This window comes from Lysinibacillus sp. RC79, from assembly GCF_041262405.1.
Lineage (GTDB): Bacteria > Bacillota > Bacilli > Bacillales_A > Planococcaceae > Lysinibacillus.
In genome coordinates this window covers 1-49,719 of record NZ_JBGCCD010000040.1, presented here as the reverse complement: position 1 = coordinate 49,719, position 49,719 = coordinate 1, and the positions used below count along the sequence as shown (strand labels likewise).

The window sequence follows — 49,719 nt, the reverse complement described above, 5'->3', positions numbered from 1 at the left end:
TGCGATTTCATTTGCACGAGGACTGCAACAAAATGATCGTAAAGGATAAATGGTTTTCTGGAAGCGGTCTTTACTATGGCTGTATCAAAGATGCTGAAAAAAGAATAGAAGGATTGAATCTAAATTTAACTCCTGATGAAGAATTACCATTTATACGTTAAACAATTAATTTTTAGATTCTATGTATAAAGGAGAATGTACATGAAGATTGTTGTATCAAAAGAGCAATATGAACAGGTACGTCAAGTAGAAAAAGCAATTGGAATAAAGAAAGCTTTAGCACCAGAAGAACACCAGTTACGTGTGGTTGATAACGTAAATGGACAGTGGGGCATTTATCAAGTAATACGTTGTTATAAAAGCTTAACGAAATATTTTGCTGACTTGAAATTAATTGAACCTGCTACAACAGAACAAGAAGCAATAATGAAATTTTTGGCAATACAACAAAGAAAGGCGAATGAAGGGAAATTAAAAGTGGTAATTCTTAACAGGGCGGAGGTATAGATATTGAAATTTGAAAAATGGTTGTCATTGCCGCTGGAAAAACGATTGATGGTAATTAGCAATGCAATTAACTCTACTGGAATTTTCAAACGATGGAATTAAGGGATAACAGGAGGGCGCAGCATGAACAACGATGTGATAGCTATTAGTGAAGAATTAGCTAATGCACTAGGAATTGTGGATTCAGAAAAAGCAAAGCGATTTGCGGAAGCAATGATAATCGTGGCTGAAAGTGTCGGTCGGTTATCAGTGACGGTAAAAGAATTAACAACAGCATTAAATATTATGGAGCCACGTAAACAAGAAATTAAACCTATTTTTAATAATAGGTGTTTTGATAAACCACGAATTACACACCAAGTTTTAAGTCGTAAACCACAGCATCTAATTAAAAAGATTATTCGATAATGGAAAGATATTGTACAGGAGGGAAAATAAAAATGAACAACAGTTATCCACGAATTAATGAGGAAGTAGCAGCTATTTTAAAACAAACAAAAGCAGAGCCAGCATTTGTAGGAACTATCAAAGAAGGTTGTGAGCGTAAATACACAATCATTAATGACCGCGATGTTGCGAAATACGTTGATTCTTTCACTCAAAATGAATTAGCAATTGCATTAGACAATGTATGCAGTCAAATTGAACATGGTCGTGAAAGTGATGGCAAAGTAGCATTTAACAATTACATCGTAGTTAATGTGGACGAGCCTTATATTAATGACATTGTAGCTGTTTTAGAAAATAACGAGCATTGGGACGGACTACCAAGCAATAACATGAAGTTTTACGAAGTACATGAACCGTGCTATGCACTTATTATGGCAAGCAATGTTGAGGATGCTTTGAAGGCTTATGTAGAAACCGTTGCTGAAGATGACGGCACACTACGTGAAGAAATAGAGTGTGTTGGCAGCGCTTATGCAGTTGCTAGATTTAGTCGTGCTAGAGGTGAAGATAAAGAGTTAGTGGACTTACAAGAAATCTTAGAAACATTGGACAGCTGCAAAACGAAGGTGTTATTGGTTGATGGATTGTTACTCTGATGGTTATTAGAAGGAAAATGTGCAGAAGGGAATTACTTAAATGAGTGAAAAGGAAATCGATGATCTTGTAACTGAATTACAAAACAATAGTGTAGAATTATACTCTTTTGTTGCAGAAAATGCCTCAGAGGATTTAAGTGATGATGAAATGGATGCATTAGTATCGGATTTAGAAAACGATTATTTAAGTTTACGTGAATTTGTAATTGAAGCTATGGAAGATTAATCATGAGGAACAATCGAAAGATATTGCGTAATTGAAAGGATGAAAAAAATGGACAATACTAAATGGGTTTATATTCAATCGGAGCCAGGTATTTTTACAGTAGGTTTTTATGCACCAGATGGGGAATGGCATACAGATAGTGACCATGGAGAACGTGAAGAAGCAGCAAAGCGTGTGCATTATTTAAATGGCAGTAAAGAATAGTCAATGCACAATAGAAAGATTTTGTTCAGTGAAAAAAGATGGGGAGTTCCCATCTAATTACATCACTAATTTAACTTATCAGATATATCTCTTAGAATCTTGTTACGTTCCTTCTGTAAATTAATGGATTTAAACATATACCAAATTACCAATACAAATGGAATAAGGAAAAGTAATAGTGAAAGAATAGGTAATATAGTAAGTCCAATACCCATACCGATATCCATATCCATTGTCGTCGAATTCATTATCTAATCCCTCCTTTTTTATGGATTATTATACCATATCATTGATTGGAAATTAATCGAAATTAAATATGGTGAATTAGAAGAAAACTACTGAACAATATGAGCACTAGAAGGATTTTGTACAGTAAGGAAGGGGATTTTATATGGGATTTGTCGTTAAAATAAATGCTCTTGACCATACAGATATTGAAGGTTACTACACAGGTAAAATAATTTTTTACAAAGATGAAGAAGTGAACATTCCTTCAATTGTTGATGAAAAGAATGACACTAAGGTTAAAATTTATAAGCGTTACAAAAATGCTGTCAACGCTATGAATAAAATATTAGAAAAATCAAGCTATGTAAGTTCTTGTACTATTGAAGATTACTGCACAATATGAGGATTTTGTTCAATAGGAGTGAAATAAATGAATTCAAATTCAAGAGGAATGGTATTGGAGCATATTAAGGCGATAGATAAAGAAATAGACAGGAGCAAAGATTCATATAAAATTGCCGAACTACTTAAAGCCAAATCAATTGCATTACTAGCTTTAAGAACTACGTAAAGTTTTGAGGATTTGGCGACAATGGAGGTATATCCAATGAATGAAAAGGAACGACTAGAGCGAGATGTACAAGAACTTTTTAAAGAGTTAGGAATTTGTCTTACTAACAATCACGGTGGATATAGAACGTTCTTAGATGTTACTAAGGATATTAGTTTAATATTTAATAAACTAACAACTAGTCAACAGGAAGACGTAGTATCAATGTTGTTCCAACGAAAAGAAAAGGGGTGTGAATAATGAATAGTACAGAGTTAGAGCAAACAGTTGAAATGACAATTACTAGATTTATTGAACGTCAACAAGAAGAACAAACTAAAAAAGCAGATAGACGACTATTCAATACACGGCTACTGTTAAGGAATTATCATCAATTCAAAGTTCGTTGTGAAGAGTTAAAAGAATTGAATAAAGTCGAAACAGAAGAAGATCCTTTTGTTGAAATTGGTGGCGAATATCTCTCTATCGAGTCGCTTACTCGAAGCAGTGTTCGGACAATGAATATGATGAACTTTATTGATAAGATGCTAGAGTTCTATAAAAACGACTGTATACAACAGGGGAAAGAGGCGATTCGAAAATATGATACATTGATGCACTATTACATTTACGAAGATAAAAAGACATTTGATGATATAGCAGAGTTGCATGATATTAATGAACGTACTGTAAGGAGAGATTTAAAAGAAGCGGTACATGCACTTTCTGTGTTAATTTTCGGCATAGATGGATTACGCATTCAGCTATGAAATGTCAAAAACGTGCCCTTTTTTATGTTTTTTAAATATTGTATAGTGTAAATGTAGAGTAAGTGGATTTACTCATTAGTCTTCCAACTAAATAGACGTTTGCGGAAACGTCAACACTACAGAGTCACATCTAACAAGATGTGACTTTTTATTATTCAAAAAAGAAAAACCCACATTAAATATGTGGGTCTGGTTCATTAGCATCTAGATGTTTTTTTAAAGCTTCTTGCAATAAATGAGAATAGTTCACATTATATTCCGATGCTTTTTTTTCAAGCCAATGAGGAATAGTAAGTGTTTTCTTGACAGATTGGTTATTCATTTCTTGTCGGAAAGGTGGCATCCAAACATCAACTAAAACAGTAGCTTGGTTTGCTTGAGTCTTTACCACTTTAAGTGAAGATGCAACTGGAATAACATCATTATCTTCTTCTAATCCAAATAGATGTAATGCCATGGCTTCTTTTGCCATTTCGAGTGCTTCTTCTTGGGTATCGCCAGAAGTAAAACAACCAGGTAAATCAGGAAACTCTACAGAGATACCATCTGGATCATAACTAAAAATAGCTGGATAAATATAACGATTTTCTTTCATATATAATTAACCTCCTAACAAGAGGGCTTTAGTTAAGCCCTGCTTGTTTAAGTATTGATTTTACGGTTCTTAGAGGTAAGTCTTTCTTGGGGTGTGGTATTGTAACCAATCCCTTTTTTGTTGGATGTTTGTATTGGTGATGACTGCCTCTAACACGGTCTAAGTACCAACCATCCTTTGTAATAGCTTTGACCAAATCTTTTGAATTCATTTGATTATGTATCAACCCCTTTCTATATTTATATTATAACACGTATTGTAATACGTATCAACATCAAATTTAATAAATTTTATATCAATTTCAATATTTAAAAACATTATAAATGGTGGAGGAATGAACGTGGTCTTGTTAAAAGAAAAAGTTGAAGCTTTGAAATTAACAGATGTTGATACAGACCCAATACTAATTGCCGAATTGTATCAACTATCACAACATGATTCTAAAAAGAAATTTAAATACTTTAAGCGATATGGTGATCAGGTTATGTATTACAGTGAAGAATATTTAGAACAAACACCTGTCGAGCAGTTGTTGTTGAAAGATTTGTGTAATCATATTTATTAATTTTGGAGGGTTGAACCATGGTAAAATAGGAGATGTAACAGTCAATTTAAACTTTGATGACAAAAATAAATTAAGGTTTAGAGCGATTGCAAAGTATTTTGGTGGGTTGGCTGATGAGCTAGACGCGATTGATTCAATAGATGATGAGGACTTTGAGAAGTTAAAAGCGAAAGCTGTGTCTCTTGGTGCAGAAACTAAAAAGAGTTCAGAAGATATTGCTGGCAGTTTGAAGTAAATAATTATGAGAGGTGATTATATTGGAAAATTTCGAATGTCCTTGTGGTTACACAGGTAATGTAAACGATGCATTGCGCAGAGATGATAAAAATATGAAAAAGAATCAAATACGTTCATATATTCTTTGTCCGAATTGTGGTGGAGAAAATACAATTTGGGTTGAAGATAAATTGACAGAAAAATATGCGCGTGAACAAGAGAAGTTATCAAAGAAGTGGCAGAAGTTAAACCAGGAGCGTATCTTACGCATGGAATCATTAAAAGCTGAATATCTCGAAAGTAAAGAAAAATAATTCGCTTCTATTTTAGATTATAAAAATCTGGAGGTGGTGCAGATGAAATATGGCTAGAAATTCTAATAGGGATAAAGCGTGGAAATACTATCTCAAAAATAAGGGAAAAGTAACGCTAAAAGCAATAGCGGCTAAATATGGTGTTAATGAAAGTACAATACGCCGTTGGAAAAAAGAAGATCGTTGGGACGAAGAACAACCGCCGGTAACTCGTAAGAGAAAATCTGTACGTGGAAGTCCTAAAAAACCATCACAAAAAACAGTGAAATATGAGCTAACTACAAGCGACGGTCTGAATGATAGGCAGTTGTTTTTTTGTATGTATTATGTGAAGTATTGGAACGCTACGAAAGCTTATCAGAAAGCGTACCAATGCGATTATGTAACCGCTAATAGAAACGCTTATAGATTAATGGTACATGAAGGGATAATAAGCGAAATTGCGCGCTTAAAAAAGCAATTAGCGGATAGTGTCATGTTAGACGCTCGACAAGTGTTGCAAAAGTATATTGATATTGCCTTTGCTGACATTACTGATTTTGTGGATTTCGGTACTAAAACATATACGACGAAAGAGTATGTAGGTAAAGATGATGAAGATAAACCGATATTCAACGAGGAAACGCATGAATATAGTTTTGTAGGTTTAAAAGAAGCGCATGAAGTGGATGGTACTATCATCACTGAGGTTAGGAAAGGTAAGGACGGTGTTGCTGTGAAGCTAGCCGATAAGATGGCAGCACTAGCAGTACTTTCTAAATATACTGATTTGCTTGATGATAACCAGATGAAACGATTACGCGAAGAAAAGATTAAAGCAGATATTAAAGCGACAGAAGCAAAGGCGTGGTAATAATGGCTAAGTATGCAGTATTAAAGTCGTTCTATGCATCTCAAGCGTGGACGCAATTGAGGATTAAATTAATAAATGAACGTGGTATAACGTGTGAACATTGCGGACGATCTGTAACAAAGTCTAAAGATTTAATAGGACATCATAAGGTTGAGCTAACTCCAGAGAATGTTCATGATCATATGATTAGTTTGAATCCTGAAATGATTGAATTGATATGCTTTGATTGCCATAACAAAGAACATAAGCGTTTTGGTTATCAAGGTGCTAAAAAGGTTTATATTGTCTATGGTTCTCCATGTTCAGGAAAGACGACGTATGTTGCTGAACACATGGAACGTGGTGATCTAGTGGTAGATATGGACGCATTGTATGCAGCGGTGTCGATGTTACCAACTTATGATAAGCCAGGTAACTTGTTTAATAATGTTAATGCTGTTCAAAGTACGCTCATTGATAATATCAAGACGCGTTACGGTAAGTGGCACAATGCTTGGGTTATAGGTGGATATGCAGACAAGTATAAACGTGAACGATTAGCTGAAGAACTTGGGGCTGAGATAATCTTTATTGACGTTAGCAAAGAGGAATGCATAGCTAGGCTGCAGCAAGATGTTGGTAGACAGTATAGACAAGCAGAGTGGACAAGTTATATTGACAAGTGGTTCGAACAACATACTTAATACCCCCCTATTAATACAAACAATTGTTCTTATGGGGACCGAGAGGGGAAGGGGTTTTCGATACACGGTAAAAATTTCGAAATCGGATTGAGGGTGGTTGAGACGTGACTAAAAGTGAAGTATTAGCTAAAGAAAAGGCGAAATTGAGCGAGATTTTTCAGGATGTTGAAGAATCGAAGCGGAGGCTTGTTGAAGGATTAATTGATGATGCTGCGTTCCTGAAAGCTGAAAATTACGACTTGAAATTGTTATTAAAGGAAATAGGGATGGTTAGTGTTCATCCGTCTCAAAAAAATCTGCAAAAGCCTATCGAAGCATCGAAACAGTATTTAAAAAATGTGAATAGCTATGCGGTGATAATAAAAACACTCAATGGAGTACTGTCGAAAGGCATAATTGAAGATGACGACGACTTGAAGGAATTTGAAGAATGAACAATCAATATATCTATCCATATTTGCAACAATCTTTTTTACTTCAATATATTTCAAAATGCAAAGCAGGGGAAATAACTATTGGACAAGAGCTGATGATGCAACTTGATATGTTATTAGCTCATTTTGAAAATGACGCCATCAAAATTGACTTTAAAGATGCTCACCAACGTATAAAATTCATTGAAACACAATGTAAACATTTTGAAGCGCCGTTTGCTGGTAAGCCATTTATATTAGCTTTATTTCAAAGAGCATTTATTGAAGCAATCTATATATTTAAGGTATACGATGAAGAAATCGAGCAATGGATACGGCTGTATCAAGACGTATTGTATTTGGTAGCTCGTAAAAATGGAAAAACACCACTTATTTCAGCTATTGCATTGGCTGAATTTTTTTGTGGAGAAATGGGGACAAGGATTTTATGTTCCAGTAATGACTATGAACAGGCAGATTTAATGTTCCAAGCAATTAATTCTATGCGTGAAGAAAGTAGAACGCTTGAAAAGGTTACTCGTAACAATGTAAAAGGCGTTTTCTTTGGAAATCCTAAAAAAATTAAGAAGCGTGGTAAGTTTAGCTACGAGAATAAAGGGCACATCAAAAAAATATCAGCAAAGACAGGAGCTAAAGAGGGTAAAAATATCCGAGTTGGAGCGATTGATGAAGTCCACGAATTAAAAGATAACACCTCTGTCATGCCAATTCGACAAGCTGTATCAACACAAGATGACCCGTTGTATATTGAGTTAACTACTGAGGGGATTATCAATGATGGATATTTAGATGAGCGATTACGTGAAGCTAGGAAAGTGTTGAATGGTGAGCTTGAACGACCGCGCTGGTTGATTTGGATGTATACGCAGGATAACGAACAAGAAGTATGGCAAGATGAAAGTTCGTGGGCTAAGTCTAATCCTGGTCTAGGTGTCATAAAAAAACGTAGCTTCTTGCAAAAAATGGTTGAGGAAGCTAAAACGAGTAAATCGATGCGAGTATTTGTTTTGTCAAAGGATTTTAATATTAAACAAAATAATGCGACAGCATGGTTAACGACAGACATCATAAAAAATGAAGAGAAATTTGATATAGAAGAGTTTCGAAATGCGTTCGGTATTGGTGCTGTTGATTTATCAAAAACAGGTGACTTAACATCCGCTAGAATTATGCTAATGCGACCAGGTGATTCGAAAAAATATATGCTTAAACGCTATTTTATTCCTGAATCGAAACTTGAAAACTTATCAAAAGAAGATAAAAAGAGATTTGAGGAATGGATTAGAGAAGATCGTATAGAAGTTTCGCCAGGTAATGAAAATGACTTTCGCTTGGTGACAGCGTGGTTCGTAAAAATGTATCGGGATTTCGGAATTAGGATATATAAGACGGGTTATGACAAATGGTCAGCTATCTACTGGGTAAAAGAGATGGAGGGCTATGGGTTTGATTTAGACAGAGTAAATCAAGATTTTAGTTTATCTGAGGCAATGAAGCTAGTAGAAAGCGATTTAAAAAGCAAACTTATCGTTTATGACGATGATCCTATAGACAAGTGGTGTTTAGAAAATACAGCTCTAAATTTTAATAACAAAATGGATATTATGCCAATTAAAGTTCAGGGGCAGGATCATAAGAAAATTGATGGGGCGGTAACGATGATTATTGCATACAAAGTTTATATTGATAATCGCGCTGAATTTATGCAATTGCTAGGGAGGTGAGTACGCTGGCATTTAAGGATTTCTTTAAAAAGTCATCGAATTCTAACGGAAGAAGAGAGATGCAACAAGCAAGGATGCTGAATGGCTACAGTCCTATATTTTCGCAATTTGGGGAAGATGTTTTTGCATCAGATGTTGTTCAAATGTGTATTGATGTGATTGCGACAGAATGTAGTAAGTTGCAACCTAAACATATCCGCATTGATAACGACGGGATGCAACATATAGTGAAAGGTAGCATTAACAGATTGTTTAAATTTGCACCGAATGAACTAATGACTACACGAGATTTTTTGGAGAAAGTTATTTGGTTGTTGTACACGAATTATAACTCTTTTATTTATCCTATGTACGTAATAAAGGATGATGGACGAGGTAATAAGACAAGAGAGTATACAGGTTTTTATCCGCTAAATCCTACGGTTGTTACGTTTTTGCAAGATAAAACAAATAAACTTTTCATGGAAATGTCGTTCGGAAACGGTGATAAATATACTTTGGCTTATTCGGATGTCATTCATTTGAGGAAAAAATTTAGTGGCAATGACATTATGGGCGGCGGTGCATTAGGTACGCCAGACAATAAAGCTTTGTTAAAAGTACTAAGTATTAATGATGCATTGATGCAAGGGCTTGAAAAGGGAATGAAAGCGAGTCTGCAAGTACGTGGGATTATTAAAGTAAACACAATGTTAGAATCAGATGACCAAAAGGAAGAACGGGAACGTTTTGAACAAAAAATGGCTGATTCTAAATCAGGAATTGTACCAATTGATTTAAAGAGTGATTATATTCCGATTGAAGCAAACCCAAAATTAATAGATAAAGATACATTGGAGTTTTTAGATCGAAAAGTTTTACGCCATTATGGGGTTTCTGCTGCTATTTTGTCAGGTGATTTCAATGATGAACAGTACCAGGCTTTTTATGAAAAAACATTGGAGCCAATTTTAATTAGTCTTGGTCAAGCTTTTTCTAAGACGATTTTTACACCACGTGAACTAGATGTTGGAAATGAAATTGTGTTTTACCAAAAAGAAATGATGTATTTAAGTACCAAAGCCAAAATGGATTTATTGAAGACAGCTGGTGAGCAAGGATTATTATCGGATAATCAAAAATTAGCATTGCTTGGATATCCTCCTATACCAGGAGGAGAAAAGCGAACGATGTCGCTAAATTATATTGATGTAAATTTAGCGAATGCTTATCAAATGAGTAAGAAAAATATAGGGACGGATGGGGGCGGTCAGAATGAGCAAGAGTAAATTGCCTACTAAAACGGAGCCTGTAATACGGCATTTTAGCTTGAAAGATATAAGGGCAAGTGCTGATGATGGCAATTATATCGAGGGGCATCCAGCTATCTATGACCAAGTAACAAACATTGGCGGATGGTTTAATGAGGTCATTGAACGTGGTGCATTTGACAATTGTAATTTTGATGATGTGCTATTTAGTGTTAATCATGATTTGAAAAAGATTCCACTTGCTCGAAGTCGTAGAAACAATGGCAACTCGACAATGCAACTACAAGTAGATGGTAGTGGGTTATATATTCGGGCTAATCTTGATATAGAAAATAATACTGAAGCGGGCGCGTTATATAGTGCTGTAAAACGAGGAGACATCGACGGGATGTCTTTTATTTTTTTCGTGGATCAAGAGGAGTGGAAAGAATTAGACAGCGATATGCCTACTAGGCGTATTCAAAAGATTAAAAGAGTAATGGAAGTAAGTGCAGTCAATTTTCCTGCTTATTCGGGAACTGACATAAATGCTCGTGACCAAGAAGTGCTGGATAGTGCGGAAAAGGCATTGGAAAATGCTCGGTCTAAGTTGGATAACTCGAAAAACGAGCTTGAAGTTTTGCAATTGAGAAGTCAAATTTTAATGAAAATGGAGGAAGTATAAAATGAAAAAGAAATTACTAGCACTATTAGCCAAAAAGGAAGAGCGTAAAAAACAATTAGGGAAAACTGCCGAAACAACTGAGTCGGTAGCTGAATTACGTAGTATTAATACAGACTTGGAAGCTTTAAATGCAGAGATAGCAGAATTGCGAAGTATGGTTGATGCTTTACCAGATGAAAAAGGTGGAAACGGTGAAAATGGTGGATTGGATGAGATTGAATCACCAGAGCAGCGTAGCAATCCGCAAGGTCAGCCGAACATCTTAGGAACGTATGATGTTGGTGGTAGCGGTGGGAATGGTAATGAGTATCGTTCTGGTGATCCGCATGATACACCTGAATATCGCAATGCATTTATGCAATATGTGACGAAAGGAACGCAAAGTGAACAATTAGAATTCCGTGCAGATGCTACTACTGGGACTGGCGATATTGGTGTTGTTATTCCAACGACAGTTTTAAATAAAATTGTTGAGAAAATGAAAGATTATGGTCGTATTTGGGACCGAGTAACAAAAACAAGTATGAAAGGCGGAGTCGAAATTCCACTTTCAAACGCAAAACCTGTAGCGACCTGGGTAGCTTCAAATAAAATGTCTGATAAGCAAAAGAAAACTGTCCCTGGGAAAATTTCGTTTTCTTATCACAAGTTACAATGTCGAGTAGCTGTTGATCTTGTAGCGGATACAGTGTCTATGCCTGTGTTTGAACAAACAATTACAAATAATATTTATGAAGCTATGATAATTGCTCTTGAAACAGCAATTATTAATGGCAGTGGTACAGGACAGCCGTTAGGTATTACAAAAGATACAAATATTCCAGAAGAACAAATTGTGGATGTAACTCCTGATGGGTACGGGAAATATGACACTTGGACAGAGTTATTTGCAAAAATTCCACGTAGTTATCGCAACGGTGCTGTATTAATTATGGCAGATTTGGATTGGAATAAATATATTGTAGGAATGAAAGATGACAATGGACAACCTATTGCGCGTGTGAATTATGGTTTGGATGGCATCCAGACTGAAAGATTACTTGGTAAAGAAGTTATTCCTGTTGAGGATCATTTACCAAGTATTGATGATGCAGAAGAAGGTGACGTTGTGGGTATTTTAGTGAAACTATCAGATTACATGGTAAACAGTAATATGCAGCTGTTATACAAACGATATTTCAACGATGAAACTGATGAATGGATTAGTAAATCAACATTAATTTGTGATGGTAAATTAGCTGATCATAATGGTGTAGTGTTAATTAAAAAAGGAGCAAAGGACGCAAAAAAAAGCGCTTAGGTGGTGAACTGATTGGAAATAGAACAATTAGTGATCGAATGTAAAAAAGGGCTTAATATGTCACTAGAAGCGGATGAAATTATTGATGGCGCTATCAAACAAAAGTTGTTAGCAATTCGAGCATATTTACTAGGTGCTGGTGTTAAAACCAAACGATTAGATTCAGATTTAGGCATTGCTGTAATGGTTATAGGTGTGACGGATTTATGGAATTTGAACGCAGGAGAGATTAAATTCTCTCCTGTTTTTCGTACGCTTGCAACTCAGCTCGCGCTAGGAGGTTCTCATGAGACGTAATAGAGTTATCTATTTAATACCTACTCATATAGAGAAAGATAGTATCGGGAACAAGAAAGAGATATTTGAGGAACCAAGAAAAAAGCTTGCTGAAAAGAAATCAGTGCGACAATCTGAATTTTATCAAGCTGCTACAACAGATTTTAAACCTGAAATTATATTTAAAATTTGGACACATGAATATAAAGGTGAAAAATTCCTTAGTTATAATAATCAAACGTATCACATCATTCGAACATATGAGAAAAGCTTTAGGGAGCTTGAATTAGTTTGCGAGGTGAAAATTAATGATAAAAGTAAGCATTGATGAACTAAGTGACACTCTTATTAAAGAATTAAACACTTTTTCACGAGAGGTTAGTGAAGGTCTGGATAAAGCTAAAACTAAGATTGCACGTGAAGGTGCTGCAGAGTTAAGAAATACAAGTCCTAAAAGGAAGAAAAATGGTGGTGAGTACGCCAAAGGATGGACTACCGTGAAGCAGGGTACAGCGGCTGTTATTTGCAATCAAACAAAGCCTTCTTTAACGCATTTGTTGGAAAAAGGTCATGCTAATCGCAATGGTGGCAGAACACCTGGTAAAGAGCATATTTACCCTGTAGAGCAATCGGCAATAGAAAAATATGAGAAGGAAGTCGAAAGGGTGATACGTGGTTGATTGGATTAGAAGAATTATATAGCACTCTTGAAAAAGGCACAGGTTATCCAGTTGCAAACATCGCGTGTGCCCAAAGGGAATCTGTGCCTTTTATTGTTATTATGACAGAAGGTTCAGTGAATTTAATTGCTGACAATAAGGTTTATAAAAAATTCGAAGATGTAGAGGTAGAACTTTATACGGATAAACGCGATTTAGAAGCGGAGGGCAGTGTTGAAAAGATACTTGATAATCTGAGTATTCCATATCAATCCAATGCTTATTTCATTGCTGAGGAAGATTTATTAAAGACAACTTATTCAATAACAATTAAGGGGGACAAGTAAATGGATGAGAACAAAGTACGGTACGGATTAACAAATGTACACATCGCAACTTTTACAACTAAGGATGGCGAAATGGTTTATGACGATTTTAAACGTATGTCAGGAGCTGTATCACTGACATTAACACCTAAAGGCGATCAAACACCGTTTCACGCCGATAACATGACGTATTACGTTTTTAGCGCTAACCAAGGATATGAAGGTGCTCTTGAAATTGCGGAGATTCCAGAGTTTTTCTTAACGGAAATTTTAGGTGAACAACTTATTAGTGGTGTTTTAGTTGAAAATATCAATGCTAAAGGGAAGCAATTTGCTATGGCATTTGAATTTGACGGAGATAAAAAAGCGACACGTCAAATCCTCTACAACTGTACAGCTTCACGTCCGACATTAAGTGGTAAAACTAATACGGACACAATTGAGGCACAAACGTCTGAATTAACATTCACAGCGTCACCACGACCAGATGGTATAACTCGTGCGAAAACAACAGCAAATACACTACCAGAAGATTATAACGCGTGGTACACAAAACCATTTGATCCTATGGACAGCATACCAGAAATTATAGAGCCGTAAGGAGGTATCGAAGATGGAAGGGATAATCAAATTAGGAGAAGTCGAATGGAGCATAAAAGGTAACGCTATCACAGCTTTTCATTATAAAAATCAATTCAAGAGTGACATTTTAAAAGATACTCTAGCAGCTGTAGGTGGTATTGAAGGTGTCATGGAGTTGAGTGCGGTTAAAGATGCTAAGGACTATAAAAAAATGCAGACGCTCATTGATAATTTTGATACTATCACCATTTATCAATTATTATGGTCGTTTGTTAAAACTGCTGATATTAAAGTAAAACCATTTTTCAAGTGGTTAGAGGATTGCGACTATATACCAGTTACCGACTTGCTATTGAATGACGATTTTGTACAAATATTAGTGGGTAATATCCATAGAAAAAAGTAAGTAAGACTTCCGTAGACGACGTTGACACAGACGACGTGCTAACTACGGAGTCTTTTTTTATGACTTGTAAACTAGTTGGACTCACTCTGCAAGATATGGAATACATGACAATCGGTGCGTGTTTAGATTATGCGACAGATTATCTGGAACTGAAAAATCAAAAAGACACGCCTAAAAAAGCAGTTGTAAGAAAGGCTACCCAAAACGATTTTGATAATTTCTAAAGGGGTGAGGTGACGCGAGGCGTGAGTAAACGCATAAAGGGTATTACGATTGAGCTAGACGGTGAAACTAAGGGGCTTGATAGAGCGTTATCAGAAGTCAATAAGCGTTCTAAGGATATTCAAAAAGAATTAAGAGAGGTAGATAAACTCTTAAAATTTAACCCTAAAAATGTAGAGTTATTGGCTCAAAAAAAGAAGTTACTTGCCGAGCAAGTTGAAAACACCAGAAAGAAACTAGATCAACTTAAACAGACACAAGAGCAAGTAACACAAGCTTTCAAAGAAGGTAAAATTAGCGAAGATCAATATCGAGCGTTCCAACGTGAGATAGCTGAAACAGAATCAAAATTAAAGCATTATGAAGGGCAATTAAAAAGTGTAGATGCTACACACCGATCATTTTCTGAAAAGGTTGCTCATGCTGGTAAGTCTGTAAAAGAATTAGGTCAGTCTATGTCTAATGTCGGCAGAGAACTAAGTATGAAAGTTACTGCACCTTTAATGGCGATAGGCGGAGTAGCTGCTAAAATCGGTATGGACTTTAAAGCTGGTTTATCAGAGGTACAAGCGATTAGTGGAGCGACTGCCGCGGAAGTTGGAAAGTTAGAGGTTAAAGCGCGTGAATTAGGTTCTTCCACAAAGTTTAGTGCCAAACAGGTAACAGAGGGCTTTAAATACATGGCACTTGCTGGTTGGGACGTAAAGCAGTCAATGGACGGTATCGATGGCGTTTTAAACTTAGCAGCAGCAAGTGGTGAAGATTTAGCGTTAGTATCGGATATTTTAACCGATGCTATCTCAGCGTTTGGAGATAAAGCAAGTGATGCAACACGTTATGCTGACGTATTAGCGGCAACAGCAAGTAATGCCAATACTGACGTTGCTGGATTAGGTGAAGCATTTAAGTATGTCGCGCCAGTAGCCGGAGCATTAGGGTACAGCTTGGAACACACTTCCGCCGCACTTGGATTAATGGCTAATGCGGGTGTTAAAGGAAGTGCGGCTGGTACAGCTTTGCGAGGGTCGCTAACTAACTTAGCTAAACCGACAAAAGAAATGCAAAAAGCCATGGATAAATTGGGTATTAGTATTAAAGACAGCAACGGCGAAATGAAGCCTCTGGACGTACTATTACAAGACATGCGCGGGTCATTCAAAAATTTGACGGCTGATCAAAAGGCGAGTTATGCAGCTACTATTTTTGGCAAGGAAGCAATGGCGGGTATGCTCGCTGTTTTAAATGCCTCAGAAGCGGATTTTAACAAGCTATCATCAGCAATAAACAATTCCGAAGGAAAAGCTAAGGAAATGGCTGAGGTCATGCAGAATAACCTAGCGGGATCACTAACAAATTTAAAATCAGCGCTAGAAGAATTAGCTATCAAGATTTTTGATGCACTAGAGCCAGCGCTCACATGGTTAGTAGGTGCAGCACAAGATTTAGTTGACTGGATGAATGGGTTAGATGCAAGTACACAGCGTGTTATCGTTGTTATAGCAGGTCTAGTTGCGGCGCTTGGTCCTTTACTAGTCGTTGGTGGTGGACTGCTCACAGGATTAGGTATGTTAATGACATCACTTCCGGCACTTGTGCCTTTAATAGGTGCTATTGCAGGACCTGTAGGGATTGTTGTAGGTGTTGTTGCAGCATTAGGAGCGGCTTATGCATTAACAAGAACAAAAGCTGATGAGCAATTAAGGACAGATAAAGAGTTAGCAGATAATAATTTAAAGTTGGCGGAAACTCATTCAAAGGTTTTGGAAGAGAAAAGTGCTGATATTGATAAGACTACTGAGCTTGCAGAAAAAACAATTAAGCAAGCTGAAAATGTGGACAAATTAACAAATAGTTTTGAAGGTCTATGGGACAAATCAAAACTTTCACGTGAGGAATTTGCAGAATTTCTGGATTTACAAACAGAGCTTGAGAACACAACAGCGCCAAAACGTGTAGAAGAACTTGAGAAGCGAATGGATGCTTTACGTGAGAAGTCTGGTTTATCCAATGAGGAATTTAATGAATTGCTTTCGAGTAATAAATCATTGGTGGAATTATTCCCACAAGCGGGTGAAGCTGTAGGAGAATACGGTAATCGTATTGCTGATACAACAGGTAAACTACGCGATATGACGCAAGCTGAATTAGCACGCATGGAAGTTGAAGTTTATAACAAAATGATTTCAGATTTAGAAGCAGTCAACGCAGAAATAGAAAACTACGAAACGTTACTAGGTGAAGTTGTAGCGTTAGAAGAGTCTGTTAATGAAAAGATAGCAGAACGAAACAATATACAAAAAGATATTGCAGATAATGAAGCGACAATTATTGCAAATAATGAAAAAATAGCAGAAATAAAAGAGCGTCAAAAGGAAGCTAGTTTTAAAGAAAATATTGAGTTAGGTAATCAAAAAGAAGAGCTTAAACTACAAAACTATCAACTTGATAAGAAGAATGATAAAAACAAGGAAAATTTAGAAGTAGTAAATGATACGCTATCAATAGAGCAAAAAACATTAAAGGAAAAGCAAAACCAATCCTCTTCAACGGGTGAATTAATAACAAAAAATAGAAATAATCTAGATCTATATAGAGAAATTCTTACAAAAAATCTAGGCATAAATATTGAAAAAGGAAAAGAACTTCAATCATTAGATGCAGCAATTGCCAAAAATCAAACATCTATAAATCAATTGCAAGACAAGATCAAACGTGAGGGAGATAGTAACGGTAAGAAACAGGAAAGTATTGAAAAGCTTCAAAAAGAAAATGAGGCAATCGCCACTGCTAAAACTAAATTAGATGGTGTCATAAAAAGTGTTGATACGCAAAATGGGAAATTTGATGCAGGTCAGCAAAAGTTAGAGAAAGTCAACGGTCAGTTTAAAAATGCCAAACAAAATATTGATGAAAATATTACAAGGACAGATGTATGGAACAGTAAACTTGATAAAAGCCATACGAAAAAAGTTGATATCAAACAAAGTAAAAACCCTGACGAAGAAAATAAAAAATGGTCTAGCCCGATTAGCAAGACAATTAATATTATTGCAGATACCGCTAAAAGTCTATTTGGTTATGCGGAAGGTACGAATTATCACCCTGGCGGTATGGCATTCATGGGTGAGGAAGGTCCTGAATTATTTAGAGCTAACGGCTCTTACGGTATCGCTGATTTTGGTTTGTATGATCTACCACAAGGTGCCAAGGTGTGGACCCACGATCAAACAAAACAGATGCTACGTAATGGTTTGGTTGATGGTTTAAGTAGAGGTGTTGAAGCGACGCAACAACAAATAAATCAAGTGCATAACTTTAATATCCAGCCAGCACCGATTATCTTAGATGGAAAGGTTATCGGCTATGCTACATTTGACGTAATTAACGGAAAAATGGGGTCGGGTCAAAGTCTGAAAGGTTACATGAGGGGGTTATAAAATGTTTTTCTTCACAGACAAAAAAGGCGAACGAATTAAATATGATACTGAAAGCATTGTTGCCCTCCATAGTAATATTGCAACGCCATCCTATGATTACGTGACAGCAGAAGTAGAAAATGGTCGGCGAGTTGTGTTGGATAGAATTTTACAACCACGCTCGATTGACACTAAATTTTTGTTAAAAGCGTATGATTTTCACGATACGTATTTATTGCGGGATGAATTTTATCAATTATTATCGTCCTATGAAGAGCTGTATTTTCATGAAAGCGCCCTGCCTCATAAGCGATGGAAAGTCCTCTTAAATAGTGAGGCGATGGGCGAGAAGGGCTATAGCCATGCTAGTTATGATTTAAGACTATTATCTGTAGATGGCATAGCAGAAACGCTAGGCACATCATTAGACCTCCAAAATCGCAAAGAATGGGATATCAACCTATGGTCTTGGGGCATGGGTCTTGAATGGGATAAAGAATACCGTTATGAACATTCCTCCAATAACTTTGTTATTGATAATATCGGTAACCTTGCAATTGATCCGCGAGAACATGAGTTAGAAATAACAATCAAAGCAACGGCTAGTAATTATTTGGAGATAAAAAATACTACTACAGGCGATATATACCGTTATAATGGCTCTCTTACAACAAATGACGTTTTAGTTTTAAAAGGTATACAGTCATTAAAAAATGGTGTGTCTGTCTTTAAAAATACGAATAAAAAGCTATTAACTTTAGGGATAGGTAGTAATCAATTTACCGTAACAGGTGGAACGATTGCATCTATCTCTTTTGATTTTAGATTTTTATATATGTAAAGAGAGGTGGTTAGCATGTCAAACATATACAATACTAATTCTCCTGTAAGTAGAGAGGAAAGAAATAATGTCAACAATACTTGGCAGGACATCTTAAAACGTTTTGCAAGCTTACAGCGCCAGATAAATATTTTAGCCGGAGATCAAGAAGTTGAGGAATTACTACAACGTATTGAGGACGCTATTAATAATGCTTATACTTCTGTAGCAGCAGCAATCGAAGAAAATAACGATGCTACACAAGAGGCGATCAATAATGTAAATACATCACTAGAAAACGCTCTTAATGAAGTTTCTATGGCTATACATGAAATAAATACAGCAATTACAAACGCAGATGAAGCTACAGCAGATGCTAATAAAGCAACTAATAATGCTAATACAGCTATCAATGCTGTGAATGAGAAGGTAACAGAAGCAACACAATTAATTGATAGTTTGGATGTATTAAAGGCTCAAATGGAGCTGCTAGAAAAGCAACTTGAAACTGCTAAGTCAGATGCAGAAACAGCGACATCGAATGCAAATAGTGCAGCACAAGAAGTACGTAATGCTATACAGGACACCAATACGGCTATCGCAAATGCCGAAGGAGCAACTCAAAAGGCTAATCAAGCTGTACAAGATATTAACGAAGCAAAAGAAGATTTAACACAAGTTGTGAATGATAAAATCACCGAAGCAGATACAGCTATCACTAATGCAAATAACGCAACCGATCAAGCCGATCAAGCGGCAGAAGCAATAAAAGGTTGGGGCACAGCGACAGTATGGAACGAGACTACTCAGTACGAAAAGAACAATATTGTAACGGATAATGGTTCATCATGGCAGGCTACTAAAGCTAATGCGAACTCAAAACCTTCTACGAGTAATGAAAATTGGATACTGCTTGCACAACGAGGCGTTGACGGTACAGGTGCTGTTAGTTCTGTAAACAACGTCTTACCAGATGAAAATGGGAACGTGCAACTCAATTTAAAACAAGGTACTGTTCAAAAGGTCAATGGAAAAAGTCCTGACGGTAACGGCGAAGTGACTTTGCTACCTTCTGATGTAGTAGGCATTTCAGAAACTATTACCGAGGATGAACTGTTGGCTTTAAGAAAATCAGGAACATACTTTGTTGTACGAAAAGAAGAAGAATCGTTCTTTCCTTCGAATGATGGTGTTTCTTTGACTTGTAAAGTAGAACTATCTGTAGGTTATGAAGCCGCACCTCGTGACTTTGTAATGTTGCGAACTTTTGTTGTAGTAGACCCGTTTTTGTCCGATAGCAATGAGGTTACTGGTGTACAAAGATTTAGATATCAGACTATAGATACAAACACATGGGCAGTTGAAGAGGATTCAGAATGGATTGAAACTGGAAGTGGAGATTTTAAAGTTATAGAATCTAGAGATGCTGACGCTTCACCATCTACTTATCCAAGTGGTCAAACAATTATGTATGTTTCTAATGAAGACGCTCAGTCGTGGAGAACAAGGTCATCATCTGGTAATCATGACCCTAGATGGATGAAACTTATTGTAATAACAACGAAGAATAAGGAAGATATAATAAAACAAGAACTATATTTAATCAATAATATTTCTAGTGGTGGTGTCTATTATGAGTATGATATTGGTAGTATATATTTAAGAAAAGAATCAAAAGAAGCTCCAAACCCTTCTAGACCTGATTGGAGATGGACAGCTTTTAAGAAATCATTTCCTATTCCAGAGCCTGCAAAAGTAACTAATCCAAACAGAATGTTTAAAAATACTGTTAAGAAACATAACTACACGTTTAATTCTAGCTATGGAAAATGGGCAACATTACTATTTAACAACAAAGTTGAGGCATTACAAAGTATGGGCATGGGTAATCCTGCTCTAACAATGGAAAAGACAAGTTATACAACTTCTGATAGTAATTTATTAAACTATTATGATTTATTTAGATTCATACAGGGATACACATACGAGATGATTTTAGACATTTCTGCTAATAATAATAAAGATTTATACGCTATTCGTGTTTCTATATTTGACGAGCGTAGTTCAGCAGAAATACTTGAGTATCAAGACGTAATATATGATAGAGTATATGTCTTTGGTAATGATATGAATAAACCTACTATCCCTGGTATAAACACATTTGCGGCACATCATCAAGTAATTATTCCTCATACACTTAATATAGAGCAAGAAACTTACATGGTGATTAGTGCAATAAATACTGGGAACAATGATTTGCCTATTGAATTAATAGGTGATATAACATTAAAAGTTTTAAGAGATGGTAAAGATGTTATTAGTTAATAAGGAGATGATTCAATGATACATGTAACTAAAGGAAATGAAGTTGAACTATTAGTACAAGTATCTAATTTCAATATGGAACAGTCAATAGACGGCACTTTTACAGTGTCGTTTACTTGTTTTCAAGGTTCTAAAAATCCAGGATATGATTTATTAGAGTCAGAATCAATTGTCACTGTAGAGGGCAATGATTTTAGAGTTAAGCAATACAGCAATACTGCTCATAGTAAAACTGTAATAGCGGCTAGTGTATTTTATGATCTCACTAAAGTACAGCGACATGATACGTTTGGTGGTAATCATACGCTACAAAATCATGTTGATTTTACGTTAAATGGTACAGGTTGGACAGCGATAATTGATAATGATATTGCACGAGAGACTAACTATATACGTTCCTTTGGTAAAAGCAATATCGTGTCGTTAGTCAAAAAAATATGTAAGTATCACGACATCGAATATTTAATATTGCCGGATAAAAAAATTCATTTTAAAAAAGAAATCGGCGGAGATTACGACTATCAATATCGTTACAAACACAATGTATCAAGTGTGATATTACAAGAGGATACGACTGATTTAGCAACAATTATAAAGGGTTATGGAGCAGACGGTTTAACTGTAGAGTATCGCTCACCTAACGTTGCAATTTTTGGTCCGCTAGAAGCGGAGCCAGTGAGTGACGAACGTTACACAAACCGTCAAACACTGCTCGATTATATTAAATCACAGTTGCAAGACGTGCCAGAATTAGCGATTGAGTCGACGATCCCCGAATTGACTTCACGCGAGATTGGAGAGCGTGTTTGGCTTATTTATGAGCCTTTAAATATTGAAATACAAACGCGCATACTCCAGCAAGTAAAGGTATTGCGTAATGGCGAATTAATTACCCAAAGTGTCATATTTGGTAATAGCCTGCCTAAAACGGCTGAGGATGTGTTAGTTGATCAGAAAGAAGATTTAGACGATACCAAAGAAAACCTAGACGAAGCTAAAGAAGAACTGAAAGAGAGCATTAACGAAACTAAAAAGGAATTCCAAAGTAAGATTGAGCAAACTGATAGCCAGATAACTATTGAAGTAGAGCAATTGGAAAAGTCTATAGCATCTATTGATGTGAAAGCTGATAACATTAACTTTTCGGTTAATAACCGTATTACTAATGAAGTTGCTGCTATTGATATAAGAGCGAACAAAATAGAACTATCAGTGAGTAATAATAATGAAAGAGTCGGTCGTGCGGAATCAAGAATCACACAAACAGAAAATCAGATAAAATTTGAAGTAGTTAAGCAGGATGAATTTACTGGAAGAACTATTACTTCAAAAATTAATATGGACCCATATGCTGTTTCTATCAGCGCAGATAAAATAAATCTTAATGGTGCTGTTGTGGTCAACGGTAGTATTAGTGGGGCTACAGATATTAATGTCAATAGAGATATCTACATGGGTCGTAGATTGTATTTTAGTGACATGACATCGGTTGGAGGATCAAGCGGAACCATCTTGTTAGATGCTTATAACGATATAGAGTATGTAGGAAGACGACACATTTTTTGGGGAGATGTTGACTTTTCAAATGCAAGAGTAGGTAATCTAGACGCCAATACAATAGGTGGTTTAAAAATTGCTTACAATAATGCATTTGTATACATTCGTGATGCATGGGGAAATAACGTCGCACAATTAAGACGGTCGGATGTTTAAAAATAAAAATTAAAAGGGGTTAAAATATTATGGATTACCAAGTACAACTAAACAATGGACAGGCAATTAAATTGAAAAATGCTGAATTTGATGTGACAGCATTCACAGCTACTTTAAATGATCAAAAAATCGGCTTTGTAAACATCGGTGGAGCAATTATTAATAAGCATATTATAGTAAGTGTAATACCAGTTGATAACATACAAACGGAAACGCAGTCATGAGGCTAGCGTTATTTTTATTGTTAAAAATCTAGACGTTTGGGAATATGCCTTCCACGGTTAATAGTGGAGGGCTTTTATATTGGTGAAAGCAGGTGTTCTATGAGTATTGAAATATCATTGCTTTTTGGTGCTATCGGTACTGTGTTAGGTGTTCTTGGTGCGATTGTAACGATGAAAAAAGATAGTAAAAATCAAGGGGTATCAGAAGCAAGTATATCGTCTAAAGTCGATTATATAGCGCGAGGAGTCGATGATATAAAACTTGACTTTAAAGACCAAGCGAGAAAAATTGAATCACAAAATGAACGTCTGATTCGCGTAGAAGAATCAACAAAATCAGCAAATAAACGATTAAACAAACTGGAGGGAATTACAGATGAAAATTAATTGGAATGTACGCTTCAAACACAAACCGTTTTTAATAGCAGCATTTTCATTATTGCTGCTTTTAGTTCAGCAAGTAGCTGCTTTATTTGGTTACGATACAACAGTTTATAACCAGCAAATTACGGAGTTATTTAACACTACACTAGCAATTTTAGTTTTGATCGGTGTAGTTGTGGACCCGACAACACCGGGTACAAATGACAGCGAAAAAGCAATGACTTATGGCAAGGAAAAGGATGGTGCTCAATAATGGTTGTTATTAGACAAAAATTAGTTCCTGACTCATTAGCTGCAAAAATCACATACGGTAAAATTAATAAGCGAAAATATATTGTTATTCATGAAACTGATAATCTAAAAACTGGAGCAGATGCAGACGCTCACGCTCGTTTACAATACAGCGGGAATAGCCGCGCAGCTAGTTGGAATTGGCAAGTGGATGATAAAGAAGCTGTACAATCATTTGGTCATATGTGGGCTTGTTGGGCAGCGGGTTCAGATAAGGGGAATAAAGAAGGTATTCAAGTGGAAATATGCGTTAATAGTGATGGCAATTACTTAAAGGCTGTGCAGAATGCTGCTGAACTTGTTGCTAAAATTATGAAAGATGAAAATATTCCTATTGAACGTGTGGTACAACACAATTATTTCAGTGGTAAGAATTGTCCTAGTAAGATGCGTGCTGGAAAGGTAAGTTGGTCACAATTTATTACTATGGTTAAAAATGCGAGTGGTAATGCACAGCAACAAAAGCCAGTTACAGATACTAATAAGTATCGTGTCCTAACAGGCACGTATAGCACACGACAAGCAGCTGAAAACGTCTTAGATGTGTTAAAACATCGTTTTGGATGGGTGGCTTATATTGAGTCAGATGGTTCTCGTTGGAGAGTTAAAACAGGTACATTTACAGGAGTAACGGCAGCACAAGCCGGAGCAAATAAAATTAAAACAGCTAAACTTGCACAAGTTGCAAATCCAATAGCTGCATAATATCAAAGCCCAGGTACTCAATTAATTTGAGCCTGGGCTTTTTTGTTGTTATTGTTTGATCACAGCTTTAGTAAAAGTTAAATATTGACCATCTTTTACATCTACTTGATATTTACCATTAAAGTTTTTGTTAGTTACAATTTTTGAATTTCCTACAGGGCCAGTCATTACAGCAACATAACCATCACCGTTCGATTCAAGTACGTATGAGCCAGCGGGAATATCTACACCTACTTTATAATATCCAACGTCTGTATAGTCTGTTTTTTCATTTAGTATTTCAAAAAAATTCTTTGCACCACTTACGTTTAATTTTTCAAGAGCTGATACGCTGAATAATGCACCTTTGGTTGAGATGTTTCCTACTCCGTGAACATATACATATCCGAAACTATTAAAGTTTTTATTATCTACAATATTGCCATTTTGATCTTTTTCTGAATAGTAGTATGTTTTACCTTCAACTTCATCAATACCAATGAAAGCATACTCACCTTTTGGGATATCACCTTGTATGTAATCACCTGGATTAAACACTTGTTCTTGTTTATCATCTTCTTCAATTAAACTTATAACGTCCTTTAGTAATTGTTGTCTATCCAACAGCATTTTATGTTCAGGATCATTTTTTAATTCTTCTATATCAGTATCTTTTTCTACCTCAACGTCATCTGTAGAAGCCTCAACAACTTTATCTTCTTTCAGTTTTTCCTCTTGCCCTCCACATGCAGCAAGTAATAGTGCTGATAATGTTCCAATGTAGAATAATTTTTTCATTTATAAATCCTCCTTCTATATTCCATTTTAGGAAATTCTGTAGTGAAAGTACATATAAAAAACAGACAACCAAATTAGTTATCTGTTTCTTCGTTATCTTCTACTTCCACAATTTTAAATAAATCGTTCATGTCGGTTATCCCGAAAGCGTTTATTAATTCGTTAAGTGACGCCTTTGGATAGCTTTTTTGTTTGCCATTTACCATTTCGCTAACTGCACGATTTGTTAAATTTGTACGTTCCACTAAATCTTTTTGTTCCCAATCACGCTCTGCAAGAAGTACACGTAAGCGTAATTTTAATTCTTTTCGCGCCAAACAATTCACCCCTTTTTATATGTATTTCATAATACAATTATAAATCAAAATAATTAATTACGCAATTTGTAATTGACATACCTTTTCGTTTTATTTATTATGTAAATAGGTTATACGATACGTATTTTATTTACGTTTTTTAAAATTTAGAAACGAAGGGTGGAATTAGAATGAATGGTGTTATGTACAAACTACACACAAAAAAATATTGGGTAGGGGCATTAAATTTAAACATCGATTTAGAAAGAGAATATGCAAATAAAGCGGAGCAGTTAAAGCCTTCTGCTATTGTAGCTTTTCGAAAGTATGGAGCAGGACATATAACTTTAGAAGAATTCAGTAATTTAATTTTTGAATATAGCTTCTATCAAAGACGAGCATATGAAGCAAACAAAATAATTGCCGAAAGCCGTAAAGCACTTGATTGGTTTGACTCTGAAACAATTACATGTTCAATTTGCGGTGAAAATTTTAATGAAGCAGATGTAAATATTGTGGATTATCCAGATGATGTTTGTATAAACTGCGAACCACATTATGGGGAAATTTAAAAGCTGAACAGGGGGCATCACAGCTGGTGCTCTCGATTGAGTTTTTAAATAACAAAAGGTAGGTGTAACAGATGAAGGAAAAAGTTAATGTCTCGCTTGATGACTTTGCATTTTTAAAAACCTTTGCTGAAATGTATTTTTTAAAAAATATTACTGAGATTGAACAACGCATTTCAGATTATCCAACAAGTAATGATGAGTTTATACAGAAAATAGAGAATATTTTAATCAAATTAAGAGAGCAACAGCAACGAGCAGAAAACATTGAGTATAAATATCTTTATTAAGAAAAGAAGAATAATTTTTCTGTTTAGGATACACAAAGGTTCGTGATTAGAAAGCGAGGTGAAAACGATGGCATTTGAATATTTAGCACAATACACAACATTCGATTCAATAGCAGACATGGACATAGCTGTTGAGAATCACATGGCAGCACATTACTATGATTTGACTGAATCAGAACGTGCCATCGTTTTCAAACTTGCTAGTCATTCACTGGAATACCCGGGAGCTTGTCACTTAAAAGCTGCAACAATTGCTGCATCATTGGAGATTAGCACGAAGACTGTTTACCGTTCAATTAAGAAATTAGTTGAGTTAGGCATCATTGAAAAAGTACCTGGAACAAAATTAAACGGCATCAAAGGAGCTAGTATTTATCGCATATTACTTTATGTCCCATCGAGCGTGTCTCAACGAGAGACAGCTCAAGCAAGCAGTAATTACACGGTTTCCGAGACTTTTTCAGAAAACCAACCATCTAATTCTTTTAATCTTTTAAGTTCTAAACAAGCAAGTAATAATTTATGTGATTTAGAAAATGAATTGGCTTTGCAAGCTGAAAAGAAAAAAGAATACATGAATGAGTACCAAATGATGTTATTTGATTTCATGCACTCATTGCCTATACGTGAGGATTTAAAAGACCAAATACATAAGTGCATACTGTCTACAAAAATGAATGATATACGCGATTTTGTTCACGCTAAAGACGTTTTAGCTAACATTTTACGTGATATTGCGAACGGTACATTAACAATTGCTAGCACATTAAGAGCTGTATTTGTGGGGGCATATAGTAAGGCAGTAGAGCGTTTAAATATTAAGCCAACCAAATCATCATATATAGAAGAAACACCAAATAGAGAACGACCAGTACCGTTTTATAACTGGTTAGAAGAACGTGATAGTTGTACACAAATAAATAGCAGACCAAATATTGAGAATTGGTTGGAATGGTGATTTTAATGCTCACTTGAATACCAGATGATGTTCCTAATTGATTACCTTGTGAGAATTGAAACAGGCATGGATCGGTTGAGGGTGATGAAAAGGCTTGGAGCATTAGGGCATTATTATGAATGACTGTAGGTGAAGTAATGTAAAAAAAGATACAGCCTGTAATATACAGGCTGCATCTTCTGGAGTCGCCAAACTTTTATTTCTGATATTCTGATTTAAGAACCATGGAGCAAATACATTCTACCTGCGCCGTCTGTGCAAACATATCAACCGGCTGAATATACTCCACATCATAAAACTTCGATAATTCGTTTAAATCCTTCGCCAAAGTTGATGGATTACACGATGTATAGACAAAGCGCTTCGGTTTTAGCTTCAACACAGTGCGGATGAATTCTGGTGCTAGACCTGTGCGTGGTGGGTCAACTGTAATAACATCAGGTGTAAATCCTTCTTTGCGCCATTTTGCTAGGACACTTTCTGCTGTGCCGACTGCGTATTTTGTATGCTTGAAGCCATGGTTTCGGGCGTTTTTACGTGCATCCTGAATGCTTTCTGGAATAACGTCCATTCCACGAACTTCTTTTGCTTGGTCAGCTAGCCATAAACCGATTGTTCCAACACCGCAGTAAGCATCAACAACTGTTTCTTTGCCTGTTAATGCTGCTGCTTTTTTGATTTCATCATAGAGATGAACGGTTTGTGTTGGATTTAGTTGGAAAAAGGCGCGAGCTGATAAATCAAATGCTAATTCGCCAAGCTCCTCATGAATCGTTTCCTTACCATCGAGGACAATCGTCTCATCGCCAAAGATTAACGATGTTTTCTCACGGTTAATATTTTGTGCGATCGATACGATACTTGGGTCGATTTTTTTTATACGAGCAATGAGTTCCGCTTGATGTGGAATTTCCTTACGCGTTGTGACGAGCACGACTTGTGTTTCACCAGTACGAATCCCAGTACGTACAACAATCGTACGCACTAAGCCATCAAGTGTACGACCATCGTAAATAGTAATATTCAGTTTTTGTAAAATTTTACGTGTTGCCACTGTAATTTTTGATGTAATCGGATGTTGAACAAGGCAATCATTGATGTTCAGTAACTTGTTACTACCTTCTGCAAATAGTCCTGCATAGACACGCTTACCTTCTTTACGTACTTGATATTGACTTTTGTTACGATAATTCCATGGATTATCCATCCCTAGAGTTTTGCGAACTTCAACTGTATTAGCTAAAGGCTTAGCATAACGTTCTAATGCTTGAATTACGATATCACGCTTTTCGATTAGCTGTTTTTCATATGTCATGTGTTGAAGCTGACAGCCGCCACATTCATTGTAAACTGGGCATGGTGCTTCCTGACGATATTTTGAAGCTTTGCGAATAGCTAATATTTCTGCTTCGGCAAAGTTTCTCTGTGTTTTAGTCACTTGTGCTGTAATTTCTTCACCAGGAATAGCGCCCTTTACGAATACAACATTACGCTTATAAAAGCCTACTCCTTCACCGTTAATACCAAGTCTTTTTATTATTAGAGGAAATTTTTGTCCTACTTCCATTGTTGTTTGCTGCGTCAAGCGTTCCACGTCCCTGTTCTTTTAATATCATCTCCCCATTATAACTAAGGAGTAGACGATTGCAAAGCGACAGGGAAATCTTCATGTTCTAAAACTAAATCGTCAAGGGATAAAAATGTATAGCCTTGTTTTTTCGCCTCGGCAATAAACCTAGGAAGAGCTTCAGCGTTATCCTGCGCTACAGTATGCATTAATATTACGGCACCAGGGTGTAGCTGTTCTATTAATGCATTATACGCATAATCTGCGCCACGACGTACATCCCTTTCCCAATCCTTAAAGGCAACAGACCAGAAAATATGACGGTAGCCTTCAGCATTTCCGATCTCTAATAATTTCGCATTAAATATACCTTCAGGTGGGCGGAAGTATGTTGTATGTTTAATACCAGTCAATCCCCTCAGCTTATCGTCAAATTTTTTCCATTCTGTACGCATAGCATCTGGCGTTAATCTCGCCATATTTGGGTGTCCATATGAATGGTTGCCGATTGTATGGCCATCTTTAACCATGCGTTTCACTATTTCGGGGGCACTTTCTAAATAATGACCAGTTAAAAAGAAGGTAGCTGGTGCTTTTTCCTTCTTCAATGTATCCAAAATGCTTTCCGTAAACCCATTTTCATATCCGTTATCAAAGGTTAAATAAGCAACTTTTTTATCAGGCTTACCTTTATAAATAGCACCATATTTCTCAAGTAGCTGATCAAGCTGTGCTCCAGCCTCAGCTGGTTCACCGTTTTTCGCTCGCTTTAATCCCCAATGGTGTTCATCGGAGCCAGAAGCTGAAAATGGATTAAAGCTAATTGCCGCGGCAATAATAAAAGTAGCGATGACCGCTCCTACAATATGCTGTTTCCACATAAAAACGCATCCTTTCTTTTTCATTAGAATGCGTTAAAAAAATTATCCTATTCGATTTAAACCAATAAATCTTGAAGTGCTTCTTTTAAATGATACGGAATAGAAGCGAATACCCGCGAACATGGGAATACCCACAGGAAAAAGCAATACCCACGAAAAATGTTATAATGCTTAATAGTGAGGTGTTACTAATGCGTATTATTACGAAAATTGCACGTCAAAAAAACAATCCAGAACGTTATAATATATATTTGAACGAAGAATACGCTTTTCCTGTAGATGAGGCAATTCTCATTCAATTTGGATTAACGAAGGGAAAAGTGCTTGAGGAATTTGATATTCAGGAAATTGCCTATGAGGATGAGATTCGAAAAGCTTTTAATAAAGGGTTAAATTTTTTGTCTTATCAAATGCGCAGTGAGCATGAGGTCAAGAAAAAGCTTCTCGCGTTAGAATTTGGCGAAGCAGTTATTTTAGAGGCTATACAAAAGCTCAAATCATACGGTTTTTTAAATGATGAAACTTACTCCAAGGCATTACTCAACACGAAAAAGGCTACGATGAAAAAGGGACCCAAGGCAATTAGACAAGACCTTATGAAAAAAGGAATTGATAAAAGCTTACAGGATGAGGTACTTGCTACATATAGTCATGGAGAACAGGTAAAGCTTGCGACACAATTGGCTGAAAAGGTCATTCGATCAGAAAAAAAGAAAACACCAACACAAATAAAAGCTAAAATTCAAGATTTTTTAATGCGAAAAGGTTATTCTTTTAGTGTTGTAGATGATGTGCTAAGTCAAATAGAGATTGAGCAGGATGAAGATGAATGGCAACAGCTACTTGAGGCACAAGGCGAAAAAGTTTGGAAAAAGTATTCATCGAAGTATACTGGTTATGAATTGAAAATGAAACTAAAGCAAGCGCTCTATCAAAAGGGTTTTCCTATAGAGGCTATAGATCGTTTTATAGAAGAGAAGGAGAATGAGGAATGAACGAAAAAAATTATGCTGCAATGTCAGAGCATGAATTACGTGAAGAAGTAGCTATGATAAAGGAAAAAGCACGTAAGGCGGAGCAGCTAGGAATTATCAATGAATTCGCAGTTTACGAGCGCAAGGCTTTAATGGCAGCTGCTTATTTGGTTGATTTAGATACAATAATTCCTGGAGAAATGTATCGTATTGACGGCTCTGAAAATGAATTTTTCCAAGTAGATTATTTAAAAGGACGCTTTGCTTGGGGACATCGCTTAGGGGGCGAAAAATACCAAGAGGCTTTACCTGTTTCAATGCTATCTCCTGTAAAGGTGGGCAAATAAATGGATGAAAAAATTGAAAAACTAACTGCTGAGTTACTTGCAAAAAACCCGCAAATGCCAGTAGGACGTGCACGAGTATGGATTGAGCTTTTATGGAGTGATTTTGAATCAACTTCTGCAAAAGCTGGCTATGCCTATCGAGGTGCTGATTACACTGAAAATTTAGTGCGTCAATTAATTACTAGTTATGGAGATAAACTGCATACATTTGCAGGACGCAATCCCAAATACGCACATTTACTTGATGCTAGTGATGATATGGTGCAATAACAAAACCCTGACCAATGTTGGTCAGGGTTTGCTGTTTAATTACTTGCGCCAATCTGTAATTTTTTCTGGAGTTTATCCTCTGTAAAAATCCAACCCGTGTATGAAGTGATAATCTCGTTATCATCGTTTAAATGAGCGACAGCAACGAATGGATAGCGATTATCACTTCGATAACGCAGATCAATTAATCTTACTTCTGTTAAGCCATTATCGAGTTCTGAAATTTCCCAACGATACAATGGTGAGAATGACACGAAAGCAGCGAGATTGCGATCTTTCAATGCTATTTCGATAAGAGGCGTTTTCGGTAAAGGTTCTATTTCGAATTTATCATAAATATTAACAGTTCGCCCATAAGCTCGGCCAACATAATAATGCGTTTTGGATTTAGCTGCAATTCGCCAGTGGAAGAATCGCATTGTAGGGGCTACAATAACATACTCTTCATCCTGAATTGTATTATGCACAGCATTCTTTACAGCTTTTTGGACTGCAAATCGTAAAATGTAGTAAACGATAATAATGAGATACATGATACTAAATGTCCAAACTGGATTTACACCAAATGCCCAAAGTAAAATGCCAAGGCAATGTAGTGTAAAAATAATAGGATCAAATGTATTAATGACACCAAGTGCAACCCATCTTCTAGAGATTGGCCGAAGTGCTTGTGTACCATAAGCATTGAAGATATCAACAAAGACATGAATCGCTACAGCTAAAAATGTCCAAAGCCATAAATGAAACACATTTACGTCTTGAATAATAATTGCTAAAACCGCGGTAATTAAGATGGGCCATATAGCTACTGCTGGTAGTGAATGTGTAATTCCACGATGATGTCGAATATAAATTGCGTTGTTGCGCAGTTTTAAAACAGTATCGACATCAGGTGCCTGTGAGCCAATAATTGTACCTGCCATTACTGCGGTAAAGGTCATAGAATGATTTGCTACAACGGGATCAACTAATGCAAGACCACCGAGGGCTATACCCATAACGAAATGTGTACCTGAATCCAAAAATATCCACTCCTTGTATGCATATAGATAGAGTACAATTTGCATACATGTATATTTCAATAATCCGTAATACTTGATATTTACTTAAATAAAAACAGTCGTGCTAAATATTAAAGCTAAAAAATTGACGGTTTTTGTCGTTTCTGACAGATAACCTTTTCTTAATTGTATACTCTTTTTACCATAAATAAAATCGTAAAGACGCTGGAGGTCACTGTGAATTATCCATATGTAACAGAATTTCGACAATCTTTAGTCGAATGGTTTAATGTTGAGAAACGTGATTTACCTTGGAGGCATACTACGGACCCTTATAAGATCTGGGTATCAGAAGTGATGCTACAGCAAACACGTGTCGACACAGTTATTCCTTATTACAATCGTTTCATGGAAAGTTTTCCAACATTAGAATTACTCGCGGAAGCTCCACAAGAATACTTATTGAAGCATTGGGAAGGCCTCGGCTATTATTCCCGTGCACGTAATTTACAAGCAGGTGTTCGTGAGGTATTAGAAAACTACGGTGGTGTAGTACCTGATAATCGCCATGAGATTTCAAAATTAAAAGGCGTTGGTCCATATACCGCTGGAGCTATTTTAAGTATTGCCTATAATAAGCCCGAACATGCAGTTGATGGTAATGTTATGCGCGTTTTAAGTCGGGTGCTTAATATTCATGATGATATAGCAGTTCCAAAGACTAAAAAGATTTTTGAAGCGGCTGTTGAAGAACTGATAGATTCAGAAAATACATCGTCCTTCAATCAAGGCTTAATGGAGCTTGGTGCACTTATTTGTACGCCAACTTCACCAAAGTGCTTATTATGTCCAGTTCGAGAATACTGTACCGCTTTTAATGAAGGTGAGCCGGAAAAATTACCTATCAAATCTAAAAAAGTAAAGATGAAGCATATCACATACGATGTGCTTGTATGTCAAGATGACAAAGGTCGAATTTTATTGGAGCAGCGTCCAGCAGAGGGTTTACTAGCTAATCTATGGCAGTTTCCAATGCTTGAACACGGTAAAAATTCAATAGATACTTTTATTGATGATTATGCTATGAATGTTCAATCGCAACAGGATTTGTTAACATTTAAACATGTTTTTTCACATTTAACCTGGCATATAAATAGCTATTTTATGAAATGCAATTCAGCAGTAAAGGGCGAATGGCTGAATCGCGAACAAATAGAATTATTACCAATGCCCGTTCCAATGCTGAAAATTTGGCAAGAAATTAAGGATTAATCAAGAAAATAATATTTATAAAAATTTATGAGCATAAAACCATTCACCTCGGTACACAATAATGAGCGTGGAGGTGAATGAATAATGAAAAAGCAAAACAACAACCAAAATTTACAACCGAATAAAAACATGCAACGTCAAAGCCAAGAATTTGGTTATGAAACAGACGTTACAGACGCTAATGAAGTGCAAAAGAAAAATGCTAAAGCAGAGCAAAACAAAGCTCAAGCATCAGGTAACTTCAATAAAACTAACCAAGATCTTGGTGAATAACACTTTGTAATTGCATAATTGCATTTACCTCTAAGGAGCTGTCTAAAATCGAAAAGATTAAAAAAGGCAGCTCCTTTTAAATTTAAAATTTGATTGCTCAGGAAGTAAGGAGAATGGCTCGGATAGCCGAGAAAACCGCTCAAATTCAGAAGAAAAAACCCCGATCCGACCTATAAAAATAAACAAATAATTCCAATCAAGTTGTTGTTATGATAAAATTCGCTTCAAATTAACGAAATTTTGTACAAATTTAAAAGAGCGCAGGGAAATTTGTGGTTTTCTAACTACACCTTTCGCGTACACATTGCTATAATATACTAGAGACTGCTAGATTTAGGTAGCATAGACGAAAAGGTGGGCTTCAAAAATGGCAATACCGGTAGAAGGAGAAACGATACAAATACATAGTTATAAGCACAATGGCCGTATCCACCGTGTTTGGCAAGAAACAACGGTTTTAAAAGGAACGAAAAATATCGTTATCGGTGCGAATGAACGGACACTTGTGACAGAATCCGATGGTCGTACGTGGCTAACGAGAGAGCCTTCTATTTGTTATTTCCATGCGGAGCACTGGTTTAACATCATTTGCATGCTACGTGAGGACGGTGTGTATTATTATTGTAATCTAAGCTCACCATTTGTTTTCGATAATAATGCCATTAAATATATTGACTATGATTTAGACATTAAAGTTTTCCCTGATATGTCTTATTCACTCTTAGATGAGGATGAATATGAGCTACATAGTAAGGAAATGTCTTATCCAGATGTCATAGATAAAATTTTAAAGCGCAATGTCGATAAATTAATTAGCTGGATTCAACAAAAAAGAGGACCCTTTGCACCTGATTTCATCGATGCCTGGACAAGCCGTTATAAGTTTCAGCTCGATATGCAAGCAGATGATTGTTAGAAGCACCTATTAGTTTTACTAATGGGTGTTTTTTTATGTCTTAAATAATCTAATTTCAAAATAGTTAGTGATAAAGCTAAATTAACTGTATTTCAAGCAAAATATTGCTATAATACGTTTGGGCATTCAATTTGTGGATGTCTGTTTCTTTTTATGTGCGAAGTGGCTCATTTGCTTAATTTACATAAGAGCGAGGCTTTTAAATAAGGATGTGATAATGAATTGGGTAGTATAAAGCGTTATATGAGATTTGTAAAACCATATACATGGGAAATTATTTTAACGGTTTTAATTGGTATAGTGAAATTTGCGATTCCGTTATTTATCCCATTACTCATAAAAATTGTGTTAGATGATATTATTGATGCAAATCATCTAACCGATGCAGAGAAGACAAAAGAACTGTTTTATTGGTTAGGTGGTACGATCATTGTATTCTTTATTATTCGACCACCGATTGAGTATTACCGTCAATATTTTGCTCAGCATGTTAGTAACAAGGTGCTTTTCGATATTCGAAAACAGATATATGCACATTTACAACGACTAAGTTTAAGATACTATGCAAATACAAGAGCTGGCGATGTTATTTCAAGAGTGATTAATGATGTGGAACAAACAAAAAACTTTATCATGACAGGTTTGATGAATGTTTGGCTCGACCTTGCGACAATTGTTATTGCTATCGGTATTATGTTCGCCATGGATGTAAAACTTACGCTAGTAGCATTGATTGCGTTCCCATTCTATGCATTTAGCGTGAAGTACTTCTTTGGTAAACTACGATCTTTAACACGTAAACGGTCACAAGCACTTGCAGGTGTGCAAAGTTATTTGCATGAACGTGTAGCTGGAATGAGTATTATTAAAAGCTTCACGTTAGAAAAGCATGAGCAAAAATTATTCGATGAAGCAAACGGTGAATTTTTAGAGAAAGCGCTGGATCATACGAAATGGAATGCTAAATCCTTTGCAGTGGTGAATACAATCACGGATGTAGCACCACTCCTAGTAATTGCTTATGCAGGTTATCAGGTTATTAATGGAGATCTTTCAGTCGGGACGATGGTTGCCTTTATTGCCTATATCGAACGACTGTATGGTCCACTTCGTCGCCTTGTAAGTTCATCGACAATGTTAACACAGTCATTCGCATCAATGGATCGAATGTTTGAATTAATAGACGAACCCTATGAAATAAAAAACAAGGCTAATGCGGTAGAGTTACCTCGGGTAAAGGGTGAAGTTCGTTTTGATAATGTGAACTTTCAATATGAAGAAGAGGGCTCACAAATTTTAAACAACATCAATTTTACAATTAATCCTGGGGAGACAGTTGCGTTTGTAGGAATGAGTGGTGGAGGAAAATCAACCATCATTAGTTTAATTCCTCGCTTTTATGATGCAACGAGTGGCAACGTATGTATTGATGACTATGATGTTCGTGACGTATCTTTACATTCTTTACGCTCACAAATTGGAATAGTCCTACAGGATAATATTTTGTTTAGTGATTCAGTAAAAGAGAATATTTTAATGGGCAAGCCAGATGCATCTGATGAAGAGGTCATTGCTGCGGCACAAGCGGCAAATGCTCATGATTTTATTATGAGCTTGCCAAATGGCTATGACACAAAGGTTGGGGAGCGCGGTGTGAAGTTATCGGGTGGACAAAAGCAGCGAGTAGCGATCGCCCGTGTATTTTTAAAAAATCCACCTATTTTAATACTGGATGAAGCGACCTCTGCATTGGATTTAGAAAGTGAGGCACTTATTCAAGAATCATTGGAAATACTTGCACATGAACGCACGACCATTATAATTGCTCACCGACTTTCTACAATTACACATGCAGATAAAATTTTGGTTATAGATCATGGACAATTAATTGAAAGTGGTACGCACGAGCAATTGATGCAAAAAGAAGGAACCTACTTTAATTTATTCCAGGTGCAACATTTAGATTGATATACCACGGTATAACAGAAAAAATCTGATTCACAAACGAATTCCATACCTAAATTTTGCTGATGAGTCAATAATCTAAAAATAGCCTTCCGTTTAACATAAACGGAGGGCTATTTTTTTGTCTTATTTATAAAATATTATTGATTAGTAAGATATTATTAATACGAAACTCGAACGATGTAGAAAATCCATGTTAATTGCAGAATAATTATGATTGAAAGAGCAATATTTTTTGATTAGAATTATCTGAAAATAGAGAATTAAGTGACGGTTATGTAATTAAGTGAAAATATGGGTGGGATGGGGCGATTGATCATGAGAAAAAAGCTGCTAGAAATAAAAGGCTTAAAGACAACCTTTTTTACAGATGATGGACAAATTCCTGCCGTTGATGATATCGATTTTTCTGTTCATGAGGGTGAAATATTAGGGATTGTAGGGGAATCGGGAAGTGGAAAAAGTGTCACATCTCTATCCATTATGGGTTTAATACCGTCACCGCCTGGAAAAATAACAGGGGGAGAAATACTATTAGATAGCAAAAACCTCGTCACATTATCGGATAAACAAATGCAGAAAATTCGTGGAAAAGATGTGGCGATGATTTTTCAGGAGCCTATGACATCCTTAAATCCTTTGTTTACAATTGGAGATCAGCTAAAAGAAGCGATTTTAATTCATAATCCAAAATGGTCGAAAAAAGAAGCCTCTGCAAGGGCAATTGAAATTATGAAGCTTGTAGGTCTACCACGTGCTGAGGAATTATTAAAAGATTATCCGCATCAGTTATCTGGGGGAATGCGACAACGAGTCATGATTGCAATGGCGCTTGCCTGTGATCCGAAGGTGCTAATTGCTGATGAGCCGACTACTGCATTAGATGTGACGATTCAAGCTCAAATCTTGCAACTTATGAAAGATTTAAATAAACGTTTAAATACAGCTGTGTTATTAATTACACATGATTTAGGCGTTGTAGCAGAAACATGCGAGCGAGTTATTGTGATGTATGCAGGTCAGATTGTAGAGGAGGCACCTATTCAGGAGATATTCGTTAATCCAAAGCACCCTTATACACAGGGGCTTATTAAATCTGTACCGGATATGCGTTATAAAAAGGACAACCTTTACTCTATACCAGGCAGTGTACCAAAGCCCGGAAGTATTCAGGAAGGCTGTCGTTTTGCAGCACGTTGCGAATTTGCGATGGATCGCTGTGTACGAGAAACACCACCTTTATATGAAGCAGCAGAGCAGCATAAATCGAGATGTTTTTTACTAGAGAAACAGGAGGTGGAGCACCATGCCGAAAGTGTTGTTGAAAGTTGATGGTTTAAAAAAATATTTCCCCATTCGGAAGGGTGTCCTGAATACACAGGTTGGAGACGTAAAGGCAGTGGATGATGTTTCCTTTGAAGTGTTTGAAGGAGAAACATTAGGCATTGTAGGTGAGTCCGGGTGTGGTAAATCAACGACTGGTCGACTTTTAATGCGATTGCTTGAACCGACAGAGGGCGAGATTGAATTCGCAGGTAAGATGATTTCAGAATTATCGAACAATGAAATGCGTAAAGCCCGTAGAGACATTCAAATGATTTTCCAAGATCCTTATGCCTCTCTTAATCCTAGGCATAATATTGGAAAAATATTGGAGGAGCCTCTTATTGTTCATGGAATGGGCAATGCAAAGGAACGGAAACAGAAGGTTTTAGAGCTTCTCGAAATTGTTGGGTTAAATGAATATCATGTGAAACGTTATCCGCATCAATTTAGTGGTGGTCAAAGACAGCGTATCGGTATTGCCCGTGCTCTAATGACGAATCCTCGTTTGATTATTGCGGACGAGCCTGTCTCTGCACTCGATGTGTCAATACAGGCGCAAGTATTGAATTTATTGCAAAACTTACAAAAGGACTTAAAGCTAACTTATATTTTTATCTCCCATGATTTAGGGGTTGTACGCCATATTAGTAATCGTGTAGGTGTGATGTATTTAGGGAAATTAGTGGAGTTGACAGCAAGCGAGGATTTATATGCTGAGCCACTTCACCCATATACTCAGGCACTGCTATCCTCGGTACCTGTTCCAGATCCTACGTTTGAACGTGAACAGCTCATTATTTCTGGAGATATTCCAAGTGCTTCGAATCCGCCAAGCGGGTGCACTTTCCATACGAGATGTCCATTTAAAAAAGAAGAATGTTCTCAAGTAGTTCCGAAAATGCAAGAAGTGAAACCGGGTCATTATGTTGCTTGCCATCTTTATGATGCAATCCAACATTCAATGATATAAAAAAACTTAGGGGGAAATTCAATGAAGAAAAAGAAGCTTTGGACTTTGGGTGTAATGCTTATCCTTGTTCTTTCGACGATCTTAGCAGCTTGTGGCGGCTCAGATACTAAGGATACGGGTAGTAAAGATACTTCAAGTGGTGGCGATTCAGCTAGCAGTGGCGGACCAAAAACATTAGTATATGGTCGTGGTGGTGATTCAGTAGCACTAGACCCTGCAGTTGTAACTGATGGTGAATCATTCACGGTTACAGCGAATATATATGAAACATTAGTGAATTTTGGCGAGAAAGATGTAACAATTCAACCAGGTTTGGCGAAATCATGGGAGCCGTCAGAAGATGGTTTAACATACACATTCCAGCTTCAAGAAGGTGTAAAGTTCCATGATGGTACTGATTTCAATGCAGAAGCAGTGGTTAAAAATTTTGAGCGTTGGAAAGCTGGTGCTGATAAACACCCTTATTACAGCTCCCAATTTGTAGTAGGTGACAAGCAAGTGATTGAATCGGTAACTGCTAAAGATGATCATACTGTTGTATTCAAACTTAGCCAGCCACAGGCACCATTCCTGAAAAATTTAGCGATGTCTCCTTTTGCAATTGCTTCTCCAACAGCTTTTGAAGCAAATGAAGAAGGCTTATCTACAAATCCAGTAGGTACGGGTCCATTCAAATTTGTGAGCTGGGTACGTAATAATGCAATTACTATTGAAAAAAACCCAGATTACTATATTGATGGTTTACCGAAATTAGATAAAGTAATCTATCGTTCGATTCCAGATAACTCTGCACGTTTAATGGATTTAACTGCAGGCAATATTGATGTTGCTGATGGTTTAAGTCCATCTGATAAAGCTTCAATCGAATCAAACTCAAAATTACAATTAATCGAACGTCCTTCTATGAATGTTGGTTATCTTGGATTAACAGTAACACGTCCACCATTTGATAATGTAAAAGTTCGTCAAGCAGTAAATTATGCAATCGATAAACAAGCTTTAGTAGATGCATTCTATGAAGGCTTAGCGGTGCCAGCGAAAAATCCTATGCCTCCAGTAATTTCAGGCTACAACGATGACATTAAAGGCTATGAATATGATCCAGAAAAAGCAAAATCATTATTAGCTGAGGCCGGCTATGATGGAAAAGAAATCGAGCTATGGGCAATGCCAGTACCACGTCCATACATGCCAGACGGACAAAAAGTAGCAGAAGCTATTCAAAAGAACTTAGAAGATGTGGGTATTAAATCTAAAATTGTATCTTTTGAATGGGCTACTTATTTAGAAAAAGCGCAAAATGGTGAAGCAGATGCGTTCTTACTTGGTTGGACAGGTGATAACGGAGATGCGGATAACTTCCTTTATACTTTATTAGATGGGGATAACATTGGTTCCAACAACTATACATTCTATGACAACAAAGAATTACACAAACTTTTAGTAGCTGCACAAACTGAAGTTAATGAGGACAAGCGTAATGAATTTTACAAGAAAGCACAAGATATTATCTCTAAAGATGCTCCATGGGTTCCGCTTGCTCACTCTACTCCAATTTTAGCTGCTAACACTAAAGTTACAAACTATATTGCACATCCAACAGGTTCTGACCGTTTAGCTAATGTAGATATGAAGTAGGCATAAAAGGGTTTTCTAATTTAAGAGGGAATTTTAAAGAATCTGCTTGCTTTCTGCGGGTAAGCCGTAGAAATCTTGCGGATTCTTTTTACAGTTTGAATGATTATTTCTGTATGGAAGACCAATCATCAATCGTTAAAACCGTTTGGTGAAGGCTGACCCTTTCTACAGTATGTGTAAAGACTTCAATGCTTTTCATGCAAAAGTATATTATGAAAATAACAGAGGGGTGAAGAAGATGCTTCACTATATGGGAAGACGTTTGTTTCAATTAATCCCAGTTTTGCTTGGAATGACTTTTATCGTCTTCATGTTAATTCGTGCAATTCCTGGTAATCCAGCACAAGTAATTTTAGGACAGCAGGCAACGAAAGAAGCGGTCGAAGCGTTAAACGCAAGTTTAGGATTAAATAAGCCGTGGTATACACAATATTTTAGTTATTTAGGTGGCATTTTTCAGGGGGATTTAGGGGTATCATTACGTACTAAATTACCCGTATCAGAAGAAATTTTCCCTTATTTAGCGGCAACAGCTGAGCTAGCACTATTTGCCATGATTATAGCTGTGATAGTTGGAGTAAATGCAGGCATTATATCTGCATGGTTCCAAAATTCTTGGTTCGACTATGTGGCAATGGTAGTTGCCTTAATTGGGGTGTCTGTACCAGTTTTCTGGCTTGGTTTAATGGAACAATGGGCTTTCAGTAATCAGCTCGGCTGGTTCCCGACATCAGGTCGAGAAGATGTGCGAGATCCAATAACCGCCATTACTCATTTTTATTTACTGGATACGTTACTACATGGCCGCTTTGATCAATTTACTGAAGTGTTAAAGCGATTAGTATTACCTGGCATAGCTCTCGCGACAATTCCTATGGCGATTATTGCAAGAATGACTAGATCGTCTATGCTTGAAGTAATGCGCTCTGACTATGTACGCACCGCCAGAGCAAAGGGACAAAAAATGTTTATTGTTGTTTATAAGCATGCATTAAAAAATGCCGTTATTCCAGTGTTAACAGTAATCGGTTTGCAAACAGGGTTACTGTTAGGTGGTGCCATTTTAACAGAGACAATTTTCAGCTGGCCTGGAATTGGTCGTTATATTTATGATGCCATTGGCTTCCGAGACTATCCTGTTATTCAATCAGGTATTTTAATAATTGCTTTTATTTTTATCATGATTAACTTAATTGTGGATTTACTGTATACGGTGATCGATCCACGGATTAAATACAAATAGAGGGGAGAAGCGATAATGACTGGAGCGATAGATATAAAAACAGAAGTAGCACCAAGTCGTGAACGAGCGTTAGGTCCTTGGAGAGAAGGCTGGCGTAGCTTTAAAAAGAGCAAAATCTCCCTAGTAGGTGCAGGCATTGTACTATTTTTTATTATACTTGCTATAGTTGGCCCGATGATTGCTCCCGAAGGAATTAATGATCAAAATTTTTCGAAGCGTTTATTAGCACCATCAAGTGAGCATTGGTTTGGCACAGATGACTTTGGTCGGGATATTTTCTCTAGAATTATACATGGAGCAAGAATTTCTTTGTGGGTAGGCTTTTTTTCGGTTATTCTTTCTGTAATTGTAGGTAGCTTACTGGGCATTATTGCAGGTTATTATGGAAGATGGATTGATACGATTATCTCGCGTATTTTCGATATTATGTTAGCATTCCCTAGTATTTTACTAGCTATTGCAGTAGTAGCAGTGCTTGGACCATCCTTACAAAATGCATTGATTGCTATAGCCATTATAAACGTGCCGAATTTCGGGCGCCTGATTCGTTCGAAAGTATTGAGTGTAAAAGAAGAGGAATACATCGTAGCAGCAAAGGCGATCGGAATGCGTGATTCACGAATTTTATTCTCGCATATTTTGCCAAACTCGATGACGCCAATCATTGTGCAAGGAACGCTAGCGATAGCGACAGCGATTATTGAAGCGGCAGCACTAGGCTTCCTAGGATTAGGAGCTCAAGCACCAGCACCAGAATGGGGGAAAATGCTGGCGGATGCCCGCGTATTTTTATTAAAGGCGCCGTGGACGATGATTTTCCCAGGCTTAGCTATTATGTTAACGGTTCTCGGTTTTAATCTAATGGGGGACGGTCTGCGTGATGCGCTTGATCCGAAAATGAAAAGTTAATAGAAAAGAGCGAAGGGATGGATATAATGCCAACCCTTCGCTCTTTTGTGCGCTTCAACTCGGCACAAAACCGATTCCGATTCCGTGACATCCGCCGGAGGCTTTGGGCCAACGTGATGTTGGTCACTCAGTCGTTGCCACAGGACGTGGCGTTCTTAGACTGAGTTCCTCTATTTCAGCGGATGTTTGGACACCCGCTAAAAAGTGACTTAAACCCGCATTCATCTCACCACCTATCGAGGTGGGAGACTTCTGTACCTGTCGCTACGCTTTCGGTACAAAATACATTTGTAGCTGACGCTTCGCTTTCGCTACCAAAACACTTGCTGAAAGAAGTTAAATGAATTCTTCTTCAAATTCCACATTAATTTCATGACCATGATGAGTTTGGTACGACACGATGAGCGTATCTAAATGCTCTAGGTTTTCTTCGTAATCTAAAATACGCGATAAAATATAAAGCAAGTGATAGCTCGAGAATTCTGTATCGCCTTCCTCATGCGCATAACTGATCTGTTTAATGAATATTTCCATTAACTCGTTACGCTGCACATAATCGATGTTTTTACTCCACTCGGAATGTTCGGGCTTTAATTTCCCTGTATATTTTAATAGTAGCTGCTCATGGTAAGTTAGCAGGAAATCCAGTCGCTCTTGAATCATTATATGAAATTGCGTCGGTAGCTGTGATAATTCGTTTTCGTGATTATGAAGACGATGTAGTAGCTCTAAACTTTTCTTTGACGTTGTGATCATTTGACGATAAACAACTAATTTACGTGCTTTTACAAACTTTTTATTTTTAAAGTAATTACGCTCTTCCTTAAAAAAATCATACAGTGTGTCAACTCGTTGCATACGAGACTTAAATTTGCTTAATGCTTCTTTTGTAGAAGTATGCTCAGATGCCTGGCGAACAGCAAGTCGCGTCCATCGGATAATATCATCCTGTAAAAAGTAAATCTTACGGAAAAGCTTTACTTCATATTTTGGTGGTAGGAAGAACAGATTAACAACAAATGCTGCTAGCACCCCAACTAATATGGTAATAAAGCGAATAAGACCAAATGTAAGAAAGTCATCTCCTTGAAACTCCATAATAGCTACAACTGTAACAAGTGCTAGTGACAATGACTTTTCAAGTTTAAATTTCAACATTATACCGATAGCAACAATGACGGCAATGCCAATTGCTACTACATGGTGGCTGAAAAGCAAGCCAAAAATGACCGCGATGGTAGCTCCTATAATATTGGCTTGTATTTGCTCAACAATCGTTTGATAGGAGCGATAAATAGATGGCTGAATCGCAAAGATGGCTGCAATTCCTGCAAAAACAGGTGAAGGTAGCTCTAGCAGCTCAGCAATAAATAGTGCAAACACGATGGCGACACCAGTTTTAAATACACGGGCACCTAATTTCATAGAAAATGGATGTCCTTTCTGTCTAAAATTTTAAGCTTCCTTACATTATAGAAGGAAGTGCTCATAAAATACATAGATTTGTATGTCATTTAAAGAAAAAGACGACCCACAAGGGAGTCGTCTTTAAAATTTAATCGCTATAGATAATCTAGATACTATTATAAATTGCTCTTCTCACTAAGCGTTTAGCCTTTACATTTACAAATTACAATTGTGAAAATGCAATATCGACCGCTTTAATTGTTTCAAGAATATCTGCTTCTGTATGTTCTGTTGTTAAGAACCAAGCTTCATATTTTGATGGAGCTAAATTAATGCCTTGTGCAAGCATTAATTTAAAGAAGCGTCCAAAGATCTCACCGTCTGAGTTTTCAGCTTGCTCATAGTTTTCTACTGTCACATCTGTAAAGTAAATTGTAAGAGCACCTTTAAGGCGATTAATAGTAATTGTTACATCATGTTTTTTGGCTGCAGTCAGAATACCTTCTTCTAAAATGGCTCCAAGACGATCCATTTCGTCATAAATTCCTGGAGTTTGTAATACTTCTAGGCAGGCAATACCAGCTTGCATGGATGCAGGGTTTCCTGCCATTGTGCCTGCTTGATAGGCAGGTCCAAGTGGAGCAACTGTATCCATAATTTCTTTACGACCGCCGTATGCACCAATCGGTAAACCACCGCCGATTACTTTACCAAGTGCAGTTAGGTCAGGAGTTAAGCCTAATAAGGTTTGAGCACTACCATAGTGGAAGCGGAAAGCAGTAATAACTTCATCGTAAATAGTTAATGCACCTTTTTCCTTTGCTGTGGCATGAACTAATTCTAGGAAGCCAGGGTTAGGCTCTACAATACCGAAGTTTCCAACGATAGGCTCTATTAAAATAGCTGCGATTTGATCGCCCCATTTATCCATTGCTTCTGTAAATGCTTCAGGGTTGTTAAATGGTACAGTAATTACTTCCGCTGCTGTTGAAGTTGTAACACCAGCTGAGTCTGGAGTACCTAATGTTGCAGGACCAGAACCAGCAGCTACTAGTACTAAGTCAAAGTGACCATGGTAGCAACCAGCGAATTTCATAATTTTTGTACGACCAGTATAAGCACGTGCAACACGAATTGTTGTCATTACAGCTTCTGTACCAGAGTTATTAAAGCGTACTTTATCCATAGATGGGATTGCTTCTTTTAGCATTTTAGCAAAAGTAACCTCATATTCAGTTGGAGTCCCAAACAAAGTTCCATTTTCAGCTGCGTGTGTAATAGCCTTTGCGATATGTGGGTGACCGTGACCAGTAACGATTGGACCGTAAGCTGCTAGATAGTCGATATAACGGTTGCCATCAACATCCCAAAAATAAGCACCTTTCCCACGAGCCATTGCAACAGGTGAACCTCCGCCAACTGCTTTATAAGAACGAGAAGGGCTATTTACACCACCAACGATATGCTGTAGCGCTTCTGCGTGTACTGCTTCAGATTTTGTGTGATTCATATATATTGCCTCCTAAATCTTTATACTTCATCTATTGTAGACCTATCAGTGCAAGAAATCCAAAGAAATTAAGGGATATGATTTGTTTTACTATTTAGAGTAAAATAGAGCGTACAGAGGAGGAGATTGATATGGCTTTAATAGAAGGTAAAAAAGCACCTGATTTTTCCCTTATAAATGAAAAAGAAGAAATAGTAAAGTTAGCGGATTTCAAAGGACAAAATGTTATTTTATATTTTTATCCTAAAGATATGACACCAGGCTGTACGACGGAGGCTTGTGACTTCCGTGATAAGAACGAGGATTTTAGTAAATTAAATGCAGTTGTACTTGGCATTAGCCCTGACGAAGCAAAAAAGCATACCAAATTTATAGATAAGCATGGATTACCATTCTCGCTATTAGTGGATGAGGATCATGCCGTAGCAGAAGCGTATGGCGTGTGGGTGCTGAAGAAGATGTATGGACGTGAATATATGGGGATAGAACGTTCGACATTTTTAATTGATACAGAAGGAAATCTCATAAAGGCTTGGCGTAAAGTACGTGTGAAAAATCATATTGAAGAAGTATATACATATTTAGCAGAATGGGAGGTGACTCAATGAGAATTTATTTTACGTTTGAACCAAGACCAAATTTACGTGAACCACTAGTAGCAGAATTTCCACAAGTTGATTTTATTTTTGAAAATGGCTTATCAAACGATGAGTTACAACAAGCGGATGTGCTTGTCACCTATGGTGAAGATTTAAATGATGAAAATATGCAGTATGCGACAAAGCTTAAATGGATATTTGTAGCTTCAGCGGGGATCGAAAAAATGCCAGCTCAGGCCATTGTTGAACGAGGGATATTAGTTTCGAATGTACGTGGCATTCATAAAACACCAATGGCAGAATCAATGCTTGCACATATTTTAGCGATTAAGCGTGCACTACCTTGGATGTATGAACAGCAGAAGAAAAGCGAATGGTCAAAAAAAGCGAAACAAACCGAGTTGCGGGATAGTACAGCACTTATTTTAGGACCTGGAGCTATTGGTTCGGAAGTAGGTCGCTTATTGCAAGCGTTTGGTGTTGTGACAATTGGCTGTAACCGTTCAGGGAACGAAGCGGCATATATGAATGAGATGGTGAGCTTCGATCAACTAATCGAAGCTTTACCTAAGGCCGATATTGTCATTTCTGTATTACCTAAAACAGAAGAGACGACACATTTATTGAAAGAACAACATTTTAAAGCGATGAAAAATGATGCCATTTTCATGAATTTTGGTCGTGGAAACTTAGTAGAGGAAAACGCTTTGATACATGCCATTCAAGCAGGTGAAATTGGTTATGCTGTTTTAGATGTATTTGAACAAGAGCCTTTAGCTGAGAATCATCCTTTATGGACTTTTTCGAATGTCATTGTGTCTCCGCATATTTCAAGTCACTCATCTCGCTATGTTGAACGCAGCTTAGAAATCTTTAAGCCAAGTTTAGAGAAGTGGTTACGTGGTGAAACTGATTTAGAAAATATGATGGATTTATCAAGAGGTTATTGAATTAATCCTAATTAAACTGAAATGTGTATGATTGTTGACAGAAGTAAGCTTAATTCGATACACTAATTATAACAATTATAAATTAATAATCTTTATGGAAGAGGTGCATGACGATGTCTGAAACGCATTTACAGGATGCACTTGACACGTTAAAAACAACTGGTGTTCGTATTACTCCTCAGCGTCATGCTATTTTGGAATATTTAATTCAAACAATGGCACATCCAACTGCCGATGAAATTTATAAAGCACTTGAAGGGAAATTCCCAAATATGAGTGTAGCGACCGTCTATAATAACCTTCGCGTATTTCGTGAAGTTGGTCTAGTAAAAGAACTAACTTTTGGTGATGCTTCAAGTCGCTTTGATTTCGTTACAAACGATCATTATCATATGATTTGTGAATGCTGTGGAACAATAGTCGACTTCCATTATCCTGGTCTCGACGAAATTGAACATTTTGCATCACAAGTAACAGGCTTTGATGTGCATTCGCATCGTTTGGAAATTTACGGCACTTGCCCATCGTGTAAAGATGTATCTGCAAAAGTACAATAAAAAATTCCTAGCTCTTATGGGGGCTAGGAATTTTTTGTCTTATTATAAGATTGGTCGAACTCTTTTCCTTCTAGAGTTGGATCCAGCGTTAACGGTTCGTTGCAGTACATACACATATCTACACGACCTAATATTTTTGTGTACTTATGGCAATTAGGACATTCCACTTGAACAGCTTTTGTTGAGAGCAGTCCAATCCATGCATATACGACTGTACTACCAATAATACAAAGTACACCAAGAGTCATGAAAATTAATACTAGAATAGGATTGTTTTTAAAGAAGATTCCCCCATACATAACTACAAAGCCGATAAAAATAAGTGCTAATGCGAATGAACGGATTTTATTAATTTTACTTTTGTAAGGTTTCATTTTCATCTTGCCTCCCAATCTAAAATCTACTATAACATATAAGAACAAAGTATTTTAGCTTTGATAACGTGGAAAGAAGGAATACTTTTAGAGTATGTCGAAATTTTAACGAAATCAATTTCGCCTAGGCGTTATTGAGTCCGGTGAAAATCCGTGACACCCACCGTATGAAGATAAAAGGTCATTAGCAAATAGAGGGGGACTAAACATGGAACAAGTTTTGCGTCCGATATACCAGGAGCGTGCAAGTCAGTCGAATACATTAGGCGTTATTTTAGTGGGAAAACGCGAAGAAAAAAGTAATGTTACAGATACATTTGATACAGTCTTACTTATTATTGTAAAGGAAGCAGAAAAGCCAGTCTTTACGAAACATTACTTATATGAAGGAAATAAAGTAGCTTTACATACAGTTACTGAGAAAATAATACGAAAATGGTTGCTTATTGGCTCAAATAAAAAAGTGGTCGACTGGATTTTCTTTGGTAGAGTATTATTTGATCGTAATGAATTTCTTCATAAATTAAAAATTGAATTACAGGAGTTTCCGTTTAGTGGTCGTAAAATCAAAACTGGCATTCAATTTTCAAAGTTAATTCGACGTTACTTAGAAGGAAAAGAATACTTTGATAAGGGTAGCTATCTCGATGCTTATAATCATGTAGTAGATTCGTTACATCATTTGGGCCGTTTATCCATCATTGATAGTGGACTTTATCCTGAAGTAACTGTTTGGGCACAGGTGAAAAAAATAGAACCAGCGATTTATAAATTATACGAGGAGCTTGTTACAAGTAATGAACCGATAGAAAAACGGTTAGAACTATTGTTTTTAGCAAGTGAGTTTTTAATACATTCACGTACTCGGGACGGCGCTCAACATATTTTAGAAGTAATGCAAACAAAAGAGACTTGGACAATTCAGGAATTGCATGATCATGATGAGCTCATGAATTACTCAGTTGATTTAGAAGTGTTTGTAGAATATTTAGTGGACAAAGGCTATATTCAAATTGTACCTATCGTTGCGAAAAGTGAAATGATATTCCACCGTCATTATAAGGTAAATAAAGAAGCCCTAGAAATGGAGCAAGGACTGTAGTATGCTAGTAATCGAGGTATGAAAAATACCTCGATATTTTTTTATAAAAAGTTATTGACTTTTAATTCGTTGATATTGTATTATATTAATTGTCGCTAAGACATTACGAAAAAAATCAATGAATGAAAAAACTTTTTGAAAAAAAGTTGTTGACACAAATTGAGCTAAATGTTAATATGAAGAAGTCGCCGAAAAACAACGGCTACGAAATGAACCTTGAAAACTGAACAAGCAAAACGTAATCAATAAAGTTTTTAGTAGCTAACCTTGAGTTGGTGAACGAAACAAAATTTTGGACAT

64 protein-coding genes are annotated in these 49,719 nt (G+C 36.7%); 53 read left to right on the top strand and 11 right to left on the bottom strand.

Annotated elements, in window-relative coordinates:
• Positions 1–201: 201 nt before the first annotated feature.
• The 5 genes from ABH968_RS24830 to ABH968_RS24810 all read left to right on the top strand — a co-directional run bounded on the left by ABH968_RS24830 (position 202) and on the right by ABH968_RS24810 (position 1,983).
• On the top strand, positions 202–507 hold the full coding sequence (locus ABH968_RS24830) for a hypothetical protein (RefSeq protein ID WP_370048325.1): 306 nt from the start codon (positions 202–204) through the stop codon (positions 505–507).
• Between the two features lie 123 nt (positions 508–630).
• Positions 631–915: a hypothetical protein gene (locus tag ABH968_RS24825; protein WP_370048323.1), complete on the top strand. Its 285-nt coding sequence runs from the start codon at positions 631–633 to the stop codon at positions 913–915.
• Between the two features lie 32 nt (positions 916–947).
• Positions 948–1,553 carry a hypothetical protein gene (locus tag ABH968_RS24820; protein WP_370048322.1) on the top strand — a complete coding sequence of 202 codons (606 nt, stop codon included), beginning with the start codon at positions 948–950 and terminating at the stop codon, positions 1,551–1,553.
• Positions 1,554–1,593: 40 nt separating this feature from the next.
• Entirely contained in the window at positions 1,594–1,779 is a 186-nt protein-coding gene (locus ABH968_RS24815) for a hypothetical protein (RefSeq protein ID WP_370043343.1), read from the top strand.
• A gap of 48 nt (positions 1,780–1,827) precedes the next feature.
• Complete coding sequence (locus ABH968_RS24810; RefSeq protein ID WP_370048320.1) at positions 1,828–1,983, top strand: hypothetical protein; 156 nt, start codon at positions 1,828–1,830, stop codon at positions 1,981–1,983.
• Between the two features lie 65 nt (positions 1,984–2,048).
• Here the strand turns inward: ABH968_RS24810 and ABH968_RS24805 are convergent, their stop codons facing one another.
• Positions 2,049–2,231: a hypothetical protein gene (locus tag ABH968_RS24805; RefSeq protein ID WP_370048319.1), complete on the bottom strand. Its 183-nt coding sequence runs from the start codon at positions 2,229–2,231 to the stop codon at positions 2,049–2,051.
• 143 nt (positions 2,232–2,374) lie between these two features.
• Between ABH968_RS24805 and ABH968_RS24800 the strand changes: the two genes are divergently transcribed.
• The 4 genes from ABH968_RS24800 to ABH968_RS24785 are packed head-to-tail and all read left to right on the top strand — an operon-like array spanning position 2,375 to position 3,531.
• Positions 2,375–2,614 (top strand): hypothetical protein, encoded by a 240-nt coding sequence (locus tag ABH968_RS24800; RefSeq protein ID WP_370048317.1) that lies wholly within the window; start codon positions 2,375–2,377, stop codon positions 2,612–2,614.
• Positions 2,615–2,641: 27 nt separating this feature from the next.
• Entirely contained in the window at positions 2,642–2,782 is a 141-nt protein-coding gene (locus ABH968_RS24795) for a hypothetical protein (RefSeq protein WP_370048315.1), read from the top strand.
• A gap of 36 nt (positions 2,783–2,818) precedes the next feature.
• A complete protein-coding gene (locus ABH968_RS24790) occupies positions 2,819–3,022 on the top strand; it encodes a hypothetical protein (RefSeq protein WP_370048313.1) in 204 nt (67 codons plus the stop codon).
• Entirely contained in the window at positions 3,022–3,531 is a 510-nt protein-coding gene (locus tag ABH968_RS24785) for a hypothetical protein (RefSeq protein WP_370048311.1), read from the top strand. Before ABH968_RS24790 ends, ABH968_RS24785 begins: the two co-directional genes overlap by 1 nt.
• Positions 3,532–3,706: 175 nt before the next feature.
• On the opposite strand, the gene ABH968_RS24780 is transcribed toward ABH968_RS24785, so the two are convergent.
• Both ABH968_RS24780 and ABH968_RS24775 read right to left on the bottom strand, forming a co-directional pair.
• Positions 3,707–4,126 carry a type II toxin-antitoxin system HicB family antitoxin gene (locus ABH968_RS24780; RefSeq protein WP_370048310.1) on the bottom strand — a complete coding sequence of 140 codons (420 nt, stop codon included), beginning with the start codon at positions 4,124–4,126 and terminating at the stop codon, positions 3,707–3,709.
• Between the two features lie 28 nt (positions 4,127–4,154).
• Positions 4,155–4,337, bottom strand: a complete 183-nt coding sequence (locus ABH968_RS24775; RefSeq protein WP_370048308.1) for a type II toxin-antitoxin system HicA family toxin — start codon at positions 4,335–4,337, stop codon at positions 4,155–4,157.
• 123 nt (positions 4,338–4,460) lie between these two features.
• Between ABH968_RS24775 and ABH968_RS24770 the strand changes: the two genes are divergently transcribed.
• The 25 genes from ABH968_RS24770 to ABH968_RS24650 all read left to right on the top strand — a co-directional run bounded on the left by ABH968_RS24770 (position 4,461) and on the right by ABH968_RS24650 (position 24,478).
• Complete coding sequence (locus tag ABH968_RS24770) at positions 4,461–4,691, top strand: hypothetical protein (RefSeq protein ID WP_370048306.1); 231 nt, start codon at positions 4,461–4,463, stop codon at positions 4,689–4,691.
• Positions 4,692–4,701: 10 nt separating this feature from the next.
• Positions 4,702–4,926: a hypothetical protein gene (locus ABH968_RS24765; RefSeq protein ID WP_370048305.1), complete on the top strand. Its 225-nt coding sequence runs from the start codon at positions 4,702–4,704 to the stop codon at positions 4,924–4,926.
• Positions 4,927–4,948: 22 nt separating this feature from the next.
• Positions 4,949–5,221, top strand: a complete 273-nt coding sequence (locus ABH968_RS24760) for a hypothetical protein (RefSeq protein WP_370048304.1) — start codon at positions 4,949–4,951, stop codon at positions 5,219–5,221.
• Positions 5,222–5,270: 49 nt separating this feature from the next.
• Positions 5,271–6,074: a terminase small subunit gene (locus ABH968_RS24755; RefSeq protein ID WP_370048302.1), complete on the top strand. Its 804-nt coding sequence runs from the start codon at positions 5,271–5,273 to the stop codon at positions 6,072–6,074.
• 2 nt (positions 6,075–6,076) lie between these two features.
• Positions 6,077–6,757: an HNH endonuclease gene (locus tag ABH968_RS24750; protein ID WP_370048300.1), complete on the top strand. Its 681-nt coding sequence runs from the start codon at positions 6,077–6,079 to the stop codon at positions 6,755–6,757.
• A gap of 104 nt (positions 6,758–6,861) precedes the next feature.
• Positions 6,862–7,191 carry a hypothetical protein gene (locus ABH968_RS24745; protein ID WP_370048299.1) on the top strand — a complete coding sequence of 110 codons (330 nt, stop codon included), beginning with the start codon at positions 6,862–6,864 and terminating at the stop codon, positions 7,189–7,191.
• Positions 7,188–8,915: a terminase large subunit gene (locus ABH968_RS24740; RefSeq protein WP_370048297.1), complete on the top strand. Its 1,728-nt coding sequence runs from the start codon at positions 7,188–7,190 to the stop codon at positions 8,913–8,915. Before ABH968_RS24745 ends, ABH968_RS24740 begins: the two co-directional genes overlap by 4 nt.
• 59 nt (positions 8,916–8,974) lie before the next feature.
• Positions 8,975–10,183 (top strand): phage portal protein, encoded by a 1,209-nt coding sequence (locus ABH968_RS24735; RefSeq protein ID WP_370048296.1) that lies wholly within the window; start codon positions 8,975–8,977, stop codon positions 10,181–10,183.
• A complete protein-coding gene (locus tag ABH968_RS24730) occupies positions 10,170–10,829 on the top strand; it encodes an HK97 family phage prohead protease (RefSeq protein WP_370048294.1) in 660 nt (219 codons plus the stop codon). The genes ABH968_RS24735 and ABH968_RS24730 overlap by 14 nt, the downstream gene beginning before the upstream one ends.
• A 1-nt stretch (position 10,830) precedes the next feature.
• Positions 10,831–12,129, top strand: coding sequence for a phage major capsid protein (locus tag ABH968_RS24725; RefSeq protein WP_370048292.1), 1,299 nt, complete (start codon positions 10,831–10,833; stop codon positions 12,127–12,129).
• A gap of 12 nt (positions 12,130–12,141) precedes the next feature.
• Positions 12,142–12,426, top strand: a complete 285-nt coding sequence (locus ABH968_RS24720; RefSeq protein ID WP_370048290.1) for a hypothetical protein — start codon at positions 12,142–12,144, stop codon at positions 12,424–12,426.
• The gene (locus tag ABH968_RS24715; RefSeq protein WP_370048289.1) at positions 12,416–12,733 is read left to right on the top strand and encodes a phage head closure protein; all 318 of its coding nucleotides are present in this window, start codon (positions 12,416–12,418) and stop codon (positions 12,731–12,733) included. Before ABH968_RS24720 ends, ABH968_RS24715 begins: the two co-directional genes overlap by 11 nt.
• Entirely contained in the window at positions 12,714–13,085 is a 372-nt protein-coding gene (locus ABH968_RS24710; RefSeq protein ID WP_370048287.1) for an HK97 gp10 family phage protein, read from the top strand. Before ABH968_RS24715 ends, ABH968_RS24710 begins: the two co-directional genes overlap by 20 nt.
• Entirely contained in the window at positions 13,082–13,411 is a 330-nt protein-coding gene (locus ABH968_RS24705) for a hypothetical protein (RefSeq protein ID WP_370048285.1), read from the top strand. Before ABH968_RS24710 ends, ABH968_RS24705 begins: the two co-directional genes overlap by 4 nt.
• Positions 13,412–13,990, top strand: coding sequence for a major tail protein (locus ABH968_RS24700; RefSeq protein WP_370048283.1), 579 nt, complete (start codon positions 13,412–13,414; stop codon positions 13,988–13,990).
• Between the two features lie 13 nt (positions 13,991–14,003).
• On the top strand, positions 14,004–14,378 hold the full coding sequence (locus tag ABH968_RS24695) for a hypothetical protein (RefSeq protein ID WP_370048282.1): 375 nt from the start codon (positions 14,004–14,006) through the stop codon (positions 14,376–14,378).
• 59 nt (positions 14,379–14,437) lie between these two features.
• Entirely contained in the window at positions 14,438–14,602 is a 165-nt protein-coding gene (locus ABH968_RS24690; protein ID WP_370048281.1) for a hypothetical protein, read from the top strand.
• 21 nt (positions 14,603–14,623) lie between these two features.
• Positions 14,624–18,037, top strand: coding sequence for a phage tail tape measure protein (locus tag ABH968_RS24685; RefSeq protein WP_370048279.1), 3,414 nt, complete (start codon positions 14,624–14,626; stop codon positions 18,035–18,037).
• A 1-nt stretch (position 18,038) separates the two neighbouring features.
• Positions 18,039–18,857, top strand: a complete 819-nt coding sequence (locus ABH968_RS24680) for a phage tail domain-containing protein (protein WP_370048277.1) — start codon at positions 18,039–18,041, stop codon at positions 18,855–18,857.
• 15 nt (positions 18,858–18,872) lie between these two features.
• The gene (locus ABH968_RS24675; RefSeq protein WP_370048275.1) at positions 18,873–21,161 is read left to right on the top strand and encodes a coiled-coil domain-containing protein; all 2,289 of its coding nucleotides are present in this window, start codon (positions 18,873–18,875) and stop codon (positions 21,159–21,161) included.
• A gap of 15 nt (positions 21,162–21,176) precedes the next feature.
• On the top strand, positions 21,177–22,874 hold the full coding sequence (locus ABH968_RS24670) for a phage tail protein (protein WP_370048273.1): 1,698 nt from the start codon (positions 21,177–21,179) through the stop codon (positions 22,872–22,874).
• A gap of 29 nt (positions 22,875–22,903) precedes the next feature.
• Positions 22,904–23,098 carry a hypothetical protein gene (locus ABH968_RS24665; protein ID WP_370048271.1) on the top strand — a complete coding sequence of 65 codons (195 nt, stop codon included), beginning with the start codon at positions 22,904–22,906 and terminating at the stop codon, positions 23,096–23,098.
• Between the two features lie 99 nt (positions 23,099–23,197).
• The gene (locus tag ABH968_RS24660; protein WP_370048269.1) at positions 23,198–23,485 is read left to right on the top strand and encodes a hypothetical protein; all 288 of its coding nucleotides are present in this window, start codon (positions 23,198–23,200) and stop codon (positions 23,483–23,485) included.
• Positions 23,475–23,735, top strand: coding sequence for a phage holin (locus ABH968_RS24655; RefSeq protein WP_370048268.1), 261 nt, complete (start codon positions 23,475–23,477; stop codon positions 23,733–23,735). The genes ABH968_RS24660 and ABH968_RS24655 overlap by 11 nt, the downstream gene beginning before the upstream one ends.
• Positions 23,735–24,478, top strand: a complete 744-nt coding sequence (locus ABH968_RS24650; protein ID WP_370048266.1) for an N-acetylmuramoyl-L-alanine amidase — start codon at positions 23,735–23,737, stop codon at positions 24,476–24,478. The genes ABH968_RS24655 and ABH968_RS24650 overlap by 1 nt, the downstream gene beginning before the upstream one ends.
• A 48-nt stretch (positions 24,479–24,526) precedes the next feature.
• On the opposite strand, the gene ABH968_RS24645 is transcribed toward ABH968_RS24650, so the two are convergent.
• Both ABH968_RS24645 and ABH968_RS24640 read right to left on the bottom strand, forming a co-directional pair.
• Entirely contained in the window at positions 24,527–25,255 is a 729-nt protein-coding gene (locus ABH968_RS24645; protein WP_370048264.1) for a hypothetical protein, read from the bottom strand.
• 74 nt (positions 25,256–25,329) lie between these two features.
• A complete protein-coding gene (locus ABH968_RS24640; RefSeq protein WP_370048262.1) occupies positions 25,330–25,572 on the bottom strand; it encodes a helix-turn-helix domain-containing protein in 243 nt (80 codons plus the stop codon).
• Positions 25,573–25,742: 170 nt separating this feature from the next.
• Here ABH968_RS24640 and ABH968_RS24635 point away from each other — a divergent pair, with 170 nt between their 5' ends.
• The 3 genes from ABH968_RS24635 to ABH968_RS24625 all read left to right on the top strand — a co-directional run bounded on the left by ABH968_RS24635 (position 25,743) and on the right by ABH968_RS24625 (position 27,368).
• Positions 25,743–26,123, top strand: a complete 381-nt coding sequence (locus ABH968_RS24635) for a hypothetical protein (RefSeq protein WP_370048261.1) — start codon at positions 25,743–25,745, stop codon at positions 26,121–26,123.
• Positions 26,124–26,194: 71 nt separating this feature from the next.
• Positions 26,195–26,410, top strand: a complete 216-nt coding sequence (locus tag ABH968_RS24630; protein ID WP_370048259.1) for a hypothetical protein — start codon at positions 26,195–26,197, stop codon at positions 26,408–26,410.
• Between the two features lie 67 nt (positions 26,411–26,477).
• Positions 26,478–27,368 (top strand): helix-turn-helix domain-containing protein, encoded by an 891-nt coding sequence (locus ABH968_RS24625; RefSeq protein WP_370048257.1) that lies wholly within the window; start codon positions 26,478–26,480, stop codon positions 27,366–27,368.
• A gap of 196 nt (positions 27,369–27,564) precedes the next feature.
• Here ABH968_RS24625 and rlmD read toward each other — a convergent pair whose 3' ends face one another.
• Both rlmD and ABH968_RS24615 read right to left on the bottom strand, forming a co-directional pair.
• Positions 27,565–28,953: a 23S rRNA (uracil(1939)-C(5))-methyltransferase RlmD gene (gene rlmD / locus ABH968_RS24620; RefSeq protein WP_370048255.1), complete on the bottom strand. Its 1,389-nt coding sequence runs from the start codon at positions 28,951–28,953 to the stop codon at positions 27,565–27,567.
• Positions 28,954–28,997: 44 nt separating this feature from the next.
• The gene (locus ABH968_RS24615; RefSeq protein ID WP_370048253.1) at positions 28,998–29,816 is read right to left on the bottom strand and encodes a polysaccharide deacetylase family protein; all 819 of its coding nucleotides are present in this window, start codon (positions 29,814–29,816) and stop codon (positions 28,998–29,000) included.
• 191 nt (positions 29,817–30,007) lie between these two features.
• Here ABH968_RS24615 and recX point away from each other — a divergent pair, with 191 nt between their 5' ends.
• Genes recX through ABH968_RS24600 form a run of 3 tightly spaced genes read left to right on the top strand, consistent with a single transcriptional unit; the run spans position 30,008 to position 31,407 of the window.
• The gene (gene recX, locus ABH968_RS24610; protein ID WP_370048251.1) at positions 30,008–30,811 is read left to right on the top strand and encodes a recombination regulator RecX; all 804 of its coding nucleotides are present in this window, start codon (positions 30,008–30,010) and stop codon (positions 30,809–30,811) included.
• Entirely contained in the window at positions 30,808–31,137 is a 330-nt protein-coding gene (locus ABH968_RS24605) for a YfhH family protein (RefSeq protein WP_370048250.1), read from the top strand. The genes recX and ABH968_RS24605 overlap by 4 nt, the downstream gene beginning before the upstream one ends.
• On the top strand, positions 31,138–31,407 hold the full coding sequence (locus tag ABH968_RS24600) for a YfhJ family protein (RefSeq protein WP_370048248.1): 270 nt from the start codon (positions 31,138–31,140) through the stop codon (positions 31,405–31,407).
• Between the two features lie 35 nt (positions 31,408–31,442).
• Here ABH968_RS24600 and ABH968_RS24595 read toward each other — a convergent pair whose 3' ends face one another.
• Positions 31,443–32,429, bottom strand: coding sequence for a metal-dependent hydrolase (locus ABH968_RS24595; RefSeq protein ID WP_370048247.1), 987 nt, complete (start codon positions 32,427–32,429; stop codon positions 31,443–31,445).
• A gap of 216 nt (positions 32,430–32,645) precedes the next feature.
• Here ABH968_RS24595 and mutY point away from each other — a divergent pair, with 216 nt between their 5' ends.
• The 9 genes from mutY (at position 32,646) to nikC (ending at position 42,920) form a co-directional block, all read left to right on the top strand.
• Positions 32,646–33,680, top strand: a complete 1,035-nt coding sequence (mutY, locus tag ABH968_RS24590; RefSeq protein WP_370048245.1) for an A/G-specific adenine glycosylase — start codon at positions 32,646–32,648, stop codon at positions 33,678–33,680.
• Between the two features lie 84 nt (positions 33,681–33,764).
• Complete coding sequence (locus ABH968_RS24585) at positions 33,765–33,953, top strand: gamma-type small acid-soluble spore protein (RefSeq protein ID WP_370048243.1); 189 nt, start codon at positions 33,765–33,767, stop codon at positions 33,951–33,953.
• Positions 33,954–34,320: 367 nt separating this feature from the next.
• Positions 34,321–34,869: a nucleoside tri-diphosphate phosphatase gene (ntdP, locus tag ABH968_RS24580; protein ID WP_049668858.1), complete on the top strand. Its 549-nt coding sequence runs from the start codon at positions 34,321–34,323 to the stop codon at positions 34,867–34,869.
• A 222-nt stretch (positions 34,870–35,091) separates the two neighbouring features.
• Positions 35,092–36,837 carry an ABC transporter ATP-binding protein gene (locus tag ABH968_RS24575; RefSeq protein WP_370048241.1) on the top strand — a complete coding sequence of 582 codons (1,746 nt, stop codon included), beginning with the start codon at positions 35,092–35,094 and terminating at the stop codon, positions 36,835–36,837.
• Positions 36,838–37,152: 315 nt separating this feature from the next.
• Complete coding sequence (locus tag ABH968_RS24570) at positions 37,153–38,166, top strand: ABC transporter ATP-binding protein (protein WP_370048239.1); 1,014 nt, start codon at positions 37,153–37,155, stop codon at positions 38,164–38,166.
• On the top strand, positions 38,141–39,130 hold the full coding sequence (locus ABH968_RS24565) for an ABC transporter ATP-binding protein (RefSeq protein ID WP_370048237.1): 990 nt from the start codon (positions 38,141–38,143) through the stop codon (positions 39,128–39,130). The genes ABH968_RS24570 and ABH968_RS24565 overlap by 26 nt, the downstream gene beginning before the upstream one ends.
• Before the next feature lie 21 nt (positions 39,131–39,151).
• Positions 39,152–40,768: an ABC transporter substrate-binding protein gene (locus ABH968_RS24560; RefSeq protein WP_370048235.1), complete on the top strand. Its 1,617-nt coding sequence runs from the start codon at positions 39,152–39,154 to the stop codon at positions 40,766–40,768.
• Positions 40,769–41,006: 238 nt separating this feature from the next.
• The gene (locus tag ABH968_RS24555; RefSeq protein ID WP_370048234.1) at positions 41,007–42,011 is read left to right on the top strand and encodes an ABC transporter permease; all 1,005 of its coding nucleotides are present in this window, start codon (positions 41,007–41,009) and stop codon (positions 42,009–42,011) included.
• 15 nt (positions 42,012–42,026) lie between these two features.
• Positions 42,027–42,920, top strand: coding sequence for a nickel transporter permease (gene nikC, locus ABH968_RS24550; protein WP_370048232.1), 894 nt, complete (start codon positions 42,027–42,029; stop codon positions 42,918–42,920).
• Between the two features lie 336 nt (positions 42,921–43,256).
• Here nikC and ABH968_RS24545 read toward each other — a convergent pair whose 3' ends face one another.
• Complete coding sequence (locus tag ABH968_RS24545) at positions 43,257–44,345, bottom strand: FUSC family protein (RefSeq protein WP_370048230.1); 1,089 nt, start codon at positions 44,343–44,345, stop codon at positions 43,257–43,259.
• A 205-nt stretch (positions 44,346–44,550) separates the two neighbouring features.
• On the bottom strand, positions 44,551–45,837 hold the full coding sequence (locus tag ABH968_RS24540) for a glutamate-1-semialdehyde 2,1-aminomutase (RefSeq protein WP_370048229.1): 1,287 nt from the start codon (positions 45,835–45,837) through the stop codon (positions 44,551–44,553).
• A 131-nt stretch (positions 45,838–45,968) separates the two neighbouring features.
• Here ABH968_RS24540 and bcp point away from each other — a divergent pair, with 131 nt between their 5' ends.
• From bcp to perR, 3 genes are all read left to right on the top strand, one after another.
• Positions 45,969–46,445, top strand: a complete 477-nt coding sequence (gene bcp, locus ABH968_RS24535) for a thioredoxin-dependent thiol peroxidase (RefSeq protein WP_370048227.1) — start codon at positions 45,969–45,971, stop codon at positions 46,443–46,445.
• Positions 46,442–47,386, top strand: coding sequence for a D-2-hydroxyacid dehydrogenase (locus ABH968_RS24530; protein ID WP_370048225.1), 945 nt, complete (start codon positions 46,442–46,444; stop codon positions 47,384–47,386). The genes bcp and ABH968_RS24530 overlap by 4 nt, the downstream gene beginning before the upstream one ends.
• A gap of 113 nt (positions 47,387–47,499) precedes the next feature.
• Positions 47,500–47,943: a peroxide-responsive transcriptional repressor PerR gene (gene perR / locus ABH968_RS24525; protein ID WP_370048224.1), complete on the top strand. Its 444-nt coding sequence runs from the start codon at positions 47,500–47,502 to the stop codon at positions 47,941–47,943.
• Positions 47,944–47,966: 23 nt separating this feature from the next.
• Here perR and ABH968_RS24520 read toward each other — a convergent pair whose 3' ends face one another.
• Positions 47,967–48,317 (bottom strand): YgzB family protein, encoded by a 351-nt coding sequence (locus ABH968_RS24520; protein ID WP_370048222.1) that lies wholly within the window; start codon positions 48,315–48,317, stop codon positions 47,967–47,969.
• Between the two features lie 208 nt (positions 48,318–48,525).
• Here ABH968_RS24520 and ABH968_RS24515 point away from each other — a divergent pair, with 208 nt between their 5' ends.
• Positions 48,526–49,419, top strand: coding sequence for a nucleotidyltransferase-like protein (locus ABH968_RS24515; RefSeq protein WP_370048221.1), 894 nt, complete (start codon positions 48,526–48,528; stop codon positions 49,417–49,419).
• Positions 49,420–49,719: the final 300 nt, after the last annotated feature.

Bases quoted from the DNA above. Each gene is read 5' to 3' on its own strand.
- ABH968_RS24830 (WP_370048325.1), top strand. From the start codon at position 202: ATGAAGATTGTTGTATCAAAAGAGCAATATGAACAGGTACGTCAAGTA.
- ABH968_RS24825 (WP_370048323.1), top strand. From the start codon at position 631: ATGAACAACGATGTGATAGCTATTAGTGAAGAATTAGCTAATGCACTA.
- ABH968_RS24820 (WP_370048322.1), top strand. From the start codon at position 948: ATGAACAACAGTTATCCACGAATTAATGAGGAAGTAGCAGCTATTTTA.
- ABH968_RS24815 (WP_370043343.1), top strand. From the start codon at position 1,594: ATGAGTGAAAAGGAAATCGATGATCTTGTAACTGAATTACAAAACAAT.
- ABH968_RS24810 (WP_370048320.1), top strand. From the start codon at position 1,828: ATGGACAATACTAAATGGGTTTATATTCAATCGGAGCCAGGTATTTTT.
- ABH968_RS24805 (WP_370048319.1), bottom strand. From the start codon at position 2,231: ATGAATTCGACGACAATGGATATGGATATCGGTATGGGTATTGGACTT.
- ABH968_RS24800 (WP_370048317.1), top strand. From the start codon at position 2,375: ATGGGATTTGTCGTTAAAATAAATGCTCTTGACCATACAGATATTGAA.
- ABH968_RS24795 (WP_370048315.1), top strand. From the start codon at position 2,642: ATGAATTCAAATTCAAGAGGAATGGTATTGGAGCATATTAAGGCGATA.
- ABH968_RS24790 (WP_370048313.1), top strand. From the start codon at position 2,819: ATGAATGAAAAGGAACGACTAGAGCGAGATGTACAAGAACTTTTTAAA.
- ABH968_RS24785 (WP_370048311.1), top strand. From the start codon at position 3,022: ATGAATAGTACAGAGTTAGAGCAAACAGTTGAAATGACAATTACTAGA.
- ABH968_RS24780 (WP_370048310.1), bottom strand. From the start codon at position 4,126: ATGAAAGAAAATCGTTATATTTATCCAGCTATTTTTAGTTATGATCCA.
- ABH968_RS24775 (WP_370048308.1), bottom strand. From the start codon at position 4,337: ATGAATTCAAAAGATTTGGTCAAAGCTATTACAAAGGATGGTTGGTAC.
- ABH968_RS24770 (WP_370048306.1), top strand. From the start codon at position 4,461: ATGAACGTGGTCTTGTTAAAAGAAAAAGTTGAAGCTTTGAAATTAACA.
- ABH968_RS24755 (WP_370048302.1), top strand. From the start codon at position 5,271: ATGGCTAGAAATTCTAATAGGGATAAAGCGTGGAAATACTATCTCAAA.
- ABH968_RS24750 (WP_370048300.1), top strand. From the start codon at position 6,077: ATGGCTAAGTATGCAGTATTAAAGTCGTTCTATGCATCTCAAGCGTGG.
- ABH968_RS24740 (WP_370048297.1), top strand. From the start codon at position 7,188: ATGAACAATCAATATATCTATCCATATTTGCAACAATCTTTTTTACTT.
- ABH968_RS24735 (WP_370048296.1), top strand. From the start codon at position 8,975: ATGCAACAAGCAAGGATGCTGAATGGCTACAGTCCTATATTTTCGCAA.
- ABH968_RS24730 (WP_370048294.1), top strand. From the start codon at position 10,170: ATGAGCAAGAGTAAATTGCCTACTAAAACGGAGCCTGTAATACGGCAT.
- ABH968_RS24725 (WP_370048292.1), top strand. From the start codon at position 10,831: ATGAAAAAGAAATTACTAGCACTATTAGCCAAAAAGGAAGAGCGTAAA.
- ABH968_RS24715 (WP_370048289.1), top strand. From the start codon at position 12,416: ATGAGACGTAATAGAGTTATCTATTTAATACCTACTCATATAGAGAAA.
- ABH968_RS24710 (WP_370048287.1), top strand. From the start codon at position 12,714: ATGATAAAAGTAAGCATTGATGAACTAAGTGACACTCTTATTAAAGAA.
- ABH968_RS24700 (WP_370048283.1), top strand. From the start codon at position 13,412: ATGGATGAGAACAAAGTACGGTACGGATTAACAAATGTACACATCGCA.
- ABH968_RS24695 (WP_370048282.1), top strand. From the start codon at position 14,004: ATGGAAGGGATAATCAAATTAGGAGAAGTCGAATGGAGCATAAAAGGT.
- ABH968_RS24690 (WP_370048281.1), top strand. From the start codon at position 14,438: ATGACTTGTAAACTAGTTGGACTCACTCTGCAAGATATGGAATACATG.
- ABH968_RS24680 (WP_370048277.1), top strand. From the start codon at position 18,039: ATGTTTTTCTTCACAGACAAAAAAGGCGAACGAATTAAATATGATACT.
- ABH968_RS24675 (WP_370048275.1), top strand. From the start codon at position 18,873: ATGTCAAACATATACAATACTAATTCTCCTGTAAGTAGAGAGGAAAGA.
- ABH968_RS24670 (WP_370048273.1), top strand. From the start codon at position 21,177: ATGATACATGTAACTAAAGGAAATGAAGTTGAACTATTAGTACAAGTA.
- ABH968_RS24665 (WP_370048271.1), top strand. From the start codon at position 22,904: ATGGATTACCAAGTACAACTAAACAATGGACAGGCAATTAAATTGAAA.
- ABH968_RS24660 (WP_370048269.1), top strand. From the start codon at position 23,198: ATGAGTATTGAAATATCATTGCTTTTTGGTGCTATCGGTACTGTGTTA.
- ABH968_RS24655 (WP_370048268.1), top strand. From the start codon at position 23,475: ATGAAAATTAATTGGAATGTACGCTTCAAACACAAACCGTTTTTAATA.
- ABH968_RS24650 (WP_370048266.1), top strand. From the start codon at position 23,735: ATGGTTGTTATTAGACAAAAATTAGTTCCTGACTCATTAGCTGCAAAA.
- ABH968_RS24645 (WP_370048264.1), bottom strand. From the start codon at position 25,255: ATGAAAAAATTATTCTACATTGGAACATTATCAGCACTATTACTTGCT.
- ABH968_RS24635 (WP_370048261.1), top strand. From the start codon at position 25,743: ATGAATGGTGTTATGTACAAACTACACACAAAAAAATATTGGGTAGGG.
- ABH968_RS24630 (WP_370048259.1), top strand. From the start codon at position 26,195: ATGAAGGAAAAAGTTAATGTCTCGCTTGATGACTTTGCATTTTTAAAA.
- ABH968_RS24625 (WP_370048257.1), top strand. From the start codon at position 26,478: ATGGCATTTGAATATTTAGCACAATACACAACATTCGATTCAATAGCA.
- ABH968_RS24615 (WP_370048253.1), bottom strand. From the start codon at position 29,816: ATGTGGAAACAGCATATTGTAGGAGCGGTCATCGCTACTTTTATTATT.
- recX (WP_370048251.1), top strand. From the start codon at position 30,008: ATGCGTATTATTACGAAAATTGCACGTCAAAAAAACAATCCAGAACGT.
- ABH968_RS24605 (WP_370048250.1), top strand. From the start codon at position 30,808: ATGAACGAAAAAAATTATGCTGCAATGTCAGAGCATGAATTACGTGAA.
- ABH968_RS24600 (WP_370048248.1), top strand. From the start codon at position 31,138: ATGGATGAAAAAATTGAAAAACTAACTGCTGAGTTACTTGCAAAAAAC.
- ABH968_RS24585 (WP_370048243.1), top strand. From the start codon at position 33,765: ATGAAAAAGCAAAACAACAACCAAAATTTACAACCGAATAAAAACATG.
- ntdP (WP_049668858.1), top strand. From the start codon at position 34,321: ATGGCAATACCGGTAGAAGGAGAAACGATACAAATACATAGTTATAAG.
- ABH968_RS24570 (WP_370048239.1), top strand. From the start codon at position 37,153: ATGAGAAAAAAGCTGCTAGAAATAAAAGGCTTAAAGACAACCTTTTTT.
- ABH968_RS24565 (WP_370048237.1), top strand. From the start codon at position 38,141: ATGCCGAAAGTGTTGTTGAAAGTTGATGGTTTAAAAAAATATTTCCCC.
- ABH968_RS24560 (WP_370048235.1), top strand. From the start codon at position 39,152: ATGAAGAAAAAGAAGCTTTGGACTTTGGGTGTAATGCTTATCCTTGTT.
- ABH968_RS24555 (WP_370048234.1), top strand. From the start codon at position 41,007: ATGCTTCACTATATGGGAAGACGTTTGTTTCAATTAATCCCAGTTTTG.
- nikC (WP_370048232.1), top strand. From the start codon at position 42,027: ATGACTGGAGCGATAGATATAAAAACAGAAGTAGCACCAAGTCGTGAA.
- ABH968_RS24545 (WP_370048230.1), bottom strand. From the start codon at position 44,345: ATGAAATTAGGTGCCCGTGTATTTAAAACTGGTGTCGCCATCGTGTTT.
- ABH968_RS24540 (WP_370048229.1), bottom strand. From the start codon at position 45,837: ATGAATCACACAAAATCTGAAGCAGTACACGCAGAAGCGCTACAGCAT.
- bcp (WP_370048227.1), top strand. From the start codon at position 45,969: ATGGCTTTAATAGAAGGTAAAAAAGCACCTGATTTTTCCCTTATAAAT.
- ABH968_RS24530 (WP_370048225.1), top strand. From the start codon at position 46,442: ATGAGAATTTATTTTACGTTTGAACCAAGACCAAATTTACGTGAACCA.
- perR (WP_370048224.1), top strand. From the start codon at position 47,500: ATGTCTGAAACGCATTTACAGGATGCACTTGACACGTTAAAAACAACT.
- ABH968_RS24520 (WP_370048222.1), bottom strand. From the start codon at position 48,317: ATGAAACCTTACAAAAGTAAAATTAATAAAATCCGTTCATTCGCATTA.
- ABH968_RS24515 (WP_370048221.1), top strand. From the start codon at position 48,526: ATGGAACAAGTTTTGCGTCCGATATACCAGGAGCGTGCAAGTCAGTCG.